General features: G+C 64.9%; 49 protein-coding genes (1 of these 49 running past the window's edge). 37 read left to right on the top strand and 12 right to left on the bottom strand.

Annotated features, from left to right (window positions below):
- The 3 genes in view from smc to ligA are tightly spaced (at most 5 nt apart) and all read left to right on the top strand, a layout consistent with a single transcriptional unit that may run on beyond the window.
- A protein-coding gene (gene smc / locus KF871_RS09865) for a chromosome segregation protein SMC (protein WP_291141409.1) crosses the window boundary here: on the top strand, positions 1-2680 show its 3' portion. It extends 839 nt beyond the left edge of the window; only the last 2680 of its 3519 coding nucleotides appear in the window; its start codon lies off the left edge, out of view; its stop codon occupies positions 2678-2680.
- The gene (locus KF871_RS09860; RefSeq protein ID WP_291141405.1) at positions 2677-3807 is read left to right on the top strand and encodes a cell division protein ZipA C-terminal FtsZ-binding domain-containing protein; all 1131 of its coding nucleotides are present in this window, start codon (positions 2677-2679) and stop codon (positions 3805-3807) included. Before smc ends, KF871_RS09860 begins: the two co-directional genes overlap by 4 nt.
- A 5-nt stretch (positions 3808-3812) precedes the next feature.
- The gene (ligA, locus tag KF871_RS09855; RefSeq protein WP_291141402.1) at positions 3813-5903 is read left to right on the top strand and encodes an NAD-dependent DNA ligase LigA; all 2091 of its coding nucleotides are present in this window, start codon (positions 3813-3815) and stop codon (positions 5901-5903) included.
- Here ligA and KF871_RS09850 read toward each other — a convergent pair.
- The gene (locus KF871_RS09850; RefSeq protein ID WP_291141399.1) at positions 5893-6222 is read right to left on the bottom strand and encodes a hypothetical protein; all 330 of its coding nucleotides are present in this window, start codon (positions 6220-6222) and stop codon (positions 5893-5895) included. The genes ligA and KF871_RS09850 overlap by 11 nt on opposite strands.
- 56 nt (positions 6223-6278) lie before the next feature.
- On the opposite strand from KF871_RS09850, the gene def reads away from it, so the two are divergent.
- The 4 genes from def to pgeF all read left to right on the top strand — a co-directional run bounded on the left by def (position 6279) and on the right by pgeF (position 9519).
- The gene (def, locus tag KF871_RS09845; RefSeq protein ID WP_291141396.1) at positions 6279-6821 is read left to right on the top strand and encodes a peptide deformylase; all 543 of its coding nucleotides are present in this window, start codon (positions 6279-6281) and stop codon (positions 6819-6821) included.
- A 118-nt stretch (positions 6822-6939) separates the two neighbouring features.
- Positions 6940-8046: an alkene reductase gene (locus KF871_RS09840; protein WP_291141393.1), complete on the top strand. Its 1107-nt coding sequence runs from the start codon at positions 6940-6942 to the stop codon at positions 8044-8046.
- Between the two features lie 40 nt (positions 8047-8086).
- The gene (gene maiA / locus KF871_RS09835; RefSeq protein ID WP_291141390.1) at positions 8087-8728 is read left to right on the top strand and encodes a maleylacetoacetate isomerase; all 642 of its coding nucleotides are present in this window, start codon (positions 8087-8089) and stop codon (positions 8726-8728) included.
- A complete protein-coding gene (gene pgeF / locus KF871_RS09830) occupies positions 8728-9519 on the top strand; it encodes a peptidoglycan editing factor PgeF (protein ID WP_291141388.1) in 792 nt (263 codons plus the stop codon). Before maiA ends, pgeF begins: the two co-directional genes overlap by 1 nt.
- Here the strand turns inward: pgeF and KF871_RS09825 are convergent.
- A complete protein-coding gene (locus KF871_RS09825; RefSeq protein WP_291141384.1) occupies positions 9439-9732 on the bottom strand; it encodes a hypothetical protein in 294 nt (97 codons plus the stop codon). The genes pgeF and KF871_RS09825 overlap by 81 nt on opposite strands.
- A gap of 120 nt (positions 9733-9852) precedes the next feature.
- Between KF871_RS09825 and KF871_RS09820 the strand changes: the two genes are divergently transcribed.
- The 3 genes from KF871_RS09820 (at position 9853) to phbB (ending at position 13713) form a co-directional block, all read left to right on the top strand.
- On the top strand, positions 9853-11652 hold the full coding sequence (locus KF871_RS09820) for a class I poly(R)-hydroxyalkanoic acid synthase (protein ID WP_291141383.1): 1800 nt from the start codon (positions 9853-9855) through the stop codon (positions 11650-11652).
- 94 nt (positions 11653-11746) lie between these two features.
- Complete coding sequence (locus KF871_RS09815; protein WP_291141381.1) at positions 11747-12925, top strand: acetyl-CoA C-acetyltransferase; 1179 nt, start codon at positions 11747-11749, stop codon at positions 12923-12925.
- A gap of 50 nt (positions 12926-12975) precedes the next feature.
- Complete coding sequence (phbB, locus tag KF871_RS09810; protein WP_291141379.1) at positions 12976-13713, top strand: acetoacetyl-CoA reductase; 738 nt, start codon at positions 12976-12978, stop codon at positions 13711-13713.
- A gap of 94 nt (positions 13714-13807) precedes the next feature.
- On the opposite strand, the gene KF871_RS09805 is transcribed toward phbB, so the two are convergent.
- Positions 13808-15013, bottom strand: coding sequence for a hypothetical protein (locus KF871_RS09805; protein ID WP_291141376.1), 1206 nt, complete (start codon positions 15011-15013; stop codon positions 13808-13810).
- Positions 15010-15459, bottom strand: coding sequence for a type III secretion system chaperone (locus KF871_RS09800; protein ID WP_291141373.1), 450 nt, complete (start codon positions 15457-15459; stop codon positions 15010-15012). Before KF871_RS09800 ends, KF871_RS09805 begins: the two co-directional genes overlap by 4 nt.
- Positions 15460-15645: 186 nt before the next feature.
- Between KF871_RS09800 and KF871_RS09795 the strand changes: the two genes are divergently transcribed.
- Together KF871_RS09795 and dusA are read left to right on the top strand one after the other, a co-directional pair.
- A complete protein-coding gene (locus KF871_RS09795; RefSeq protein WP_291141371.1) occupies positions 15646-16851 on the top strand; it encodes an HD domain-containing phosphohydrolase in 1206 nt (401 codons plus the stop codon).
- 43 nt (positions 16852-16894) lie between these two features.
- Positions 16895-17902: a tRNA dihydrouridine(20/20a) synthase DusA gene (gene dusA, locus KF871_RS09790; RefSeq protein ID WP_291141368.1), complete on the top strand. Its 1008-nt coding sequence runs from the start codon at positions 16895-16897 to the stop codon at positions 17900-17902.
- Positions 17903-17941: 39 nt separating this feature from the next.
- Here dusA and KF871_RS09785 read toward each other — a convergent pair whose 3' ends face one another.
- Positions 17942-18595, bottom strand: a complete 654-nt coding sequence (locus KF871_RS09785) for a GntR family transcriptional regulator (protein ID WP_291141365.1) — start codon at positions 18593-18595, stop codon at positions 17942-17944.
- Between the two features lie 164 nt (positions 18596-18759).
- Between KF871_RS09785 and scpA the strand changes: the two genes are divergently transcribed.
- The 5 genes from scpA (at position 18760) to KF871_RS09760 (ending at position 26120) form a co-directional block, all read left to right on the top strand.
- On the top strand, positions 18760-20916 hold the full coding sequence (scpA, locus tag KF871_RS09780; protein ID WP_291141363.1) for a methylmalonyl-CoA mutase: 2157 nt from the start codon (positions 18760-18762) through the stop codon (positions 20914-20916).
- An 8-nt stretch (positions 20917-20924) separates the two neighbouring features.
- Positions 20925-21929 carry a methylmalonyl Co-A mutase-associated GTPase MeaB gene (meaB, locus tag KF871_RS09775; RefSeq protein WP_291141361.1) on the top strand — a complete coding sequence of 335 codons (1005 nt, stop codon included), beginning with the start codon at positions 20925-20927 and terminating at the stop codon, positions 21927-21929.
- Between the two features lie 18 nt (positions 21930-21947).
- Positions 21948-23480 (top strand): acyl-CoA carboxylase subunit beta, encoded by a 1533-nt coding sequence (locus KF871_RS09770; protein WP_291141359.1) that lies wholly within the window; start codon positions 21948-21950, stop codon positions 23478-23480.
- Between the two features lie 88 nt (positions 23481-23568).
- Positions 23569-25617, top strand: coding sequence for an acetyl/propionyl/methylcrotonyl-CoA carboxylase subunit alpha (locus KF871_RS09765; protein WP_291141356.1), 2049 nt, complete (start codon positions 23569-23571; stop codon positions 25615-25617).
- A gap of 20 nt (positions 25618-25637) precedes the next feature.
- Positions 25638-26120 carry a VOC family protein gene (locus KF871_RS09760; RefSeq protein ID WP_291141353.1) on the top strand — a complete coding sequence of 161 codons (483 nt, stop codon included), beginning with the start codon at positions 25638-25640 and terminating at the stop codon, positions 26118-26120.
- Here the strand turns inward: KF871_RS09760 and KF871_RS09755 are convergent.
- Positions 26110-26481 (bottom strand): cupin domain-containing protein, encoded by a 372-nt coding sequence (locus KF871_RS09755; protein WP_291141350.1) that lies wholly within the window; start codon positions 26479-26481, stop codon positions 26110-26112. The two genes, KF871_RS09760 and KF871_RS09755, sit on opposite strands and share 11 nt — an antisense overlap.
- Before the next feature lie 135 nt (positions 26482-26616).
- On the opposite strand from KF871_RS09755, the gene KF871_RS09750 reads away from it, so the two are divergent.
- Both KF871_RS09750 and KF871_RS09745 read left to right on the top strand, forming a co-directional pair.
- Positions 26617-26883 (top strand): hypothetical protein, encoded by a 267-nt coding sequence (locus KF871_RS09750; RefSeq protein WP_291141348.1) that lies wholly within the window; start codon positions 26617-26619, stop codon positions 26881-26883.
- Between the two features lie 81 nt (positions 26884-26964).
- On the top strand, positions 26965-29289 hold the full coding sequence (locus KF871_RS09745) for a methyl-accepting chemotaxis protein (protein ID WP_291141345.1): 2325 nt from the start codon (positions 26965-26967) through the stop codon (positions 29287-29289).
- Between the two features lie 27 nt (positions 29290-29316).
- Here KF871_RS09745 and rsxB read toward each other — a convergent pair whose 3' ends face one another.
- The 3 genes from rsxB to KF871_RS09730 all read right to left on the bottom strand — a co-directional run bounded on the left by rsxB (position 29317) and on the right by KF871_RS09730 (position 32750).
- Entirely contained in the window at positions 29317-29976 is a 660-nt protein-coding gene (gene rsxB, locus KF871_RS09740; protein ID WP_291141342.1) for an electron transport complex subunit RsxB, read from the bottom strand.
- 32 nt (positions 29977-30008) lie between these two features.
- Positions 30009-31340: a polyhydroxyalkanoate depolymerase gene (locus KF871_RS09735; protein WP_291141340.1), complete on the bottom strand. Its 1332-nt coding sequence runs from the start codon at positions 31338-31340 to the stop codon at positions 30009-30011.
- Between the two features lie 213 nt (positions 31341-31553).
- Complete coding sequence (locus KF871_RS09730) at positions 31554-32750, bottom strand: amino acid aminotransferase (protein ID WP_291141337.1); 1197 nt, start codon at positions 32748-32750, stop codon at positions 31554-31556.
- A gap of 265 nt (positions 32751-33015) precedes the next feature.
- On the opposite strand from KF871_RS09730, the gene KF871_RS09725 reads away from it, so the two are divergent.
- The 15 genes from KF871_RS09725 (at position 33016) to KF871_RS09655 (ending at position 51504) form a co-directional block, all read left to right on the top strand.
- Positions 33016-33651 (top strand): XrtA/PEP-CTERM system exopolysaccharide export protein, encoded by a 636-nt coding sequence (locus KF871_RS09725; protein WP_291141334.1) that lies wholly within the window; start codon positions 33016-33018, stop codon positions 33649-33651.
- Positions 33652-33717: 66 nt separating this feature from the next.
- A complete protein-coding gene (locus KF871_RS09720) occupies positions 33718-35280 on the top strand; it encodes an XrtA system polysaccharide chain length determinant (RefSeq protein ID WP_291141331.1) in 1563 nt (520 codons plus the stop codon).
- 15 nt (positions 35281-35295) lie between these two features.
- Positions 35296-36219 (top strand): XrtA-associated tyrosine autokinase, encoded by a 924-nt coding sequence (locus KF871_RS09715; protein WP_291141328.1) that lies wholly within the window; start codon positions 35296-35298, stop codon positions 36217-36219.
- A gap of 20 nt (positions 36220-36239) precedes the next feature.
- On the top strand, positions 36240-37826 hold the full coding sequence (locus KF871_RS09710; RefSeq protein ID WP_291141325.1) for a TIGR03016 family PEP-CTERM system-associated outer membrane protein: 1587 nt from the start codon (positions 36240-36242) through the stop codon (positions 37824-37826).
- Positions 37827-37829: 3 nt separating this feature from the next.
- Positions 37830-38948 carry an XrtA/PEP-CTERM system-associated ATPase gene (locus KF871_RS09705; protein WP_291141322.1) on the top strand — a complete coding sequence of 373 codons (1119 nt, stop codon included), beginning with the start codon at positions 37830-37832 and terminating at the stop codon, positions 38946-38948.
- Between the two features lie 24 nt (positions 38949-38972).
- Positions 38973-39839, top strand: a complete 867-nt coding sequence (locus KF871_RS09700) for an XrtA system polysaccharide deacetylase (RefSeq protein ID WP_291141319.1) — start codon at positions 38973-38975, stop codon at positions 39837-39839.
- A gap of 9 nt (positions 39840-39848) precedes the next feature.
- Complete coding sequence (locus tag KF871_RS09695; RefSeq protein ID WP_291141317.1) at positions 39849-40883, top strand: FemAB family XrtA/PEP-CTERM system-associated protein; 1035 nt, start codon at positions 39849-39851, stop codon at positions 40881-40883.
- 10 nt (positions 40884-40893) lie between these two features.
- Positions 40894-42156, top strand: coding sequence for a TIGR03087 family PEP-CTERM/XrtA system glycosyltransferase (locus tag KF871_RS09690; RefSeq protein WP_291141315.1), 1263 nt, complete (start codon positions 40894-40896; stop codon positions 42154-42156).
- Between the two features lie 2 nt (positions 42157-42158).
- A complete protein-coding gene (locus tag KF871_RS09685) occupies positions 42159-44060 on the top strand; it encodes an XrtA/PEP-CTERM system amidotransferase (protein ID WP_291141312.1) in 1902 nt (633 codons plus the stop codon).
- Positions 44057-45205 carry a TIGR03088 family PEP-CTERM/XrtA system glycosyltransferase gene (locus tag KF871_RS09680; protein ID WP_291141309.1) on the top strand — a complete coding sequence of 383 codons (1149 nt, stop codon included), beginning with the start codon at positions 44057-44059 and terminating at the stop codon, positions 45203-45205. Before KF871_RS09685 ends, KF871_RS09680 begins: the two co-directional genes overlap by 4 nt.
- A gap of 2 nt (positions 45206-45207) precedes the next feature.
- On the top strand, positions 45208-46386 hold the full coding sequence (locus KF871_RS09675; RefSeq protein ID WP_291141307.1) for a glycosyltransferase family 4 protein: 1179 nt from the start codon (positions 45208-45210) through the stop codon (positions 46384-46386).
- Positions 46383-47921, top strand: a complete 1539-nt coding sequence (locus tag KF871_RS09670; protein ID WP_291141305.1) for a hypothetical protein — start codon at positions 46383-46385, stop codon at positions 47919-47921. Before KF871_RS09675 ends, KF871_RS09670 begins: the two co-directional genes overlap by 4 nt.
- Positions 47912-49150: a glycosyltransferase family 4 protein gene (locus KF871_RS09665; RefSeq protein ID WP_291141302.1), complete on the top strand. Its 1239-nt coding sequence runs from the start codon at positions 47912-47914 to the stop codon at positions 49148-49150. The genes KF871_RS09670 and KF871_RS09665 overlap by 10 nt, the downstream gene beginning before the upstream one ends.
- Positions 49151-49162: 12 nt before the next feature.
- The gene (locus KF871_RS09660; RefSeq protein WP_291141299.1) at positions 49163-50419 is read left to right on the top strand and encodes a DUF5935 domain-containing protein; all 1257 of its coding nucleotides are present in this window, start codon (positions 49163-49165) and stop codon (positions 50417-50419) included.
- On the top strand, positions 50416-51504 hold the full coding sequence (locus KF871_RS09655) for an acyltransferase (RefSeq protein WP_291141297.1): 1089 nt from the start codon (positions 50416-50418) through the stop codon (positions 51502-51504). The genes KF871_RS09660 and KF871_RS09655 overlap by 4 nt, the downstream gene beginning before the upstream one ends.
- Positions 51505-51633: 129 nt before the next feature.
- On the opposite strand, the gene KF871_RS09650 is transcribed toward KF871_RS09655, so the two are convergent.
- Positions 51634-53088, bottom strand: coding sequence for a lipopolysaccharide biosynthesis protein (locus KF871_RS09650; RefSeq protein ID WP_291141295.1), 1455 nt, complete (start codon positions 53086-53088; stop codon positions 51634-51636).
- 14 nt (positions 53089-53102) lie between these two features.
- Positions 53103-54008, bottom strand: coding sequence for a hypothetical protein (locus tag KF871_RS09645; RefSeq protein WP_291141293.1), 906 nt, complete (start codon positions 54006-54008; stop codon positions 53103-53105).
- Between the two features lie 520 nt (positions 54009-54528).
- Between KF871_RS09645 and KF871_RS09640 the strand changes: the two genes are divergently transcribed.
- Genes KF871_RS09640 through KF871_RS09630 form a run of 3 tightly spaced genes read left to right on the top strand, consistent with a single transcriptional unit; the run spans position 54529 to position 57424 of the window.
- On the top strand, positions 54529-55260 hold the full coding sequence (locus KF871_RS09640; protein ID WP_291141291.1) for a GDSL-type esterase/lipase family protein: 732 nt from the start codon (positions 54529-54531) through the stop codon (positions 55258-55260).
- Positions 55257-56399: an acyltransferase gene (locus tag KF871_RS09635; protein ID WP_291141289.1), complete on the top strand. Its 1143-nt coding sequence runs from the start codon at positions 55257-55259 to the stop codon at positions 56397-56399. Before KF871_RS09640 ends, KF871_RS09635 begins: the two co-directional genes overlap by 4 nt.
- A complete protein-coding gene (locus tag KF871_RS09630) occupies positions 56396-57424 on the top strand; it encodes a polysaccharide deacetylase family protein (protein ID WP_291141288.1) in 1029 nt (342 codons plus the stop codon). The genes KF871_RS09635 and KF871_RS09630 overlap by 4 nt, the downstream gene beginning before the upstream one ends.
- Before the next feature lie 36 nt (positions 57425-57460).
- On the opposite strand, the gene KF871_RS09625 is transcribed toward KF871_RS09630, so the two are convergent.
- Positions 57461-57671, bottom strand: a 211-nt coding sequence (locus KF871_RS09625) for a hypothetical protein (RefSeq protein WP_291141286.1), incomplete at its 5' end; no start/stop codon positions are given.

Here is a 57671-nt window from a genome sequence, read left to right as displayed (position 1 = left end):
CGCCGCCGGTGACCAGGTCAACCAGGCCCAGGGCAAGCTCTACGAGGCCAGCGCCGAGGTCGGCAAGCTCGAGGCCGAGATCCGCTTCGTGGTCGAAGGCCGTCAGCGGGTCGAGCAGCGTCTGCAGCAACTCAAGGAACAGATCGCGTCCTGGTCAACCCGCAGCCAGGACGCCGCGGTCGAGATTGAACAACTGGCCGAGCAGATCGTGGCCGCCGAGGAGCAGTCGGTCGTGCTCGCGGCTCAGGGAGAGGAGCAGGCCGGTGCGCTGCCGCAGCTCGAAGACACCCTGCGCGCCGCCCAGGCCCGCTCGAACGAGCAGCGCGTGGCGGTGTCGCAGGTGCAGCAGCAGATCCAGGTGCTGGCCGCCGAGCAGCGCAACGTCGAAGAGCAAACCCGCAGCCTGTCGCAGCGCCGCGAGCGCCTGGCTGCAGACCGCAATGCCCTGGCCGCGCCCGACGAGGCGCGGGTGGCCAACGCCCAGAGCGCCTTGCAGGCCGCGCAGGCCCAGGCCGACGAAGCCGACGCCCGCCTGCACGAGCTGCAGGAGCAGGTACCCGAGCTGGACGAAGCGCGCCGCCAGGCGCAGGCCGCCGTCAACACCGAATCGGCCCGCCAGGCCGACCTGAGCGCGCGCCTGGAAGCACTCAAGGCCTTGCAGGAGAAGGTGCGCACCGACGGCAAGCTCAAGCCCTGGCTGGCCAAGCATGGCCTGGACGGCATGCAGGGCCTGTGGAGCCGCATCCACGTCGAGCCCGGTTGGGAGAACGCGCTCGAAGCCGCCTTGCGCGAGCGCCTGGGCGCGCTGGAGGTCTCTCGCCTGGAGATGGTGCGCGCCTTTGCCACCGACGCGCCGCCCACGCGCCTGGCGTTTTATCAACCGCCTGCGGGCGAAGCCGCTGCCGCTGGGTCCGGCGGGCTCAAACCATTGGCGAGCTGGTTGCGCCTCAACGACGCGGCGCAGCAGGCGCTGCTGGGCGGCTGGCTGCGCGGTTGCTACAGCGCCAGCACCCTGGACGAAGCGCTGGCGCAGCGCGCCCAGCTGCAGGCCGGAGAGACCATTTACGTCGCAGGCGGCCACGCGGTCGGCGCACACAGCGTCACCTTCTATGCCCCCGACAACGAGCAGGCCGGCCTGCTGGCGCGCGCGCAAGAGATTGAAAACCTTGACAAGCAGAGCAAGGCCCAGGCGCTGATCGCCGAGCAGGCGCGCGCTGGGCTGGTGCGCGCCGAGGCGGCTTATTCAGAGGCATCGCAGCGACTGGTCGCAGCCCGCCGTGAAGCCGCCGAAACACAGGGTCGCGCGCACGAGCTGCAGGTCGAGGCCTTGCGCCTGACGCAGCAAGCCGAGCAGGCGCGCGCGCGCAGTGAGCAGATCGACAGTGATCTGGCCGAGGTGGATGCCCAGCTGGAATCGCTGCAGGAGCGGCGCGTGACGGCCGAGGCGCGGTTCGAGGAGCTCGACATGCAGCTGGCCGACAGCCAGGAGCGCCATGCCCAGCTCGACGACACCGTCATCGAGGCCGAGCGCAAGCTCAACCAGGCGCGCGAGCAGCAACGCTCGCTGGAGCGCACCGCCCAGGAGGCCACCTTCTCGCTGCGCAGCCTGCAGGCGCGCCAGGCCGAGTTGCAGCGCGCCATCGACACCGCTGGCCAGCAGGAGAAATCGCTGATCGACGAGGAGCAGCGCGCCCGCGACGAGTTCGCCCGCCTCAGCGACGCCGCGGCCCAGGCTGGTCTGCAAAGCGCCCTGGCCGCCAAGACCGAGCGCGAGCAGGCGCTGGCGGCCTTGCGCAGCCAGTACGACGACCTGACCACGAAGCTGCGCGCCAGCGACGAGCGCCGCCTGCAGCTCGAGCGCGAGCTGGAGCCGCTGCGCAGCCGCATCACCGATTTCCAGCTCAAGGAGCAGGCCGCGCGCCTGGGCGTGGAGCAGTACAGCCAGATGCTCGACGAGGCCGAGGCCGATCGTGCGGCCATCGCCCAGAGCATCACCGAAGGCAATGTGCGCCTGAGTGGCCTGCAGGGCGAGATCGACCGCCTGCACCGCGACATCCAGGCGCTGGGGGCGGTCAACCTGGCCGCGCTGGACGAGCTCACCGCTGCGCGCGAGCGCAAGACATTTCTGGACGCCCAGATGGCCGACCTCACCGAGGCCATCACCACGCTCGAAGACGCCATCAAGAAGATCGACAACGAAACGCGCGAACTGCTGGGTTCGACCTTCGAGACCGTCAACACGCATTTCGGCAAGATGTTTCCGGAGCTGTTCGGTGGTGGCAACGCCAAGCTGGTGATGACGGGCGAAGAAATCCTCGACGCCGGCGTCCAGGTGATGGCGCAGCCACCCGGCAAGAAAAACCAGACCATTCACCTGCTGTCGGGTGGCGAGAAGGCGCTGACCGCCATCGCCCTGGTGTTTGCCATCTTCCAGCTCAACCCGGCGCCGTTCTGTCTGCTCGACGAGGTGGACGCGCCGTTGGACGACGCCAACACCGAGCGCTACGCCAAGCTCGTCACCGCGATGAGCAGCGACACGCAGTTCCTCTTCATCAGCCACAACAAGATCGCGATGGAAATGGCCAAGCAACTCATCGGCGTGACCATGCAGGAGCAGGGCGTCTCGCGCATCGTGGCGGTGGACATGGAGTCCGCCGCCGGCATGCTGGAAGCCACATGAACAGCCTGCACATCGGCCTGGCCATCATCGGTGGGTTGGTGCTGGCCGGCGTGGTGGCCTACAACGCCTGGGTCACCCGCCAGAGTGCGCCGCGCACGGTGCGCGAGCGTCACAGCGACGTCGGCACCGAGCCCATGCTCGGGCCGCACGAGGACCCGCTGGACGAACGCCGCGAACCGGTGCTCGACGATGGCGAACCCGATCGCACCGTACCGGCCGAACTGCTGGCCGAACACGAAGCACTGGCGGCGGCATCGCGCCCCATGCCGATGGGCGACGCGCTGCCCGTGGTGGAGCGCCGGCCCGCCCCCGCGCTGGACGCCCTCATCGACGTGATTGCACCGCTGGCGCTGGACCACCCGGTCTCGGGTGATGCCGTGCTGGCCGCCTTGCCGCACACTCGGCGCGTGGGCAGCAAGCCCTTTGCGCTGGAGGGCCTGCCGGTCGAGGGTGCCGAGTGGGAAAGCCCACGCCCCGGTCAGCGCTACCGCGCACTGCAGGCCGGCGTCCAACTGGCCAACCGGGCCGGCGCCCTCAACGACATCGAGTTCTCCGAGTTTGTTGTCAAGGCGCAGGCCTTCGCCGACGCGGTGGGTGCGAACCCCGACTTTCCCGACATGCGCGCCGAGGTGGCCCGCGCACGCGAGCTCGATGCCTTTGCCGGTGGGCACGACGCCCAGCTCGGGTTCACGCTGCGCGCGCGCCGTGCGGCGTGGAGCCCGGGCTACGTGGCGCAGCATGCCGCGCAGTTGGGCTTTGTGGCCGGCGCACTGCCCGGGCGCATGGTGCTGCCGGCCGGCCAGCCTGGCCTGCCGCCCGTGCTGGTGCTGGCGTTTGACGCCCAGGCCGCCATGGCCGACGACCCCGAGCAGAGTGCGCTGCGCGAGATCACGCTCTCGCTCGAAGTGACCCATGTGCCCCGCGCCGAGCGCGCCTTCGACCGCTTGCGCGAAGCCGCGCAGGTGCTGGCCGCCGCCATGGATGGTCAGGTGACCGACGACGCGGGCGCACCTCTGTCGCCCGAGACCATGGCGCAGATCGGCACCGACCTTGAGGCGCTGTACGACGCGCTCGACGCGCGCGATCTGTCGGCAGGCTCGCCACAGGCGCGCCGACTGTTCTCCTGACCCCCATGCAAGACGATCTGTTTGCGGCCTCGGCGCAACCCGCCGACGCGGCCGCGGCGCGCGCTGCCGAGCTGCGCGCGCAGTTGCACCACCACGCGCACCGCTACTACACGCTAGACGCGCCCGAGATCCCCGACGCCGAGTACGACCGGCTGTTTCGCGAACTGCAGGCCATCGAGGCCGCACACCCGGAGCTGTGGACACCGGACTCGCCCACCCAGCGCGTGGGCGGCAGCGTGCTCAAGGAGCTGCGCCCTGTGCGCCACGCCGTGCCCATGCTCAGCATCCGCACCGAGACCGACACCGAGGCCAGCGGTGCCGTGGCGTTCGACACCCGGGTGCGGCGCGAGCTGGCGCTGGGCGAGGGCGACCCGCCGGTCGAATACGTGGCCGAGCTCAAGTTCGATGGTCTGGCCATGAGCCTTCGTTACGAGGACGGTGTGCTGGTGCGCGCGTCCACCCGGGGCGACGGCGAGACCGGTGAGGACGTGACGCACAACGTGCGCACCATCGGGCAGATACCGCTGCGCCTGGCTCACAGTGTTCCCCCTGTGCTCGAAGTGCGCGGCGAGGTTTACATGCGCCGCGATGACTTCGAGGCGCTCAACGAGCGCCAGCGCGCCAAGATCGCGGCGGGCGCCAAGGGCGAGAAGACCTTCGTCAACCCGCGCAACGCGGCGGCGGGCGCGGTGCGCCAGCTCGACTCGGGCATCGCTGCACAACGCCCGCTGAGCTTCTTTGCCTACGGCTGGGGCGAGGTGTCGGGCGACGGCCTGCTGGGCAGCACCCAGTTCGACGCGCTGATGCGCTTGAAGGCCTGGGGCTTTCCGGTGGCCGAACAGACCCGCGTCTGCCACGGCGCCGACGAGTTGGTGGCCTTTCACCGCCACATCGGCGAGACCCGCGACAGCCTGCCGTACGACATCGACGGCGTGGTCTACAAGGTCAACCGCCTGGACTTGCAGCAGCGCCTGGGTTTCGTGACCCGCGAGCCGCGCTGGGCTGTGGCCCACAAGTACCCCGCGCAGGAGCAACTGACCACGGTGCAGGCCATCGACGTGCAAGTCGGGCGAACCGGCAAGCTCACCCCGGTGGCCAAGCTGGCGCCGGTGTTCGTGGGCGGCGTCACCGTCACCAACGCCACGCTGCACAACGAGCTGGAGGCGCGGCGCAAGGACGTGCGCGTGGGCGACACCGTGGTCGTGCGGCGCGCGGGCGATGTGATTCCCGAGGTGGTGTCCGTGTTGGCCGACAAGCGCGTGGGCGATCCACCGCCGTTCACCATGCCCGCGCATTGCCCGGTGTGCGGCAGCGCTGCGGTGCGCGAAGAAGGCGAGGCCGACCACCGTTGCACCGGCGGGCTGTTCTGCGCCGCCCAGCGCAAGCAGGCCATCCTGCACTACGCCCAGCGACGCGCGCTCGACATCGAAGGCCTGGGCGACAAGCTGGTCGAGCAACTCGTCGATGGCGGGTTGATCAATACCTTGCCCGATCTGTACAAGCTCGGCTTCACTGCCCTGGCCGCATTGGAGCGCATGGCCGACAAGTCGGCGCAGAACCTGCTCGATGCGCTCGAGAAGAGCAAGCACACCACGCTGCCACGGTTTCTGTACGGCCTGGGCATCCGCCATGTGGGCGAGGCCACCGCCAAAGACCTGGCCCGGCACTTCGGTAGCCTGGACCGCATCCTGGATGCCAGCGTCGATGCCCTGCTGCAGGTCAACGATGTCGGCCCGGTGGTGGCGCAAAGCATTCGCACCTTCTTCGACCAGGCCCACAACCGCGAGGTGGTGGAGCAACTGCGCGCGGCCGGCGTCACCTGGCCCGAAGGCGAGGGCGCTCAGAACACGCCGCAGCCCCTGCTGGGCAAGACCTTCGTACTGACCGGCACCTTCCCCACCCTCAAGCGCGACGACGCCAAGGCCATGCTCGAAGCCGCCGGCGCCAAAGTGGCGGGCTCGGTCAGCAAGAAGACCGACTACGTGGTGGCCGGCGCCGACGCCGGCAGCAAGCTGGACAAGGCGCAGGAACTGGGCGTGGCGGTCATCGACGAGGCCGGGATGCTGGCGCTGCTGGCCGATCCGCCTACGGCTTGAATTTGTAGTGGTCGCGGTTGAGCACCGCCGCGATCGCGCTCACCTCTTCCGGGAAGAACTGCAGGTTCAGTTCGGTGTTGCACTGCTCGACCATGCCACGCAGGGCACCGGCGGTGTTGATGCGCCCAGCTGGCCGGTAGATGGCGCTGCCGTCGCCACCGACTTTGCGGGTGTGGCATTCGACGCACTTGCTCTGCGCGATGAGCTTTTCGCCCAGCGTCAGGTCGGCGTCTTTGAAGATGCCTGCGCCTTGAGCGTGGGCGGCGATGGGCATCAGCAGCGAGATGGGCAGTGCGGCGAGCAGGGCAGCGGGGATCATGGGTGTCTCCTGTTTGGGCGAAACTTCGCGCATTGCACCCACCAAGTCAAGCCGCCATGACCGTTCGCACCCTGCTGAAGATGGGCGATGCCCGATTGCTGCGCCACGCCCAGGCCGTGACCGCGTTCGACACACCCGAACTGCATGCGCTGATCACCGACCTCAAGGACACCATGGCGGCCGCCAATGGCGCCGGCCTGGCCGCGCCGCAGATCGGCGTTGACTTGCAGGTGGTCATCTTCGGCAGCGACCAGCCCAATCCTCGTTACCCCGATGCACCCATCGTGCCGCGCACGGTGCTGATCAATCCGGTGATCACGGCCCTGTCGAACGAGGAAGAGGATGGCTGGGAAGGCTGCCTGTCGGTGCCGGGCCTGCGCGGCGTGGTGCCGCGCTGGCGGCATATCCGCTATCAGGGCTTCGATGCGTCGGGCGCGGTCATTGACCGCGAGGCCGAGGGCTTTCACGCGCGGGTGGTGCAACACGAGTGCGACCACCTCTGGGGCCTGCTGTACCCGATGCGGGTTCGCGACTTCACGCGCTTTGGCTTCACCGAGGTGCTGTTCCCCGGGCTTGACGCCTCCAGCGACGACGATTGAGTTTTGCAAGCGGGTGACCCAGCGCCCGCACATTAGGTAAGGCCATTGGCGCCGGTGCCGCGCGGTGTGGGGGCGGTCTCCACAATGCGCGCGTTTGCCCCCGTCAGGAGTTTTGTCAATGACCACCTTGTTCGAGCCCGCCACCGCGGGCGATCTGAAACTGGCCAACCGCGTCGTGATGGCGCCGCTCACGCGCAACCGCGCGCCGGGTGCGGTGCCCACGCCCCTCATGGCCACCTATTACCGCCAGCGCGCCAGCGCCGGCCTGCTCATCACCGAAGCCACCGCCATCAGCCACCAGGGGCAGGGCTATGCCGACGTGCCGGGGCTCTACAGCCCCGAGCAGATTGCCGGCTGGAAGCAGGTGACCGATGCCGTGCACGCCGCTGGCGGGCGCATCGTCACCCAGCTGTGGCACGTGGGCCGCGTGTCGCACACCGAGCTGCAGCCGGGCAAGGGCGCGCCGGTCGCGCCCTCGGCCATTCGCGCCAACACCAAGACCGTGCTGATCGTTGAGGGCAAGCCGACCTTCGTGGACGTGTCCGAGCCGCGCGCGCTGGACGCGGGCGAACTGCCCGGCATCGTCGAGGACTACCGGCGCGCCGCGCTGGCCGCCATTGAGGCGGGTTTTGATGGCGTCGAGATTCACGCGGCCAACGGCTACCTGCTTGACCAGTTCCTCAAGACCGGCGCCAATCACCGCACCGACGCCTACGGTGGATCGATTCCCAACCGCGCGCGCCTGTTGCTGGAGGTGGTGCAGGCGGTGACCGGTGCCATCGGCGCGGGCCGCACGGGCATTCGCCTGTCGCCGGTCACCCCGGCCAACGACGTCGTGGACGCCGACCCGCAAGCCTTGTTCGAGTACCTGGTGCGCAAACTCGGCCCCCTGGGCCTGGCCTATGTGCACGTGATCGAAGGCGCCACGGGTGGCCCGCGCGAGGTGGAGGGCCGCCCCTTTGACTACGCCGCGCTGCGCCAGGCCTGGCGCGATGCCGGTGGCCGGGGCGCCTGGATGGTCAACAACGGCTACGACCTGCCGCTGGCCGAACAATCGCTGCGCGACGGCGCCGACCTGGTGGCCTTTGGCAAGCCCTTCATTGCCAACCCGGACCTGGTGGCCCGCCTGCAGCGCGGCGGACCGTTCAACACGCCCGAGCGCAGCACCTTCTACGGTGGCGGCGAGAACGGCTACACCGACTACCCGACGATGGCACAGGCCTGAGCCCTGATGAGACACCTCCCGAGGTTTATCCTCGGGGTCCATGAAGCTCTACAACTACTTCCGCTCCTCCGCCTCGTTCCGGGTGCGCATCGCACTCAACCTCAAGGGCCTGCCCTACGAGTACGTGCCGGTGCACATCGCCAAGGGCGAGCACAAGCAGGCCGGTTGGTCCGACATCCTCTCCGAGGGCCTGGTGCCGGCGCTGGAGCTCGACGATGGCACGCGACTGACGCAGTCGATGGCGATCATCGAATACCTGGATGAATCGCATCCCGCCCCCGCGCTGCTGCCGTCGGACGCCCTGGGCCGGGCCCGGGTGCGGGCGCTGTCGCAGATCGTGGCCTGCGAGATTCACCCGATCAACAACCTGCGCGTGCTCAAGTACCTGGTGCGCGAGCTCAAGGTCGAGGAAGAGCCCAAGAACACCTGGTACCGCCACTGGGTGCGCACCGGTCTGGAAGCCTTCGAGAAGCAGCTGGCGGCTGGCTCCACCGGGCGCTTCTGCCACGGTGATACGCCCACACTGGCCGACTGCTGCCTGGTGCCGCAGATCTTCAACGGGCAACGCTTCAACACCGACTTCAGCGGGCTTAGCCGCACGATGGCGGTGTTCGAGAACTGCATGGCCCACGAAGCCTTCCAGAAGGCCCAGCCCTCGGCCTGCCCCGACGCCGAAGCCTGATGGCATTGCCGCCGTCGCCGACCCTGGCACCCCGGGCCTTTGTGCCCGACTGGCCGGCGCCCCGCGGTGTGTGCGCCCTGTGCACCACCCGGCAAGGGGGCGCGTCGGTGGCGCCGTTCGACAGCTTCAACCTGGGCGACCACGTGCGCGACGATCCCGCGGCAGTACTGGCCAACCGGGCGACGCTGGCAACCCTGTGCGCACCGGCGCGGCCGGTGTACCTGCAGCAGGTCCATGGCAACGACGTGGTGTCGCTGGATGCCGACTCCACCGACGGTACGGTGGCAGACGCCGCCCTGGTGGTGGCGCCCGGCACCGCAGCGACCATCATGGTGGCCGACTGCCTGCCGGTGCTGTTGGCGCACACGCAAGGCTGCGCGGTGGCCGCGGCACATACGGGGTGGCGCGGCCTGGCAGGCGGGGTGCTGGAGCGCGCGGTGCAGGCCCTGCGCGACGCAGCGGGGCACGGCGAGGTCATCGCCTGGCTGGGGCCAGCGATTGGTCCCACGGCATTCGAGGTTGGCGACGAGGTGCGGGCGGCCTTTGTCTCGGCAGACCCGACCGCCGCAGCACATTTCCGCCCCCACGCTACCCCGGGCAAGTGGTGGGCCGACCTGCCCGGGCTGGCCTGTCAGCGCCTGGTCACTGCGGGCGTGACCTCAATCCACGGCAACGACGGCAGTGCCGACTGGTGCACGGTCAGTCAGCCGTCACGGTTCTTTTCGCACCGGCGCGACGCCGCCCGGCTCGGCAGCACCGGCCGCTTCGCTGCTTGCATCTGGATCGAGTGACCGCCTCCGCTGCGCATCCTCGGCCGCTTCCTGGGCCTTGATCGCCCGTCGACGCTGCGGCGAACGCATCACATAGACCACGATGACCACGGGGAGTACCCCATACAGCACGAAGGTCACAATGGCGCCGAGCACGGTGCCGGTGGTGTTGGTGGCCTCGGCCACCGACATCATCAGCACCACGTACATCCAGCCAATCACGATCAGGTACACGGTTTGCTTTCGACTTGTTGCGCTGCGTCAACTGCGTGAAAGGCGACGCGGCGATACTCGAGACACTTTGGAGACAACGGCCGACACTGTAGGCCGCTCGCGATAGCTGAGGAGACAAGCATGGCTTCGGGCAAGAAGAATGACACCCCTGACTGGGCGCAGGCGGCACAGAATTTCCAGCAGAACCTGGTACAGCAGTGGACGCAGATGGCGCAGTCGCTGCCCGGCGCCACGGCCACCACCCCGAATCCCTTCGGTGCCTTTCAGGCCTTCATGCCCGCCCAGCCGGGCATCAACGCCATGGGCATGCCGGCGCTGCAGGACCTGTTCCAGCAGGCCGCAGGCCAGTCGGTGTCGCTCGACCCGGCGGCGTTGCTCGAGATCCAGCAGAACTACCTCAAGGAGGCCGTCGGTCTCTGGAACCAGGGGCTTGAGGCCAAGCCCGCGGGCGACCGCCGTTTTGCCAGCGATGCCTGGGCCACCAACCCGGTGGCGGCCTTCACCGCGGCCACCTATTTGCTCAACGCTCGCACGCTGATGGCCCTGGCCGATGCGGTGCAGGGCGATGCCAAGGCGCGCGCCCGGGTGCGGTTTGCCGTGCAGCAGTGGATCGACGCCAGCGCGCCGAGCAACTTCCTGGCGTTCAACGCCGAGGCGCAGAAGAAGGCCATCGACACCCAGGGCGAGAGCATTGCCAAGGGCATGGCCAACCTGCTGCACGACATGAAGCAAGGCCATGTCTCGATGACCGACGAAAGCGTCTTCGAGGTGGGCAAGAACGTGGCCACCACCGAAGGCGCGGTGGTGTTCGAGAACGAGCTCTTCCAGCTCATCGAATACAAGCCGCTCACGGCCAAGGTGTACGAGCGGCCTTTCCTGCTGGTGCCGCCCTGCATCAACAAGTTCTACATCCTCGATCTGCAGCCCGAGAACTCCTTCATCCGCTATGCGGTGGAGCAGGGCCATCGCACGTTCGTCGTGAGCTGGCGCAACCCGGACGAATCGCTGGCCCAGAAGACCTGGGACAACTACATCGAGGACGCGGTCATCAAGGCCATCGACGTGGTGCGCGACATCGCCGGCAAGCCCGACATCAATGCTCTGGGCTTCTGTGTGGGCGGCACCATGCTGGGCACGGCGATGGCCGTGCTGGCAGGCCGCGGTGAGCAGACGGTGCACAGCGCCACCTTCCTCACCACCTTGCTCGACTTCACCGACACCGGTGTGCTCGACGTCTTCATTGACGAGAACTTCGTCAAGTTCCGTGAGATGCAGTTCGCCAACGGCGGTCTCATGCCCGGGCGCGACCTCGCCACCACCTTCAGCTTTCTGCGGCCGAATGATCTGGTGTGGAACTACGTGGTCGGCAACTACCTCAAGGGCGAGACGCCGCCGCCCTTCGACCTGCTGTACTGGAACTCCGACAGCACCAACCTGCCTGGACCCTATTACCACTGGTACCTGCGCCACATGTACCTGCAGAACGATCTGGTGAAGCCGGGTGCGGTCACGGTGTGCGGGCAGAAGATCGACTTTCGCAAGGTCAAGCAGCCGGTCTACATCTATGGCTCGCGCGAGGACCACATCGTGCCCATTGGTGGCGCCTACGGCAGCACGCAGCTGTTCCCGGGCAAGAAGCGCTTCGTCATGGGGGCGTCCGGCCACATCGCCGGCGTGATCAACCCCGCCAGCAAGGGCAAACGCAGCCACTGGACCAGCGCCGGCGCCAGCTTTCCCAAGGACGTCAAGGACTGGATCGCCAGCGCCACCGAACACCCCGGCAGCTGGTGGGGCGACTGGTCGGCCTGGCTCAAGCCGCAAGCCGGCAAACAGATCCCCGCTCCCAAGACCTACGGCCGTGGCAAGGCCTACAGCGCCATCGAGCCGGCGCCCGGGCGCTACGTCAAAGCCAAGGCCTAGCGGCCGTTCGGCGTTGGGCGTTCAGCGTTCAGCGCCAACGTAGCCCGCTCCCTCGCTCAACCCTCAACCCTCAACGCACAACGGAGATCCCCACATGGAAGACATCGTCATCGTCGCCGCCACCCGCACCGCTGTCGGCAAGTTCGGCGGCTCGCTGGCCAAGACGCCCGCGACCGATCTGGGTGCCACCGTCATCAAGGCCTTGCTGGCAAAAACCGGCCTGCCGGCCGACGCCATTGGCGAGGTGATCATGGGCCAGGTGCTGGCCGCAGGTGTGGGCCAGAACCCGGCTCGCCAGGCCATGATGAAGGCCGGCGTGGCCAAGGAAACGCCGGCGCTCACCATCAATGCGGTCTGTGGCTCCGGTCTGAAGGCGGTGATGCTGGCGGCCCAGGCCATCAATGCGGGCGACAGCGAGATCGTCATCGCGGGTGGCCAGGAAAACATGAGCGCCTCGCCACACGTGCTCAACGGCAGCCGCGACGGCCAGCGCATGGGCGACTGGAAGATGGTCGACACCATGATCGTTGATGGCCTGTGGGACGTCTACAACCAGTACCACATGGGCATCACCGCCGAGAACGTGGCCAAGGCCCACGGCATCACACGCGAGATGCAGGACGCGCTGGCCCTGGGCAGCCAGCAAAAAGCCGCCGCCGCGCAGGAAGCCGGTCGCTTCAAGGACGAGATCACCGGCGTGAGCATTCCGCAGAAGAAGGGCGATCCGCTGGTCTTTGACAGCGACGAGTTCATCAACAAGAAGACCAACGCCGAGGCGCTGGCGGGTCTGCGTCCTGCCTTTGACAAAGCCGGCAGCGTGACCGCAGGCAACGCCAGCGGCATCAACGACGGCGCCGCGGCCGTGGTGGTGATGAGCGCGAAGAAGGCCGCCGCACTGGGCCTGAAGCCGCTGGCGCGCATCGCCAGCTTCGGCACCAGTGGCCTGGACCCGGCCACCATGGGCATGGGCCCGGTGCCGGCGTCGCAAAAGGCGCTGGCCCGCGCCGGCTGGAAGGCCGCCGACGTGGACCTGTTCGAACTCAACGAAGCCTTTGCCGCCCAGGCCTGTGCGGTGAACAAGGCGCTCGACATCGACCCCGCCCGCGTCAACGTCAACGGGGGCGCCATCGCCATCGGGCACCCTATTGGTGCGTCGGGCTGCCGCGTGCTGGTCACCCTGCTGCACGAGATGCAGCGCCGCGACGCCAAGCGTGGCGTGGCGGCGTTGTGCATCGGCGGCGGCATGGGGGTTTCCCTCGCTGTCGAGCGCTGAGCCCGCGGCTAGCATGAACACGATTCACCACAAAGCTTAGAAAGGTCACCATGGGACAAAAAGTTGCATACGTCACCGGCGGCATGGGCGGCATCGGTACCGCCATCTGCCAGCGCCTGCACAAGGAAGGCTTCAAGGTCATTGCGGGCTGCGGCCCCACGCGTGACTACAAGAAGTGGCTCGACGAGCAGCAGGCGCTGGGCTACACCTTTTTCGCCAGTGTGGGCAACGTGGGCGACTGGGACTCCACCGTCGAGGCCTTCACCAAGACCAAGGCCGAGCACGGCGCCATCGACGTGCTGGTGAACAACGCCGGCATTACACGCGACCGCATGTTCCTCAAGATGTCCCGGGACGACTGGGCCGCCGTGATCGAGACCAACCTGAACTCGATGTTCAACGTGACCAAACAGGTTGTACCGGACATGGTGGAGAAGGGCTGGGGCCGCATCATCAACATCAGTTCGGTCAATGGCGAGAAGGGCCAGGCCGGGCAGACCAATTACTCCGCTGCCAAGGCGGGGATGCACGGCTTCTCGATGGCGCTGGCGCAGGAGCTGGCCACCAAGGGCGTGACGGTGAATACCGTGAGCCCGGGCTACATCGGTACCGACATGGTCAAGGCCATTCGCCCCGACGTGCTTGAGAAGATCGTCGCCACCGTGCCGGTGAAGCGCCTGGGCGAGCCCAGCGAGATCGCCTCCATCATTGCCTGGCTGGCCAGCGAGGAAGGCGGCTACGCCACCGGGGCCGATTTCTCGGTCAACGGCGGCTTGCACATGGGCTGAGACCGCGGGCGCTCATCGCCTGACAAGAACAAAGGCGGCCCATGTGGCCGCCTTTGCTTTAGGGGGGGCGTTGTCGAGTCAGCGTCTGGCTGTTTCAGGCTTTGCCGTCTTGCGGTTCGCTGTCATCGGCGACGCCACCTTGCGACAAGGCAGCGGCGTAGGCGGCATAGTCATCGGCCTGGGCCAGGTGCGCGGCGTAGGCGTTGTAGTCAACCGCTGGCGCCATGGGCGCAGGCGAAGTGGCCTCAGGCGTTGGGTCTGGCGCCTGCTTTGACTGCACGATGCCTGCCTCTGTCAGGTGCATGGCGTATTCAGCGGCACGTTCGTTGCTGATTGCGATGGCCCGATGGTCTTCCAGTGCCCGCGTGTACGCCGCGTAGTCCACTTCGGCGGTGGTTGTTCGCTCTGGATGCACGGACTCAGCTGCCGGCGACGGATTGAATGACGGGTTCTGGAAATCAGGCATGCCTTGCTGAATCAGGGCATCTGCGTAGGCGGCATAAGGGCTGTCGGCGGACGTTGGACCGATGCCTTGTTCCTGCAAAGCGCGCGTGTAGGCCTCCAAGTCCACGTTATCGGAGGCCTTGGGTTCCATGTCGGTAGGGTTGGCTCGCGTGGCTTCTTCGTCTCGCACGGCGCTCCCGCTCAGGTTGTCCATGGCCTCGTCGAGCGCCTCACGCTTGCGTTGGCGCTCGGGATCGTTGAGGTCGACCCCGCCTCTGATTGACGACATTACCGAAAAGGCACTCTCTAGTGCCGCTGGCTGGGCGATTGGCTGGCGGGGCGCAGTCTCGGGGCGCGACGTGGGGCGTCGATACACCACGATCGCCTTGCTGTGGCCTTCTGGGGACTGATGGGCTGTCAGAGAAGAGGTGCTGGCGGCCCGTTGCATCGATTGGCGAGCGTCGGCAGGCGCCGGCTTGACAGCCACGAAGCGGGGCTGCGGAGGTTGCATGGCCGCGAGTGCCGCCGCCAGGTACATGTCGCGTCTGATGCTCAGGATGAGCTTGGCATCGTCGCTCTGGGACTTGGGCTGCACCTGGCCGCGAGGGCGCGTTGTCTGCTTCGTCGAGTCCAGGCGAGGATCGCCCTGGGTCTTGATGATGTGATTCAGTGTCAGCGCGCGCTGCAGGTAGATGATGGCTGCGTCGGGGTTTGAGACGATGAATCGGAGTGGTGGCGGGCTCGCCCTGCCGGAGGCCGAAAAGACCAGCGTGACGCCGGCACTTTGGGTCGGCGTGGTCTGTGCCTGACGCGTCGTTTTGAAAGTGATGTGGGCGGCTTTGGTGTAGGCAATCACTGCGATGCTCCAGTAGTCAGGTTGTTTTCTCTGGGCGCGTTGTTGAGGTCGTCCATCAAGGCTTCGCGCCAATAGTCGGCGGTCCCCAGAAGCGATCGCAGGCTGTCGCGCAGGGTGGTCAGGTCGCACTGCACCTCGGGCAGGTCGCGCAAGATGTAGAGTGATCGCTCCTGCGGCGACCAGGCCATGCGGGCGCCCTGGGATTGGCTTGAGAGCAGGTTGAAGGTCAGCAAGGCCTCCATATGCTCGTTGGTCAAGGCCTGATCGAGCTGGGCGACCTGCGTCAACGTTTGCAGGCGAGGGGGCTCCTCGCACCAGGTGAGGACCACCTGGGTGTCGTCGGCGTAGGTGACGACCCAGGCGTTGTCATCGTGCAAGGCAACGGTCGAGACGTCGTCACTGAGCGGGCCGAGTTCCTCGAGCACAGTCTGAACGGGGGAAGGCAAAGGCGACATGGCGTGATCGGAATTGGAGAGACGCGATGTCTGTCACCGAACGCTGCGGGGCGTTCCATTCTTCCTTCGAGTTCGATGCCCTGGTTGGTGCGCAGAGGGCGATAGGCGTGGAAACAGCCGGTTTTTCAGCGGCTGTTTCTCGCACTTGAACGGTCGATTGCGGCCTAGAGTGCCGGTATGTACCGGCCTTTGCCCCTGGATTCGTTCGACCTGAATCAGCCTTTGCCCTTCAACGTCTGGGACCCGAAGGGCGTTTTGCTGCTGCGCAAGGGCGAATCGATCACCTCGGAGCAACACCGGGGGCATCTGATGCTGCACGGCCCGTTGGTGTTGTCGAGCGACTGGCAGTCGCAGTCTTACGGCTACACGTCGACGCTGGACCGCATGGTTCGCAACAACGAATCGCTGAGCCGGATTGCGCAGGTGAGCGCCCTGTCAACGGCGGCCTCATCCTTCGGTGAACGCGACGAGCAGCCGATCGCCGAGACCTGGGCGGATCTGCACGCCACCCTCGCCACCTTGCTGCACCAAGGCGTCGACGCGGGCCAGTTCATGGAACGTCTGTTGCGGCTGCATGCGCGTTGCGAGACGCTCTGGCAGGAGCAACCCGACAACAGCCTGCTGATCCTGATTCAGCGCCTGTTTGATCCCCATACCTCCTACAGCGCAACCCACGCGTTGTTGAGCGCGGGCTTGTGTGCCCTGGTGGCGCCTGGCGCGGGGCTTGACCAGGCGCAGCGCAGGGCGGTGGCGCTGGCGGCGCTCACCATGAACATCGGCATGACGCGAGAGCACGACATCCTGTCGCGCCAGACGACGCCGCTGACCTCGCCTCAGCGCAAGCTGGTGCGCGAGCATCCGCGCGATGGGGTGCGGGTTCTGCGCAGTCTGGGTGTGACCGACACCGAGTGGCTGCGCCTGGTCATGCAGCACCACGAAAAGCCCGATGGCACGGGCTATCCGGGCGGTGAGGCGGTGGATCGGTTGACACACCGCCTACTGCAGATGGCCGACGTCTATGTGGCCTGCATCAGCCCGCGCAAGAGCCGCGGCGCATTGCTGTCACAGCAGGTGGCCAAGGAGCTGTACCTGGGGGCGCGCCGTGGCCCCGATCCGCTGGGCGCCTTGTTCGTCAAGAGCATTGGATTCTTTCCCCCTGGCAGCTACGTGCGACTGGCCAACCAGGAGATGGGGGTCGTGGTGCAGCGTGGCGAGAAAGCCAATGCGCCGAAGGTCTGCTCGCTGGTGGGGGCGCACGGTTTGCCGCTGGGCGAACCCGTCATGCGAGACGCCGCCGATCCGGCCTACGCCGTGCAGGACAGCTTGCCGCCCGGCGTCGTGAAGGTCACGGTCAACGTCGGGCGTTTGACCGCACGCCGCTGAGGGGGTGGGGCGCTTATCCAACGCGGCTGGGATAATCGCGTCCATGTCTTCCCCCTCGACGCTGTCCCCGTGGCGCCTGTCCGTCGCGCCAATGATGGATTGGACGGATCGCCACTGCCGCTACCTGCACCGGCTGCTGACCAGGCACACCTTGCTTTACACCGAGATGGTGACCACGGGCGCCTTGATGCATGGCAGTGAATTGCGCCACCTGCGCTTCAATGCCGAGGAGCATCCGGTGGCGCTGCAACTGGGTGGCAGTGAGGCCGACGAACTGGCCAGGGCCGCGCGCATGGGTGAGCGCTGGGGCTACGACGAAATCAACCTCAACTGCGGCTGCCCCAGCGAGCGGGTGCAGCGGGGCGCCTTCGGTGCCTGCCTGATGGCGGAACCGCAGACGGTGGCCGACGGCGTGAAGGCGATGCGCGACGCGGTATCGATCCCGGTCACGGTGAAGCACCGCATCGGCATTGACAAGACCGAAAGCTACGAGTTCGTGCGCGACTTTGTGGGCACCGTCGCCGACGCGGGCTGCGAGGTGTTCATCGTGCATGCGCGCAACGCCTGGCTGCAGGGTCTGTCGCCCAAGGAGAACCGCGAGGTGCCGCCTCTGCGCTACGAGCTGGCTTACCGGCTCAAGCAGGACTTTCCGCAACTGACGGTGGCAGTCAACGGCGGCATCACCACCAACGCCCAGATTGCCGAGCACCTGCGCCATGTGGACGGGGCGATGCTGGGCCGCGAGGCCTATCACCACCCCTGGCTGATGACGACCTGGGACGAGACCTTCTTCGGCGATGCGCCAGCGCAGCGCAGCCGCGATTGGGTCGAGGACGAAATGGTGCGCTACATGGAGCGCGCCCATGCCGAGGACGGCTGCCCCTGGTACGCGATTGCCCGCCACATGCTGGGTTTGCGCCATGGCCTGCGCGGTGCGCGCAAGTGGCGCCAGGTCTGGAGCGATCACCGCCTCAAGCCGCTGCCGCCGCGCGAGGTCTGGGCCATGGCGCAGGCCCACGTGTGCAACGAGAGCGATGTCCTGGTGGCCTGAGTTTCAGTCAGACCATCAGGCCGTCAGCCCTCTGGGCCTTCAAGTCGCCGCTTCGAGCCCGCTGGCAAAGTGCTCGCGCATGCGTTGGCGCGTCAATGGGGCATCGCCTGCTTGCAGTGCGCTCAGGATGGCCCGGTGCTCGGCCAGTGATTCTTCGATGCGCCCCTGCTTGAACAGGGAGTTGTGGCGGTTGAGTTTCATGACCTTGCGCAGGTCGCTCACCATCTGCATGCGCCAGCGGTTGTCTGCCAGCTCCAGCACCCGCAGGTGAAAACGCTCGTTGACGGCGAAGAAGCGGTCGCGCTCGCCCTGGGCGGCTTCGAGTTCGTTGTGCAGTTCGACCAGTTCGGCCACATCGGCGGGACGGCCGTTGACCGCCACTTCGCCAGCGGCGTCGGATTCGAGCAGCGACAGCAGGTGGTAGACGTCGCGCAGGTCCTTCTCGGACACTTCGGTCACGTAGGCGCCGCGGCGAACCTTCATGGTCACCAGGCCCTCGGCCGCCAGGACTTTCAACGCTTCGCGCAGTGGTGTGCGGCTGATGCCGTACTCTTCGGCGAGACGCAGTTCGTCGATCCAGCTGCCCGGCTCCAGCTCGCGCTTGAAGATGCGCTGGCGCAGCAGCTCCGCCACTTCTTCGTACAGCGCACGAGGGGCGAGTGAGGCGGAGGAGGGTTCGGAGGCGATCGTCATCGGGGCGGTGAGGTGTCTGAGGGCAGACGCTGCGATGGCGCCAGGCGGCTGGGCATTGTAAGCCGGGCGAAGAATTTTGCATCAATAATTATGAATCATGTAAACTCCGCGTCGCTTTCACGCCGCGCCCTGCGCACCCTTTGCGTCTTTCGCGCCCCCACACCATGAGCTCATCACCCGATCAATTCGCGCGTCCGACCCTGGCCGACTGGACGAAGGCCGCCGTCAAGTCCGCGCCCGGCGGACAGCTGGATGCGCTGACCTGGACCACACCGGACGGCATCGCCGTCAAACCGATCTACACCGCAGCGGACCTCCAGGGCCTGCCATACACCGACACCTTGCCCGGTTTCGAGCCCTTCATTCGCGGTCCGCAGGCCACGATGTATGCGGTTCGCCCATGGACGATCCGCCAGTACGCCGGTTTCTCGACGGCCGAAGAAAGCAACGCCTTCTACCGCAAGGCGCTGGCTGCGGGCGCGCAGGGCGTGAGCGTGGCCTTTGACCTGGCCACCCACCGGGGCTACGACAGCGACCACCCGCGGGTGACCGGTGACGTGGGCAAAGCGGGCGTGGCCATCGACAGCGTGGCCGACATGAAGGTCCTCTTCGACGGCATTCCACTCGACAAGGTCAGCGTGAGCATGACCATGAACGGCGCGGTGCTGCCGGTGCTGGCCGGCTACGTGGTGGCGGCCGAAGAGCAGGGCGTGGCGCAAGACCAGCTCAGCGGGACCATCCAGAACGACATCCTCAAGGAGTTCATGGTCCGCAACACCTACATCTTTCCGCCCGAGCCGAGCATGCGGATCATCGGCGACATCATCGAGTACACGGCGCAGCACATGCCCAAGTTCAACTCGATCAGCATTTCGGGCTATCACATGCAGGAGGCGGGTGCCAACCAGGCGCTCGAGCTGGCCTTCACCCTGGCCGATGGCAAGGAGTACGTGAAGACCGCCATGGCCAAGGGGTTGGACGTGGACGCTTTCGCCGGGCGGCTGTCGTTCTTCTGGGCGATCGGCATGAACTTCTACCTCGAGATCGCCAAGATGCGCGCCGCCCGCTTGCTGTGGTGCCGCATCATGAAGGGCTTCGGGGCCAAAAATCCTAAGAGCCTGATGCTGCGCACCCATTGCCAGACCTCGGGCTGGAGCCTGACCGAGCAGGACCCCTACAACAACGTGGTGCGCACCACCATCGAGGCCATGGCCGCGGTGTTCGGTGGCACGCAAAGCCTGCACACCAACGCGCTGGACGAAGCCATCGCACTGCCCACCGAGTTCAGCGCCCGCATCGCACGCAACACGCAGCTCATCATTCAGGAAGAGACCCACATCACGAACGTGATCGATCCCTGGGCGGGCTCCTACATGATGGAGAAGCTCACGCAGGACATGGCCGACGCCGCCTGGGCCATCATCGAAGAGGTCGACGCCATGGGGGGCATGACCCGCGCCGTCGACAGCGGCTGGGCCAAGCTCAAGATCGAGGCCGCCGCGGCCGAGAAGCAGGCCCGCATCGACTCCGGCAAGGACGTCATCGTCGGCGTCAACAAGTACAAGCTCAAGAACGAAGACCCGGTCGAGATTCTCGATATCGACAACGTCAAGGTGCGCGAGCAGCAGGTGGCCCGCCTGGCGTCGGTGCGCGCCGCGCGCGATGCCAAGGCGGTGCAGGCTGCGCTGGACGCACTGACGGCGGCCGCCGAATCCGGTCAGGGCAACCTGCTGGACCTGTCCATCCGCGCCGTCCGCCTGCGCGCTACCGTGGGGGAGATCAGTGATGCGTTGGAAAAATCCTTCGGCCGCCACCGCGCCGACACCCAGAAGGTGACCGGCGTGTACGCCGCCGCCTACGACAGTGCCGAGGGCTGGGCGCAACTGCAGAAAGAGATCGCCGAGTTCGGGGACCAACAGGGTCGCCGCCCACGCGTGATGATCGCCAAGCTCGGGCAGGACGGCCACGACCGCGGCGCCAAGGTGGTGGCCACGGCCTTTGCCGACCTGGGCTTCGACGTCGACATGGGGCCGCTGTTCCAGACGCCTGAGGAATGCGCACGCCAGGCCATCGAGAACGACGTGCACGCGGTGGGCGTGAGCACCCTGGCCGCTGGGCACAAGACCCTGGTGCCTGCCATCATCAGCGAGCTGAAGAAGCAGGGCGCCAACGACATCGTGGTGTTCGTGGGTGGCGTGATTCCGCGCCAGGACTACGACTTCCTCTACGAGGCCGGCGTCAAAGGCATTTACGGGCCGGGCACGCCGATTCCGGCGAGCGCCAAGGACGTGCTCGAGCAGATCCGCAAGGCCGTTGCCTGAACCGCACCGTGACGCCAGAAGCGCTTCTCGACGGCATTGTGAACGGCCAGGCCATGGCGCAGCGGCGTGCCATGGCCAAGGCCATCACTTTGCTGGAGTCGTCCCGCGCGGATCACCGTGCGCAGGGCGACGAGTTGCTGACGGCGCTGCTGCCGCACACCGGCCGCTCGTTCCGGCTGGGTTTGTCGGGCGTGCCGGGCGTGGGCAAGAGCACCTTCATCGAAGCACTGGGCCTGCACCTCATTGCCCTGGGTCACCGAGTGGCGGTGCTGACCATCGACCCATCCAGCAGCGTGTCCGGTGGCTCCATCCTGGGCGACAAGACCCGCATGGAGCAGTTGTCCATGGACGAGCGCGCGTTCATCCGCCCCAGCCCCAGCGGCGGCACGCTGGGGGGCGTGGCCGAGAAGACGCGCGAAGCCCTGCTGGTGTGCGAAGCCGCGGGCTACGACGTGGTCATCGTTGAAACCGTGGGCGTCGGCCAGAGCGAGACGGCCGTGGCGGCCATGACGGATTGCTTCGTGCTGCTGCAACTGCCGAATGCGGGCGACGATTTGCAGGCCATCAAGAAGGGCGTGATGGAGATCGCCGACCTGGTGGTGATCAACAAGGCCGACATCGATGCCGACGCGGCGACGCGCGCGCGGGCCATGATCACCTCGGCCCTGCGCCTGCTCGGCCAGCACGGTCGACCCGAGCACGCGGCCCACGACACCACGCACTGGCACCCGACCGTGCTTCAGCTCAGTGCGCTCAAGGCACAGGGCATCGACGACTTCTGGCACGAGCTGCAGCGCTTTCAGCAATTGCAGACCCGCAACGGCGAACTGGCTGCGCGCCGCCAGCGCCAGGCGCGGGCCTGGATGTGGGAGCGCATCGACGCCGGCCTGAAGCAGCGCTTTCGCGCCCACCCTGATGTGCGCGCCGCACTCGACGACACCACCCACCGCGTGCTCGAGGGGCAATTGCCCGCCAGCACCGCCGCGCGCCAACTGCTCGCGCTGTTCCACTGATCACCCCGGAGAACCCCTATGCAAGACATCCTGCAACAGCTCGAAGAAAAACGCGCCCGGGCCCGCCTGGGCGGCGGAGAGAAACGCATCGACGCGCAACACGCCAAGGGCAAGCTCACCGCGCGCGAGCGTCTGGAAGTGCTGCTTGACGAAGGCACGTTCGAAGAATGGGACATGTTCGTTGAGCACCGCTGTACCGACTTCGGCATGCAGGACAACAAGATCCCCGGCGACGGCGTGGTCACCGGCTACGGCATGATCAATGGCCGCCTGGTGTTTGTTTTCAGCCAGGACTTCACCGTGTTTGGCGGGGCGCTGTCCGAGGCCCACGCAGAGAAGATCTGCAAGGTGATGGACCAGGCCATGAAGGTGGGGGCGCCGGTGATCGGCTTGAACGACTCCGGCGGTGCGCGCATTCAGGAAGGCGTGGCCTCGCTCGGCGGCTACGCCGAGGTGTTCCAGCGCAACGTCATGGCCAGCGGCGTGGTGCCGCAGATCAGCATGATCATGGGGCCGAGCGCGGGCGGTGCGGTGTACTCGCCGGCCATGACCGACTTCATCTTCATGGTGAAGGACTCCAGCTACATGTTCGTCACCGGCCCCGAGGTGGTGAAGACCGTGACGCACGAAGAAGTAACGGCCGAGGAACTGGGCGGTGCCACCACGCACACCACCAAGAGCGGCGTGGCCGACCTGGCGTTCGACAACGACGTCGAGGCGTTGCTGATGCTGCGCCGGCTCTTCAACTACCTGCCGCTCAACAACCGCGAGAAGGCGCCCGTTCGACCCAGCGGCGACCCTATCGAGCGCATGGATCTGAGTCTGGACACGCTGGTGCCGGACAACCCCAACAAGCCGTACGACATGAAGGAGCTGATCCTCAAGATTGTCGACGACGGCGACTTCTTCGAGCTGCAGCCCGAGTACGCCAAGAACATCCTGATCGGCTTTGCGCGCATGGACGGCCAGACGGTGGGCATCGTGGCCAACCAGCCGCTGGTGCTGGCCGGTTGCCTGGACATCAAGAGCTCCATCAAGGCGGCGCGCTTCGTGCGGTTTTGCGACTGCTTCAACATCCCGGTGGTGACCTTTGTGGACGTGCCCGGCTTCATGCCCGGCACCAGCCAGGAGTACGGCGGCATCATCAAGCACGGCGCCAAGCTGTTGTACGCGTACGCAGAGTGCACGGTGCCCAAGATCACCGTCATCACACGCAAGGCCTATGGCGGCGCTTACGACGTGATGGCCTCCAAGCATTTGCGTGGCGACGTGAACTTTGCCTGGCCCAACGCGGAGATTGCCGTGATGGGCGCCAAGGGCGCGGTGGAAATCATCTTCCGCGAAGAGAAGAAAGACCCGGCCAAGCTGGCGCAGCGCGAGGCTGAGTACAAGGCCCGCTTCGCCAACCCCTTCGTGGCGGGTGCTCGCGGCTTCATCGACGACGTGATCCTGCCCCACGAAACCCGCAAACGCATCGCCCGCTCGCTGGTGATGCTCAAGGACAAGCAGCTTGAGAACCCGTGGCGCAAGCACGGCAACATTCCTTTGTGACGTTCTGCGTTTGGCGTTGAGTGTTCAGCGAACGCACTCCGCCAACGTGCATGTACGCCCAACTATCAACGCACAACGCTAAACGACCATGTTCAAGAAGATCCTGATTGCCAACCGCGGCGAGATCGCCTGCCGTGTGATCGCCACCGCCAAGAAGCTGGGCATTGCCACCGTTGCGGTCTACTCCGACGCCGACAAGGAAGCGCGCCACGTTCAGGTGGCCGACGAGTCGGTGCGCCTGGGTCCGCCGCCCTCGCGTGAGAGTTACCTGCTGGGCGACGCCATCATTGCGGCGGCCAAGGACACGGGGGCCGAAGCCATTCACCCCGGCTACGGCTTCCTGTCGGAGAACGAAGATTTCGCGCGCAAGGTGGAGGAGGCCGGGCTGGTCTTCATCGGCCCCAAGCACTACTCGATCGCCGCGATGGGCGACAAGATCGCGTCGAAGAAGCTGGCCAACGACGCCAAGGTCAGCACCATTCCGGGCCACAACGAACCCATCCAGTCGCCCGACGAGGCGGTGCAGATCGCGCAGAAGATCGGCTACCCGGTGATGATCAAGGCCAGCGCTGGCGGCGGTGGCAAGGGCTTGCGTGTGGCCTTCAACGACAAGGAATGCCACGAGGGCTTCAGCAGCTGCCGCAACGAGGCGCGCAACAGCTTTGGTGACGACCGCGTCTTCATGGAGAAGTTCGTCCAGGAGCCACGCCACATCGAGATCCAGGTGCTGGGCGATGGCCACGGCAATGTGATCTATCTCAATGAGCGCGAATGCTCCATCCAGCGCCGGCACCAGAAAGTCATTGAAGAGGCACCTTCGCCCTTCATCAGCGAAGCCACGCGCAAGGCCATGGGCGAGCAGGCGGTGGCGCTGGCCAAGGCTGTGAAGTACCAGAGCGCCGGCACCGTGGAGTTCGTGGTCGGCAAGGAGCAGGACTTCTACTTCCTGGAGATGAACACCCGGCTGCAGGTGGAACACCCGGTCACCGAGTGCATCACCGGCCTGGACCTGGTGGAGCTCATGATCCGTGTGGCCGCTGGTGAGAAGCTGCCGCTGACCCAGGCCGACGTCAAGCGCGAAGGCTGGGCGATCGAGTGCCGCATCAACGCCGAAGACCCGTTCCGCAACTTCCTGCCCAGCACCGGCCGGCTGGTGCGGTTCACGCCGCCGGCGCAGACCATGTGGCAGGCCGACACCACGCAACGCTTCGGCGTGCGGGTGGACACCGGCGTGCAGGACGGTGGCGAGATCCCGATGTTCTACGACTCGATGATCGCCAAGCTCATCGTGCACGGAAAGGACCGCAACGACGCCATCGCCAAGATGCGCGAGGCGCTCAATGGTTTCGTGATTCGTGGCGTGCAAAGCAACATCCCGTTCCAGGCGGCGCTGCTGGCCCACCCGAAGTTCGTGACCGGCCAGTTCAACACCGGGTTCATTGCCGAGCACTATGCCCAGGGCTTTCGCGCCGAGGACGTGCCGCACGACGACCCCGACTTCCTTATTGCGTTGGCGGCCTTCGTGCGCCGCAAGAGCCGCGAGCGCGCCGCCGGGCTGAGCGGGCAGTTGCCCGGCTTTGGCGTGAAGGTGGGCCTGGACTACACCGTGATCGTGCTCGACAAGGCCGGCCAGCACCGCCAGGTGCCTGTGCACGTGGACGAAATCACCGGTCAGATCGGCGCGGCCGTGGTGCTGGTCGGTGACAAGCGCTACGCCATCCAGAGCCCGTCGCGACTCAACGACGTGGTGATCACCGGCATCTGCAATGCCGAGCCTTTCACCGCGCAGCTCGAGCGCGGCACGCCCCGCAATCCGCTGGCACTGGTGGTGCAACACAACGGCACCCGCATCGAGGCCATGGTGGTGTCGCCGCGCATGGCCGAGCTGCATGCACTGATGCCGTTCAAGGCGCCGCCCGACATGAGCAAGTTCGTGTTGTCGCCCATGCCGGGCCTGCTGGTGCAGGTGGCGGTGCAGCCGGGTCAGAAGGTGCAGGCGGGCGAACGCGTTGCCGTGATCGAGGCCATGAAGATGGAAAACGTGCTGTTTGCGTCGGCCGATGGTGTGGTCGCCAAGGTGCTGGCAGAGCAGGGCGCGTCGCTGACGGTGGACCAGCCCATCGTCGCGTTTGAATGAACGCCCCACAGGAGACCCGCATGTCACGACCCTTTCGCGTCCTCGGTGTGCAGCAGATCGCCATCGGCGGCCCCGACAAGCAGCGCCTGCAAACCCTGTGGGTGGACATGCTGGGCCTTGAAGTGACCGGCACATTTCGCAGCGAGCGCGAGAACGTCGACGAAGACATCTGCGCCATCGGCACCGGCCCGTTCAAGGTCGAGGTCGATCTGATGCAGCCCCTGGACCCGGACAAGAAGCCGGCGGTGCACGCCACGCCACTCAATCACATCGGTTTGTGGATCGACGACCTGCCGACGGCCGTGCAGTGGCTCTCGGACAAGGGCGTGCGGTTTGCACCCGGCGGCATCCGCAAGGGTGCGGCGGGCTTCGACATCACCTTTTTGCACCCCAAGGCCAACGACGAGTTTCCAATTGCCGGTGAGGGAGTGCTGATCGAACTGGTCCAGGCGCCCGCCGAGGTGGTCAAGGCGTTTGACGCCCTGGCCGCGGCTACTCGGTGATCATGTAGGTCTTGGTCAGCGCTTCCAGGACCTCGAACTCGCCCTCGAAGCCGGGCGGTATGTAGATCGCCTCGCCGGGGCCGGCTTCTTCAAATCCGCCTTGAGCGTCGTGCACCCGGCAGCGGCCGCTGAGCACGGTGAACAGCTCGCGCTCGGTGGCCCCCATGGCGATGCGCCAGTGCCCGGGCTCGCAGTGCCAGACGCCGCAGTAGCTGCGGCCCGCGGTCAATTCGTCGTCGACCAGATTCCAGGTCTGGCGGCGGGGATTGCCCTGAATCAGACGCTCGGGGCGCGGGTGGTCGACCTCGGGTTTTCCCTCGGGAGTTTGGGTCAGCTTGATCAAACGGGTGCTCGGTTTCATCCCCCGATTCTGGCCGCTGGGCTGCGACAGCGACGAGCAGGGTGGTGTTTGGGCGTTTGTTCGGCGCTTTGGACCCTGAGCCTGCGCGGGACACTGTGCCATCGCCGGAGGGTTCAATCCGGCCAGGAGCGCGCCATGTCCACCGCCCTCGATTCACCGCCTGCAAGTCACCCTGTCTTTGCTCTCGATCCGCTTCACGACGAGTTGCTGGAACGCTTTGCGCTGGGCATGTCGCGCCGCGGCATCTGCCTGAGCCGCACCCTCATGTGCTCGGACCCGCGCTATGCGGTGGTTCAGCTGGCCCAGGCGCAGACCCTGCTGGACCCGGAACTCAACAGCCTGGCCGTGGCGCTGTTCCAGGCGTTTCAGGCGCAGCGATCGGGGCTACCGTCCATCCATTGACGGAAATCCCCCACTCAAGACTTCGCATAGAGGGTCGATGAGGCCCCGAACAGAACACCTTCGTGTGCGTTGGAGCCGTAGATGAGACTACTTGCCGTTCTTTCCCCCGCCATCTGGGCCATGCGCCGTTTGCGCATGGGCACCAAGCTGGCCGTCACCGCCGCCACCTTGCTGATTCCACTGGTGTTGGTGGCCAGCTCCCTGCTGTCCAACATCTCCCAGGGCGCACAAATCGTGCATGACGAAGAGCAAGGCGCCCGCATGGTGGTGGAATTGGGTCAGCTGGTGTCTGCTGCGCAGCAGCATCGCGGCCGCACCAACATGCTGCTCAAGGGCGACGCGCAATCCAGGGAGGCTCTCGAGAAGATCCGGGCCACCGCCAAACAGCATGCCGACGCGCTGGACGCGCTGGTGCTCGCACGCCCCGATTTCAAGCTCGCTGATGAGTGGCGTTCGCTGCGTCGCCAGATCGACGACTTGCCACAAACGGCCGGGCAGAGTGCCGAAGCGGCGTTCGAGCTGCACTCGGCACTGATCGAAGACCTGACGCGCTTTGTCTACACCGTGGGTGACCGCTCGGGGCTGTTGTTTGACCCGGAGCCCGCCAGCTACTTCCTGATGGACATGCTGGTGTCGCGCGTGATCCCCTGGACCGAAGCGCTGGGACAGATGCGTGGCAATGGCGCTGGCCTGCTGGCCCAGGGAAGTCCTGCGCCCGAGGCCGTCAGTGCCCTGATGTACCAATCCAAGCGGCTCGAGGCGCGCCTGCACGACCTGCGCTTTGCGATGACTTTCATCGAAGCGCACGACGAAGGCAGCCCGACGGGACCTGCCGCCATCGAGGCGTCCCGAAAGTTCGAGCAGGTGGTCCGTCAGGCCTTCGAGCAGCCCGGCAGCATCACGCCGAGTGCGTACTTCGACGCCGGCACCGAGGCCATTGCCGCCGTGGCGGCCTATCAGGCCGATGCCAACCAACGCCTGGGCAATGAGCTCGCCATGCGCCTGTCCAGCCTTGAGCGCCAGCGCACCATCGCCGTGATTGCCATGACGCTGGGCTTGACGCTGCTGTGCTACTTCATGCTGGGCTTCTACGTGAGCTTCATGGCCGACCTGCGCGAGGTGGTCAAGGCCATGCGCGAGACCGCCAGCGGCAACCTGCGGGCCCATGCACGGCGCCGCAGCCGCGACGAACTGGGCGAGGTGGCCGGTCTGCTACAGGTCCTGATCACCAACACCTCCGCCATGGTGGCCAACATCCGCAGCAGCTCGGCGCTGGTGGCGCACGCGGGGCGTCGTCTGGCCGAAGGCAATACCGAACTGGCCGACCGCACCGAGCGGCAGGCGGCCAGCCTGGAGCAGACCGCAGCCAGCGTGCAGGAACTCACCGGTACCGTGGCGCAGAACGCGCAGACGGCGCGCGAGTCCGACGGTCAGGCCGCGCGCGTGCGTGGTGTGGCCGAGTCCGGTCAGCAGGCCATGCAGGAGGCGGTGTCCACCGTTGAAGGCATCCAGCGCCAGGCGCAGCAGATGAACGACATCATCGGCGTGATCGACAACCTCTCTTTCCAGACCAACATCCTGGCGCTCAACGCCGCGGTCGAGGCCGCGCGCGCCGGCGAGCAGGGGCGGGGCTTTGCGGTGGTGGCCAACGAGGTGCGCTCATTGGCGCAACGCTCGGCGTCGTCGGCGCGCGAAATCCGCACCCTGATCGAATCGTCCAGCCAGCAGGTCGAGACGGGCGCCAACCGCATCCGTCAGGCCGGCCAGAACATCGGCGACATCGTCGATGGCGTGCGCGTCGTGGCGTCGCACATGTCGGAGATCTCGACGGCCAGCGCCGAACAGAGCACCGGTCTGGTCGAGATTTCGGCCGCGGTGACACAGCTTGAGACGATCACCCAGAGCAACGCCCAGATGGTGGAGCGCGCGGTGCGTCAATCGCAATTGCTCGAGCAACGGGCGGTGGAACTGTCCAGCGCTGTGTCGTCGTTCCATTTGCAGCAGGGAACAGCCGACGAGGCGCACCAGATGGTCAAGCGCGCCATTGGCCTGCACCGCGAGCTGGGCCGCGAGCGCTTCCTGCAACGGGTCACCGACCCGGCCGGTGGCATGCACGACCGCGACATGTACGTCTTCGCGCTGGACGCCAAAGGCAACTACCTGGCCTTCGGCGGCAAACCCGAGAAGGTGGGCTCGCGCGTGCAGGACATCGTCGGCGTCGACGGCGAAGGCCTGCTGCGTTCCATCATCGAGCAGGCCGACGTAGACAGCGGCTGGGTGGAGTACGACATCGTCAACCCGTCCAGCGGCAAGGTTCAGCAGAAGATGTCCTACGTGACCAAGCTCGGCGACTTGTACGTCGGTTGTGGGGTCTACAAGTCGGTTGAGCTGTTGGAGGTGAGCTGAGGCCGCCGGCTGCCGGGGCGACGGCGCTCAGCTGCGCTCGCTTCGGCGGGCGCGGGCGCGGGCCAGCGCCGCCTCGATGACCGCGCGCTTGCGGTCCAGCTCGGCAGGTTCGGTGAGGCGGGAGGCCGCGGCCACATCGGCCAGTTTGGCCTCGGCTTTCGCTTCCAGGCGATCCTCGTGCTCGATCTTCTCGCGCGCCAGGCGCAACTGGCGTGCGCCGTAGCGCGCCTTGCCCATCGCGGCCTGGGCGGGTGACCAGCCGTCCCAGCCCGTGCGCTCGCCACTGACGTTGTCCAGCGAAATGCAATCGACCGGGCAGACGGGGATGCACAGCTCGCACCCCGTGCACCAGGGTTCGATCACCGTGTGCATGCGCTTGTTGGTGCCGACGATGGCGTCGGTGGGGCAGGCCTTGATGCACAGCGTGCAGCCGATGCACCAGTCTTCGTCGATCACCGCCACCGTGACCGGGCCCTCGATGCCGTGGTGCGGATCGAGCGGCACTACCGGCTGCCCAGTGATGATGGCCAGCCGGGCAACGCCCTCAACACCCCCGGGCGGACACTGGTTGATGCCGGCCTCGTTGCGCGCAACCGCCTGCGCGTAGCTGGCGCAATCGGGGTAACCGCAACGTTGGCATTGGGTCTGGGGCAGGGCGTCGTCGATGCGACGGGCGAGTTCGTTCATGCCGCGAGCACCGGCCGGGGCCGGCGCGAGGGTCAACTCCGGGGGGTGCTGGTGCGGCTGCGTGCCGAGGTGCGCTTGCGGGCAGGCGCAGTCTCTGGCTTGGGTTCGTGCTCGGCGATGAACTGCTTGACGACCGGGTAGACCATTTCGCGCCAGCGCCGGCCGCTGAAGATGCCGTAGTGGCCAGCACCCTTGGCCTCGTAGTGCTTGCTGTGGGCCTTGGGAATGCCGGTGCACAGGTCGTGCGCAGCTGCGGTCTGACCGGAGCCGGAGATGTCGTCGAGCTCGCCTTCGACCGTCAGCAGGCCGACGCCGCGGATGTCCTGCGGGCGCACCCGCTCGACCTTGCCGCGTTCGCTCTTGACCTCCCAGGTGCCGTGGACCAGGTTGAAGTCCTGGAAGACGGTGCGGATGGTCTCAAGGTAGTAGTCGGCGTCCATGTCGAGCACGGCGTTGTACTCGTCGTAGAACTTGCGGTGCGCCTCGGCGCTTTCGTTGTCGCCGCGGATCAGGTCCTCGAAGTAGTCGTAGTGGCTCTTGGCATGGCGATCCGGATTCATGGCCACAAAGCCGCTGTGCTGCAGGAAGCCCGGGTAGACGCGGCGCCCCGCGCCCGGGAATTTGTCAGGCACCCGGTAGATGACGTTGTTCTCGAACCATTCGTGGCTGCGCTGCATGGCCAGGTTGTTGACCGCCGTGGGGGATTTGCGCGCGTCGATGGGGCCACCCATCATGGTCATGGACAGGGGCAGTTTCTCCTTGCGGCTGGCCATCAGCGAAATGGCGGCCAGCACGGGGACTGTCGGCTGACAAACGCTCATCACGTGGCAATTGCCGTAGGTGCCCTGCAGATACCGGATGAAGGACTGGACGTAGTTGATGTAGTCGTCGAGATGGAACTCGCCTTCTGCCATGGGGACCAGGCGGGCGTTCTTCCAGTCGGTGATGTAGACCTTGTGGTCGCCGAGCAGCGTTCGCACGGTGTCGCGCAGCAGCGTGGCGTAGTGGCCCGACAGCGGCGCCACGACCAGCACCACCGGTTGCACCTTGAGCTTGGTCAGCGTGTCGGGGTCGTCGGAGAAGCGCTTGAAGCGGCGCAACTCGCAGAAGGGCTTGTCGATCTCAACACGCTCGTGGATGGCCACGTCGATGCCGTCGACGTTGACGGTGCGCAAACCGAATTCGGGCTTCTCGTAGTCTTTGCCCAACCGATGCATCAGGTCGTAGGCGGCCGAGATGCGCTGTGCCAGCGGCAATTGGGCGAATGGCAGCACAGGGTTGGTGAACATGCGCGAAGCCACTTCTGCCAGATCGGAGAAGGGCTCCATGAGCGATCGCTGCGTTTCGTATAACTGGTAGAGCATGGGGATCAGGCTTTCGTCATGTTGCGGTGCAATGTAGCAGGGTGAGCCGAATCCCGAGTCCGGGAGAACACCCAGAAATGGTGCGCATCTGTCGCCTTTGCGTACGCAGGCGGCCAAATGCGCGGCCACTGGGCCCATTCATCGCTTGATTGCGCCCCAAAGCGGGCATGAAAAAGGCCGCCCAGTGGCGGCCTTCCAGGGTGGTGCACGGGATCAGATCACCGCGGCAATGGCCTTGCAGACGTGGTCGATGTTCTTGCTGTTGAGCGCAGCCACGCACATGCGACCGGTGTCGGTGCCATACACCCCGAATTCGCTGCGCAGGCGCACCATCTGCTCTTTGCTCAGCCCCGAGTAGCTGAACATGCCGATCTGTTCGGTGATGAAGCCCATGTCCTGCTTGACGCCTGCGGCCTTGAGCCCATCGACCAGGCGTTGCCGCATGGCTTTGATGCGCACCCGCATCTCGCCCAGCTCCTTCTCCCACAGCGCGCGAAGTTCCGGCGTGTTGAGCACGGCCGCCACCACGGCGCCCCCGTGCGTGGGCGGGTTGGAGTAGTTGGTGCGGATGACGATCTTGAGCTGCGACAGCACCCGGTCGGCCTCGGCCTTGTCGCCGCACAGCACAGACAGCGCTCCCACGCGTTCGCCATACAGGCTGAAGCTCTTGGAGAACGAGGTCGACACCAGGAACAGCAACCCGGCGGCCACAAACTTGGCAATGACGGCGCCGTCTTCGGCAATGCCATGGCCGAACCCCTGGTAGGCCATGTCCAGGAAGGGCGTCAGTTCGCGCTCCTTGACGACGGCCACGACTTCGTCCCATTGCGCAGGCGTGATGTCGTAGCCCGTGGGGTTGTGGCAGCAGGCGTGCAGCACCACGATGGTGCCGGCCTCAGCGGCGCGCAAGCTGGCCAGCATGCCGGCGAAATCAACACCGCGTCGCGTGGCGTCGTAGTAGGTGTAGGTCGACACCTCAAAGCCGGCGCTGCTGAACAACGCGCGGTGGTTCTCCCAGCTGGGGTCGCTGATCAGCACCTTGGCCTTGGGGTTGAGCTTCTTCAGGAAGTCCGCGCCGATCTTGAGGCCGCCAGTGCCGCCCAACGCCTGAACCGCGGCCACGCGCCCACTCTTGACGGGCTCGCTCTCGGTGCCGAAAACCAGACCTTTGACCGCGGCGTCGTAGGCCGCGATGCCGTCGATCGGGAGGTAGCCACGTGCTGTCGGTTTTTCCATCATGGCCTTTTCGGCCGCCTGCACACACTGCAGGAGCGGCAATTTGCCGTTGTCGTCGAAGTACACGCCGACACCGAGATTGACCTTGCTCGGGTTGTTGTCGGCGGCAAACTGTTCGTTCAGACCCAGGATCGGATCACGGGGGGCGAGTTCGACAGAAGAGAAGAGGGACATGGGGGCTGTGGCCGGGGGTTGGAGCGAAGTCGGAATTCTATGACGCGCCCAATCGTCTTTTCGGTACATCAGGCTGCGCCTTCATTCGTCGCTCCGTCCATCCACGGCGGCACACAAATGCCACAGGTGTGCGGAAATGCATGCCTTCCCAAGGATGGGCGACGCATGCAGCTTCGTTGACTCATGGATGCCGAAATCCTTGGGGTATAGTCGTCCGGCTGTTAACTTTTACTAACATTTTGTCCCCTGGTTGGAGGTAACGAGCATGCAAAAACATACGTCCGCGGCTCAACGCGTGATGACCTGGTTGGCGACGGCGGCGTGTGCCGTTCTCGTTGCGGGCTGTGCTTCAACAGGCGGCAGCTACCCGCCGGCACCGGCCGAGGCCTCGTCCAATAGCTACAACTACATGGTGGGACCGGGCGACACCCTGTCGATCAGCGTCTGGCGCAATCCGGAGCTGTCTGCCGTGGTCCCGGTGCGACCCGATGGCAAGGTGTCCGCCCCATTGGTGGACGAGCTGGTTGCGCAGGGCAAGACCTCTCAGCAGATCGCTCGCGACGTCGAGAAGGCGCTTTCCAAGTTCGTGCGTGATCCTGTGGTGACGGTGATCGTGACCAACTTCGTGGGCTCGCACGGCGAGCAGGTGCGTGTGGTGGGAGCGGCGGCGCGCCCTCAGGCCTTGCCGTTTCGCCACAAGATGACCGTCATGGATGTGCTGATTGCCGCCGGCGGCCTGACCGAGTTCGCTGCTGGCAACAAAGCCACCATCGTGCGCGCTGTCGAAGGGAACAAGCGCTACAGCGTTCGACTCGACGATCTGGTCAAGCGCGGCGACATCTCCGCCAACGTCGAGATGCTGCCAGGCGACATCCTCATCATTCCGCAAGGCTGGTTCTGATCCAGCTGTTCACCGCCATCGCGCGGCCTTGATCGGCCGGTCGCCGGGCTTTTGTCACGCTGTTGCATGCACGACTTCATACACCAACTGGCCAATGCACTGCGAGGCATGTGGCTCTACCGTCGGACCGGCGTGATTGTTGCCTGGTTGGTCGCGCTGGCCGGCGCGGGCGCGGTGATGTTCATTCCAGATCGATTTGAAGCCAGTGCACGGGTTTATGTGGACACCCAGTCGATCCTCAGGCCGTTGATGGCTGGACTCACCATTCAGCCGGACGTGGAGCAGCAGGTTGCGATGCTGGGTCGTACCCTGATCAGCCGACCGACGATCGAAAAGGTGGTTGAGTCGACCGATCTCGGGGTGCCCGCCACAACAAAGGCGGAGCGCGACGCGCTGGTGCTGCGCATGATGCGCAATATCCAGTTGCGTTCAACTGGGCGCGACAACCTCTACACGATTTCAATGCGTGATGAGAGCCCGCAGTTTGCGTTGCAGGTGGTGGATGCCCTGATGAAAGCGTTCATTGCCTCGAAGGAAGGTGCCTACAGCGCCGACGCAAAGAATGCACGCGCGTTCATCGAGGAACAGATCCGGAACTACGAGACAAAGCTCAGCGATGCGGAGTCTCGCCTGAAGAACTTCAAGTTGCGCCACATCGATATGCAGTCGCAAAGTGGTATCGACATGGCGGGGCGTATCGCCGAAGTGACTTCGCTGGTCAGCCAGGCCCGGCTGGAACTGCGCGAAGCCGAAAGCGCACGCGAGGCTGCACGCGTGCAGCTTGACCAGGCCCGCTCTGTGGCGAGGTCTGCTGCGCAGTCACCTACGGGCGGATTTGCCACTCCGGACATCGATGCCCGGCTGGAACCTCTCAAGCGCAACCTCGATTCGCTTCTTCAACGCTACACCGAGCGTCACCCGGACGTTGAAAACACCCGTCGCTTGATTGCGGAGCTTGAACAGCAGAAGGCGCGTCAGATCGAGGAATTGAAGCGGCAGGCGCAGGCCAGTGGCACCTCGCGCAGCCTGATCGAGGCAAATCCGACGGTGATCGAGATGTCGCGCACGCTAGCGGCGGCAGAAGTCCAGGTCGCGCAACTGCGTGCACGGGTTTCCGAGTACGAATCGCGTGCCGCGCGGATTCGAGAACAGGCCAAGGTGGCACCCCAGGTTGAGGCCGAACTGGCGCAGCTCAACCGCGACTATGACGTTCACCGCAAGAACTACGAAGATCTGGTCGCCCGTCGCGAGACGGTTGCGCTGAGCGACGAACTGCAGAGCGACTCGCGCCTGACGCAGTTCAGGATGGTGGACCCGCCGCAGGTGTCGCGCCGTCCCGTGGCGCCCAACCGGGTGGTTCTGTTGCCTGGCGTGCTGTTGATCGCTCTGGGGGCGGGGCTGGGTGCGACATTGTTGATGAGCAACCTGCGTCCGGTGTTTTTCGACGTGGCCAGCTTGCGTGGCAGCGTGGACTTGCCGTTGCTCGGCGTTGTGACGCTGGTGCGCAATGAGGCCGTGCGCAGCCGCGAGGGGAGCAGCATCCTGCGGGCAGTGATGGCCGTCGGTGCCTTGCTCGTGCTGTTCGCCATCGGCATGGTGGTGTTGTCTATCCACCAATCTTCTTTGTGAACGGGGCGCGCAGCAATGTCCAGTCTGATTGAAAAGGCAGCTCAGCGGCTCGAACAGCTCAAGCGCGCCGGTGCCGACGTGCCAGAGGTGGCAGACATCGGCGCAGTTGTCCCATCCGCGTCCGGCGCACCTGTGGCATTCAAGGCGCCACCGGTAAGCGCACCGCCGGCGCTGGCGGTCTCGTCACGCATGGTCGAACTGGATCTCGAAGCCCTCTCAGCGGCAGGGATCGTGACGCCGCATGCCCAACGCACCGTTACCGCCGACCAGTTTCGCGTCATCAAGCGTCCGCTGCTCGCCAACGCCACCGGCAAGGGGGCTGTGCCCGTCCGCCATGGCAACCGCATCATGGTGACGAGTGCGCTGCCTGGTGAGGGCAAAACCTTTACGGCCATCAATCTGGCCATGAGCATCGCCATGGAGCTCGATCACACCGTGCTGTTGGTCGACGCTGATGTGTCTCGCCCCTCCGTCATGAAGACCTTGGGGTTGCCCTCTGGCCCGGGCCTTCTGGACCTGCTGATGGGTGAAAAGCTTGAGATGTCGGATGCGTTGCTGCGCACCAGCGTCGACAAGCTGGCTTTGCTGCCCAGTGGAACGCCTCATCCACGTGCGACCGAGTTGCTGGCCAGTGATGCCATGACGGCGCTTGTGGAGGAGATGGGGCGACGCTACCCGGAGCGCATCATCGTTTTCGATTCGCCGCCGTTGCTGATGACGACCGAGTCGCGGGTTCTGGCATCGCACATGGGCCAGATCGTGGTGGTGGTGCAGGCGGGTCACACCCAACGCAGTCAGGTTCGCCAGGCACTGGAGACCATCGAGTCTTGTCCGATCAAGCTCATGGTGCTCAACCAGATTCGAGGCGTCGACAAATCGACGTATGGCTATGGGTACGGCTACGACGATTCCGTCAAGGCCGAGGCGCAGGCGACCTGATCGGCACAGGGGGGAACGACGTGGCTATCCATCGCACCAACGCACGGCACGGCTCGGCACTTCGTCCCCTGACTGGCGCGCTGTTGTCGTTGCTGGCTTGCGCCGCCTGGGCGCAGGCCTTGCCAACACCTTCCGCCCAGGATCCTGCCGCCAACCCGACGCCATTGACGCCGCCCGGCCCTCCACCCGTTTACTGGATCGAGCCACGGGTGTTTGCAACCCAGCGCTATACCGACAACTTCCTGCTGAGTACCTCCAACCGGCAGAGCGAATGGACGACAGAAGCCGGCGCCGGGATCATGGGCATGGTCAATACGCCCCGATTGACGGGCAGTGTGGACTACAGCCTCACAGGTCTGTACCACGCCCGTGGCATCGGTGACGACAGCCATCAGCAGGCGCTGGATGGGCAGATGCTTCTGGATGCGTGGAACAGCGTGGCTTTCATTGAAGCCGACGCATCCATTGGCCTGGAGCGTGTGTCGGCATTCGCTGTGCAACCTGCTGAGGGTGGCAGTGAAGTGAACACCTCTGAGGCCAGGCGTTTTCGTGTATCGCCCTTCTTGCGAGGTACCTGGGGCGATGCTGTGGACTATGAGGCGAGGGTCACCAAGCAGGTCTCTCGCAGCAATGCCAGCACGGTCTCGGACCTCGACGAGCAAGGTTGGAACCTGTCACTCGGCAGTGCCAATGACGTGTCGCGTTTCGGCTGGGAAGTCGCTGCCTCAAGCACCAAAACCGATTACAGCCTGGGTCGCTCGATTCGCTTCGATCAGGCCACTGCACTCGGTCGATACGCCGTGAGCCCGACGCTGCTCGTTTTCGCGCAGGTGGGGCGCGAGGTCAACGATGTCCTCACCTCGGAGCGCACTTCTTACAGCTACACCTCGGCAGGCATTGATTGGCGTCCGATGGAAACGGCCCGCGTAGCGGCGTCCAAGAGCAACCGCTATTTCGGCAGTGGCCACAATGTGTCGCTGGAATACCGAATGAGTCGCGTGCTGTTTCGCTACCTGGATTCGCGCGATGTCACAACGAGCCAACTCGTGTCTGGCAGCGACGTCAGCAACCTGGGCGGGTTGCTTAACAGCCTTTATCAGAATGTCGAGGCCGATCCAATCCGGCGCGCCCAGCTCGTGCAGGCCGAATTGCAGCGCCTTGGGCTGCCTGCCGACCTCACCACGATTCCGGCCTACCTGACCTCTGCGGTGGCTCTGCAGCGCACCCAGGAATTCAGCGTCACGATGTTGACGGCTCGAGGGGTTCTCAGCTTCTCGCTGCAGCGCTCCCGTTCGCGCCAGCTGGATTCGGCTCTGAATGTCGGTGGGGATTTCGACCTGAGCAATCAGATCGATGAGAAAGGCTGGTCCGTGGCCTATGCGCACCGCCTGACGCCTCGTTTGAGCCTCAACACCATCTTCCAGCAACTCGACACCGATGGCCTGAGTGCCAGCCTTTCCAGTCGCCTTCGCTCGCTGACGGTGGGCCTCAATGCCCGCCTTGCACCGCGCACGATCGGGTCTGTGAGCGTGCGGCGCTCTTCCTACCAAGCGACGTCGCCCTACCGGGAACTGGCAGTGCGCGCCGTTCTTGTCCATCGGTTCTGATTCATGTACGAAGCTTTTTACGGGCTGGCCAGCAAGCCGTTCCAGCTCAACCCCGATCCCCGCTTCTATTTCAGCGGCAAACCACACCGGCGCGCCCGTTCCTATCTGGTCTACGGCGTGATGCGTGGCGAAGGGTTCATCGTCATCACCGGAGAAGTTGGCGCGGGCAAGACGACCATCGTGCGCGATCTGTTGGACAGTCTGGAAAACGGGACCGTCGTGGCAGCGCAATTGGTGAGCACCCAGCTGGGGGCTGAAGATGCGCTCAAACTGGTGTGCGCGGCCTTTGGGGTGACGGTCAAGAGCAGTGGCAAGGCCGACTTGCTGATGGCGCTCGAGGCCTACTTCATCACCCAGGTATCGCAGGGCAAACGTTGCCTGCTGATCGTCGACGAGGCCCAGAACCTGCAACCGCAGGCGGTCGAAGAGCTGCGCATGCTCTCGAACTTCCAGTTTGGCGACCAGGCCTTGCTGCAAACCTTCCTCATCGGGCAACCGGAGTTTCGCGACATCCTCCAAAGCCCGCGCATGCTTCAGCTGCGCCAGCGGGTCACAGCTCGCTGCCACCTCGGGCCGCTGGATGAAGAGGACACCCGTGCCTATGTCGAGCACCGTCTCAAATGCGCAGGTGCGACGGACAAGCCGACGCTAGATTCCGCCATCTTTCCTCGTCTGCACCAGGAATCGGGCGGCATTCCGCGACGCATCAACATGCTGATGGACCGGTTGCTGCTGCAAGGCTTTCTCGCCGAAACGACGTCCTTGGGCGTCGACGCATTTGAAGAGGTGATCGCAGAGTACAAGGCCGAAATTGGTTCACCCGCTGTCCGCGATCCGCTCGACGAGGAGCGATGGGGCGGCCTTGCCATGACCCCGTCCAATGGCCATCTGCCCACGCTCACGGACGAGGTCAGTCCGGTGGAGCTCGACATCGACCCGGCCGTGGTCGAAACGATGACGGGCCATTTGAATCAGGTAGCCGCCGAGCAACTCAGCGCTCGCCTGCTACGCATCGAACGAAGCGTGCTGCGGCAGGAGCGCGTGAGTCTCGAAATCCTGGGTACGCTGCGCAAGATCGTGGCGGCCAATCGCAAATCCCGCAACAACGGCACATCGACCTGATCGGTCGCCGCAGGAGAGGACGCCATGCTGATGCCGACTCAGCGAGTCAACGCGCTCACCATCGACGTGGAAGACTACTTCCAGGTGTCCGCGTTTGCCCCCTACATCGAACGCGATCGCTGGGACCATTGCGAATGCCGAGTGGAGCGCAACGTGGATCGCATTCTCGCCCTCTTGGGTGAGCGTGAAATCAAGGCAACGTTTTTCACCCTGGGCTGGGTAGCCGAGCGATATCCGCAGCTGGTGAGGCGCATCGTTGATCAGGGGCACGAGCTGGCAAGCCACGGATACGGTCATCAGCGCGTCACCGATCTCGACCAGGCTGCGTTTCGCGAGGATGTGGTGCGGGCCAAGGCCTTGCTCGAGGACATTGGCGGGCAGCCTGTGCTTGGCTATCGTGCCCCCAGTTTCTCGATTGGCGAAGGCAACCTATGGGCACTCGACGTCCTCGAAGAAGCGGGCTACAGGTACAGCTCCAGTATCTATCCCGTCAAGCATGATCACTACGGCATGCCGGATGCGCCTCGATTTGCTCACCGTGTTCGAGAGGGACTGATGGAGGTGCCGCCCACGACGTTGCGGGTGTTCAACCGCAACCTGCCTTCTAGTGGCGGTGGCTACTTCAGACTGTTTCCGTATGCCTTGTCGCGCTGGATGCTTCGCTCGGTCAACCAGCGCGATGGCGAGTCGGCCATCTTCTACTTCCATCCCTGGGAAATCGACCCTGAGCAGCCGCGCGTGCCCGGGATTGACCTGAAAACCCGGTTCAGGCACTACGTGAACCTTGATCGCAACGAAGCCAAGCTCTGTCGCTTGCTCGATGACCTGCGCTGGGACCGCATGGATCGTCTCTTTCTGGGCGAGGCGGCGGCGACGACGCCGCGCGCCTGAAAGCGTCCCATGCAGGTTCACCAACTCGACGGCCACGACGCCGCGCAGGTCGCCCGGTGGGAGGCGTATGTGGCCGCGTGTCCCCAGGCCACGTTCTTTCACCGCGCAGGCTGGGAAAAGATCATTCGCGAGGTGTTTCGCCACGACACCCATTTCCTGTTTGTGACCGATGGCGACGTGCTGCAGGGCGTGTTGCCGCTGGCCCATGTGCAGAGCCGTCTGTTCGGCCGCTCGCTGAGCAGCCTGCCGTTTGCGGCATATGGCGGCGTCGCGGCCTCAAGCGACGAGGCCGGGGAGGCGCTGGTTGCGCATGCGCGTGAGTTGGCAAGGCGCCTTGGCGTGGCACACCTCGAACTGCGACACATCGAGCGACAGAGGCCCGATTGGCCGGTGCAAGACCTCTATGTGACGTTTCGAAAACCCATCGAGGCCACGGAAGAGGCCAACATGCTGGCCATCCCTCGCAAACAGCGGGCGATGGTCCGCAAGGGCATCAAGAACGGGCTGGTGTCGACGATCGACAGTACGGTCGATGACTTCTTTGCCCTTTATGCCGACAACGTACATCGCCATGGCACGCCCGCACTGTCCAGGCGTTATTTCCAGGCCTTGTGCGAAGTCTTCGGCCCCGACTGCGAGGTGCTGACCGCGCGCACCGCCGATGGGCGACCAATGTCGAGCGTGATGAGCTTTTACTTTCGGGACGAGGTGCTGCCTTACTACGCGGGTGACCATGTGGCCGCTCGCGACTTGGCGGCCAACGACTTCAAGTACTGGGAACTGATGCGCCGAGCCTGCGCGCGCGGCCTTCGCGTCTTTGACTACGGTCGAAGCAAGGTCGGCACCGGGCCCTATGCGTTCAAGAAGAACTGGGGTTTTGAGCCCACCCAGTTGCACTACGAATACCAGCTGTTGCAGCGCGACGCCATTCCCCAGAACAACCCGGCGAACCCCAAGTACCGCCTGATGATCGAGGCGTGGCGCCGCTTGCCACTGCCGGTGGCCAACTGGCTCGGGCCGCACATCGTGCGCAACCTGGGCTGAGGTCAGGGTGATGGCGAATCTGCTCTACCTGGTGCACCGCATGCCCTATCCGCCCGACAAGGGCGACAAGGTGCGGTCGTACCACTTGCTGCGTCACCTGCAGCAAAGGCATCGCGTGTTTCTGGGCACGTTCATCGACGACCTGGCAGACGAGCAGCATCTCGATGCATTGCGGCAGTTGTGCCCGGATCTCCACGTGGCCCGCATTCAGCCACGTTGGCGCAAGCTGGCCAGCTTGCAGGGCTTGTTGCGTGGCGAGGCGCTCTCGCTGGCCTATTACCGCGACGCCGGGCTGATGGCGTGGGTCCGGCAGGTGGCGGCTCAGCATGACATTCGCGCCAGCATCGTGTTCTCTTCCACCATGTCGCCGTTTGCCTTGGGTGGTCTGCCGGGCAAGCCGATGCTGGTCGACATCGTGGATGTTGACTCTGCCAAGTGGACGCAGTACGCACCCGCCCACCGCTGGCCGTTGTCGTGGTTGTACCGGCGCGAGGGACTCACGCTGCTTGCCCATGAGCGTGCCACTGCACTCGCGGCCCGTCGTTCGTACTTCGTCACCCCGCAGGAGTGCGAGTTGTTCGCGTCGCTGGCGCCGGATTGCCGGGACCGTGTGACGGCCATGGGCAATGGCGTCAATGCTTCGTTTTTTCAGCCCGATGTCGCAGTGGACTCGCCATTCGCCGAGCAGGAGTTGCCCATCGTCTTCACGGGTGCCATGGACTACTGGCCCAACGTGGACGGTGTGCGCTGGTTTGCCGAAGACATGTTGCCGGCCATTCGACAGCGATATCCGCGCGCGCGCTTCTGGATCGTGGGGCGCAACCCGACACCGGCTGTTCAGGCACTGACCAGCGATGCAGTGTCGGTGACCGGAACGGTCCCCGATGTGCGGCCGTATCTCAAACATGCGGCCGCTGTCGTGGCGCCTTTGAGGGTGGCTCGCGGTTTGCAGAACAAGATCCTGGAAGGCATGGCCATGGCCCAACCGGTGGTCACGGTGTCTTCCTGCGCCGACGCCATTGGCGCGCAGGCCGATGAAGGCTTGTGCCGCGCGGACACCGTCGATGGGTTCGTGAACCAGGTCTGCGAATGGCTGGCCAATGCCGAGCAACGCTGGCGCGTTGGCGAGCAGGCGCGACGGTTCGTGCTCGATCATTTCAGTTGGGATGCACACCTCTCGGTGATCGATCGCGACCTCGCGGGATGCATTCAGCTTGATGGCGCAGCCGACCTGACATCGACGACCGTGGCTGCCGCCAGGGAGGTGTGCTGATCATGTGTGGAATCTCCGGTCTGTTCGATACCCAGGGTCTGCGTCCTTACGACCCGGCGCTGCTGCGCCGAATCAATGACATCCAGTCCCACCGTGGGCCTGACAGCGACGGCCTTCACCTTGAGCCGGGTGTGGCCCTGGGGCATCGCCGCCTGTCCGTGATCGACTTGTCCACGGGCGATCAACCCTTGTTCAGCGAAGACGGCAATGTGGTGATCGTCTTCAATGGCGAGATCTACAACTTTCGCCAGCTGGTGCCCGAGTTGCAGTCGCTGGGCTGCCGCTTTCGAACGCGCAGCGACACCGAGGTCATCGTCCAGGCCTGGCAGACCTGGGGGCCAGCGTGCGTGCAACGGCTGCGTGGCATGTTCGCGTTCGCCATCTGGGACCGTCCGCGCCAGACGCTCTTCCTCGCGCGCGATCGTCTGGGCGTGAAGCCGCTGCACTATGCGTGGTTGCCCGACGGTACCTTCATCTTCGGCTCGGAGCTGAAGGTCATTACCGCCCACCCGGCATTTGAGCGGCGCATCGATCCGCTCGCGGTCGAAGACTTCTTCTCGCTGGGCTATGTGGCCGACCCTCGCTGCATCTACCAGGGTGTGCACAAGTTGCCGTCGGCGCACACGCTGACCTTGCGTCGTGGGGCGTCAGGGCAACCCCAGCCCGTGCCGTTCTGGGACGTCCGCTTCACCAACGACAACCCGGTGTCGCACGCCGATGCACAGGTCGAGTTGCGCGAGCGACTTCGGGAGTCGATCGAGCTGCGCATGATCGCCGACGTCCCGCTGGGGGCCTTTCTCTCCGGTGGCGTGGACTCCAGCGCGGTGGTGGCCACCATGGCCGGTCTGTCGCAAACGCCCGTGCACACCTGCGCGATCGGATTCGACGACCCTCGCTTCAATGAATCGGACTTCGCCCAGCAAGTCGCCGATCGCTACCGGACAGACCACAAACTCGAGGTGGTGGGGACCGACGACTTCGATCTGATAGACCGCCTGGCCTGGCTGTACGACGAGCCTTTCGCCGACAGCTCTGCCGTGCCCACCTACCGCGTCTGCGAGATGGCGCGCCGTCATGTGACCGTGGCCTTGTCCGGCGACGGCGGCGACGAAAGTTTCGGCGGCTATCGGCGCTACCGCATGCACCTGGGCGAAGAAGCCTTGCGCAGCCGGCTTCCATTGGGCTTGCGGCGACCCGTGTTCGGCTCACTCGGCCAGATCTACCCGAAGGCAGACTGGGCACCCCGGCCACTGCGCGCCAAGACCACGTTCCAGGCGCTGGCGATGGACACCGTGGAGGCCTACCACCACAGCATGTCGCACCTACGGGCGGACCAGCGCGGTGCCTTGTTCTCCGATGGGTTCAAGCGTGAACTCGATGGCTACAGCTCCCTGGAGGTGTTCAGCCGCTACGCTGAGCAGGCGCTGACCGATGATCCGCTCGCCCTCATTCAGTACATCGACTACAAGACCTGGCTGGTGGGAGACATCAACACCAAGGTCGACCGAGCCAGCATGGCGCATTCGCTGGAAGTGCGCGAGCCGCTCATGGACCATGAGCTGATCGAGTGGCTGGCGACCTTGCCCAGCAGTCACAAGATTGACGGCGGCGAAGGCAAGGCATTGCTCAAGCGTGCCATGGAACCGATGCTGCCCAACGATGTGCTGTACCGGCCAAAGATGGGGTTCTCCGTGCCACTGGCTGCGTGGTTGCGGGGTCCTTTGTCGCAACGCACGCGCGAAGCGGTGCTCGGCGATCGGCTGGCAGACACAGGCCTGTTCAGGCCCGAGCAGCTGAAGCGAATGGTGGACGAACACCAACGTGGGGTGGTCGACCATGCCACGCCACTGTGGATGCTGATGATGTTCGAGGCCTTCCTGCGTCTGGGGGAGGGCGCCGCGTGACCCGGCGGCGACGCGTGGTGCACGTGGTCTACCGGTTTGACGTCGGAGGCCTTGAAAACGTCATCGTTCAACTGATCAACCGCTTGCCCCCCGAGCAGTACGAGCACGTGGTGTTGTCGATGACCACCGTGGGCGACTTCTCCAAGCGGGTGGAGCGCCCCGATGTGCAATTCATTGCCCTGGACAAACCGGCCGGGCATGCGGTCGGCCTGTATCCACGCATCTGGCGCCTGCTGCGCGCTCTGCGTCCAGACGTCTTGCACACCTGTAACCTCGCGCCCCTGGAGATCGTGCCGGTGGCCTGGCTGGCGGGTGTGCCGCTGCGCATCCACGTCGAGCATGGCTGGGATGCGCACGATCCCAACGGAAAGATCGCCAAGTACCGTTGGCTGCGACGCGCGTATCGGCCGTTTGTGTCGCGGTATGTGTCGGTGTCGGCCGACCTTGACCGCTACCTCCGCGACGGCGTCGGCGTGCCTGCGTCCAGGCGGCGCCTGATCGGCAATGGCGTCGACACCCGTGCTTTTCGACCCGGTGGCAAGTCCACGCCTGCCGGATGCCCCTTCGAACCCGGTCGCCACTGGATCGTTGGCACCGTCGGCCGAATGATGACGGTCAAGAACCAGCCTTTGCTCGCCCAGGCTTTCGTGCAATTGCTACGTACGCATCCCGAGCTGGCAGAGCGGGCCCGTTTGGTGATGGTGGGCGAGGGCGAGCTGCGCAGTGCCGTTGAACGCATCCTGGACGAAGCAGGCATGCGCCAGCTTGCCTGGCTGGCGGGTGCACGCAGCGATGTGGCCGAACAACTGCGCAGCTTTGACGTTTTTGTCTTGCCCTCCCAGGCCGAGGGAACGTCCTGCACCCTGCAGGAGGCCATGGCCAGCGGACTTGCGGTGGTGGCGACCGCTGTGGGCGGCACGCCCGATCTGGTGAGCGACGGCGTCGACGGCCTTCTGGTGCCTTCGGACGATGTGGCGGCCCTGACCGACGCACTCGCCAGGCTCTACCGGGACGACTCCGTCGCGGCCCAGCTTGGTGCGGCGGCCCGACAACGCGCGATGGCCGACTTCTCGATTGACACCATGGTGTCGGCCTACGACGAACTGTTCGCCGATGGCGAACAGTTCAAACCCGTGATGAACTGACCATGCGCATCCTTTACCACCATCGCACCGCCAGCAAGGACGGCCAGGCCGTTCACATCGAAGAGATGATCGATGCGATGCGCGCGCTTGGTCACGAGGTGCGTGTCGTGGCACCAATGTCCGACGGCGATCAAGGTCAGATGGGGGGGGGCGTGGGCTGGGTCCACCGCCTCAAGGCCCATCTGCCCCGCGCCGTCTACGAGCTCATGGAGTTGAGCTACAGCCTGGTGGCCTACCGAAAGCTCATGCGCGCGGCGCGCGAGTTCCGGCCGGACGTCATCTATGAGCGTTACAACCTGTTCCTGCTGGCGGGCACGATGGCAGCGCGGCGCCTGAAGGTTCCGCTGTTGCTTGAAGTGAATTCGCCTTTGGTGCATGAGCGAGAACAGCACAGCGGCGGGCTGTCTCTGAAGCGGCTGGCGCGATGGGCAGAAGGCCTGGCATGGCGGAGCGCGGATGCCGTGCTGCCAGTGACGGCGGTGCTGGCCGACCACGTCAGCGCCTATGGCGTGCCGCGCGAGCGAATCCACGTGATACCGAACGGCATCAACCGGGCGCATTTTGCGCAGGCACCGTCACGCGACGAGGCCAAGCGGGCATTGCAACTGCAAGGGCAGCTCGTGCTGGGGTTCACTGGTTTTGTGCGCGATTGGCACGGCGTTGACCACGTGATCGACTGGATGGCCAGCGACGCAGCGCCCGCAAACACGTATTTGCTCATGGTCGGAGACGGTCCGGTGCGCACCGAGCTGGAGGCGCAAGCCGCGCGCCTTGGGCTGTCCGATCGCGTGCACTTCACCGGTGTGGTACATCGCGACGCGGTGCCCGCGCACGTGGCGGCGTTCGACATCGCGTTGCAACCGGCGGTGACGCCCTACGCGTCGCCGCTCAAGTTGATGGAGTACCTGGCCTTGGGCAAAGCGGTGGTGGCGCCTGCCACACCCAATTTGCAGGAGGTGCTCACGACCGAAGTCAACGCCTTGTTGTTCGATGCGCAAGCTGCCGGGGCCATGCAGCAGGCGTTGACCCGCTTGTGCACGCAAACCGATTTCCGGGATCGGGTATCGGAGGGCGCGCGCGCCACGATCGACCGCCTGGATCTCACCTGGGAAGGCAATGCCCGGCGCGTGGTTCGGTTGGCCTCAAGCCTGGCCAGAGAACAGGTCGGGATGGCCTCATGAACGCCGCCAGCGCTTCGATAGGACTGTCGAAGTCGCGCTCGCTGGCGGGGCTCGCCGTCGTGTTGGCCGTTGCGACCGCATTGCGCTGGCAGGCCACGCAAAGCGATGGCCTGTGGATGGACGAAATCTTCGGCGCCAGCTATGTCAACCTGAATCCGTGGGAAGTCGTCGTCGCTGTCCTGCGTTTCGATATCCATCCGCCCGGCTACTACCTGCAGTTGAAGGCCTGGAGCGTGTTGGGCAGGTCGGATCAATGGCTGCTGCTGAACTCCGTGGCCTGGAGCCTGGGCTCCGTGGTGGCCGTGTATTTGGGTGTCAGTCGCCGGGCGGATCGGATTGCCGGTCTGCTGGCCGCGGCTTGTGTCGCCTTGCTGGGCAGCGAGATCTTCTTTGCATCGGAACTGCGCATGTACGCCATGCTCTCGTGCATGGCGCTGGTGCTTTGGCAGGTGGTGGATGCGTGGCTGGACAAGGGCGGCAAAGCCCTGTGCCTGTGGGTTCTGTCGCTGTTGCTGGTGCTGTCACTGCTGCACAGCGTGGCCTTCCTCGCCATAGGCTCGGTTCTGGCGTTCGCCTGGCTCACGTGGTGGCAGCGCAGGCCGTCGGTGGTGTCATTGCGAGCGATGGTTTGCCTGACCGTGGCGGCAGGATTGCTCCTGATGCCCTGGCTGGCCAACGCGTTTGTGAGGTCGGTGTCGCACACAGCGGTACCGAGCGCTCAGGTGATGGCCGGCACGGTAGGGGGATGGTGGCTGGGGTACTTCCCGGGCGTAACCCCACTCCAGCTGAGTGTGGCCGCGTTGGTGAGTCTGGTTGTGATCCTGGCGCTGATGCTGTCGGGTACTCGGCAGGTGCGCGCGTTGGTGCTGTGCTTTGTGGTGGCGCCATTGGTCCTGGTGGCGGCCGTGTCCATGCTGGTGCGCCCCATCTGGCTCGATCGGACACTGGCCTACGCGGCCGTCTTTCTGCCCGTGGCGCTCGCGCTGCAGTGGCATGCCTGGTCGGGTGGTGGCAGCCGGCAATGGGGTGTCGGGCTTTTGGTGCTGGCCATGCAGGGCACCGTGCTCTTCGGGTTCATCCATTTGGCCGAAGGACTGCAGACGTCGCGCAAGATGCAGTTCCGTGAGGCGGCGGCCTACATCGCCGAGCACAACCCTTCCCGTTTGCCGGTGTACGTGCCCTCCAATGTGCGCTTCTGGGCCATGGCGCGGTATCTGCAGGGGCCGGCATGGGGCAGCTTGCTGGCCATTCAGGACCCGGTTCGCGCAGACGACTCAGACACCTGGCGACGCGTCTATGCCCGATTGGGCAGCGACCTCCTGGATCGCCTGCACCTTGTGCCATCGGCCAGAACCGTCGAGTCGCCATCGGGCGCACTGTGGATCGGGCCCACGCCTTTGCCGCCCGACGTTGCGGCCAAGGGCTTCTTCTTTGTCGGCGACATGCGCGACCGCGATCGGACACAAGCCTGCCCCCAGGGGACAGAGGTGGCGCGGACCGCATTTGTCGGTGTGATGGTGTTCGAATGTCGATGAACCAAAAGCCACTGCGAATCCTGCTGTTTTCCACGCTGTACCCGAGTGCCGTGCGGCCCGTGCACGGCATCTTTGTCGAGACACGGCTGCGCGAGCTGTTGAAGACGGGCCTCGTGCAAGCCCGGGTGGTGGCGCCTGTGCCCTGGTTTCCTTCGACGGCTACCCGCTTCGGTGAATACGCAAGTTTTGCTGCCACACCCCGGCACGAAGAGCGCAACGGCGTGACGGTTGAGCACCCCAGGTACCTGCTGTTGCCCAAGGTCGGCATGAACCTGGCTCCCTATGCCATGGCGCTTGCGGCCTGGCGGAGCATTCGCCGACTGCAGCGCGAGGGGTTTGATTTCGACCTGATCGACGCGCACTACTACTACCCCGATGGCGTGGCGGCAGGCCTGCTGGCCAAGTGGCTTGGCAAGCCCCTGGTGGTCACGGCACGTGGCACCGATCTCAACCTGATTCCGGACTATCCGTTTCCTCGGCGCCTGATTCTGCGCACCGCTGCACAGGCAGGTGCGTCGATCGGCGTGTGCCAGGCGCTGATGGATCGGTTGCGCGAATTGGGCGCTGATGGATCGCGCCTGCATACCTTGCGCAACGGGGTCGACCTGGAGCGCTTTCGTCCCGAACCCTTGGCTCAGGCGCGCGAGCGTCTTGGGCTGGCACAGGATGGACAGTACCTGCTCTCGGTGGGCCATCTGATCGAACGCAAGGGTCACCACATCGCCATCGAAGCGCTCGCCCACCTCCCGGGCTTGCAGCTGTTGATCGCGGGCTCGGGCCCAGAAGAGCGTGCCCTCAAGGAACTGGCCGAGCGAGTGGGTGTGAGCCAGCGCGTGCGTTGGCTGGGTGTCGTGGCCCAGCAGGATCTGAAATGGTGGTACAGCGCGGCCGACGCGCTGGTGCTGGGTTCGAGTCGCGAAGGATGGGCCAACGTCCTGCTGGAATCGATGGCCTGTGGCACGCCAGTCATCGCGACCAACATCTGGGGCACGCCCGAGGTGGTGTCCACACCCTCCGCGGGGGTCTTGATGGCCGATCGCACGCCACAGGCACTGGTACAGGCGTGGCATGAGTTGATGGCAGCGCAACCAACGCGCACCGCAACCCGGCACCATGCCGAGCAGTTCTCCTGGGCTGCGACCACCCAGGGGCAGATCGATGTGTTCAACCGGGTCATCGAGCACCACGCCGCAGCCATGGCCGCGGCGGGTGTTCCCAGAGGAAGCTGAGCAGTGCGTGGCTTGTTTTTGACCCTGGTCTACATGGCGCTGCTGGCCATGGGTTTCCAGGCGTCCTTCATTTTCGTGCTGGCATACGTGTGGGTGGACATCTTCACCCCACAGCAGATTGCCTTTTCATTGATTTCATCCGTGCCCGTTTCCCTGATCCTGGGCTTGTGCGTCTTTGTGAGCTTCTTTCGCTTGCCCAAGGACGCCTATGTGAAGGCGCGCGCAGTCACCTGGATCACCCTGCTGTTCGGGTTCTGGATGACGCTCACACTGTTCTGGGCGGCCGTTCCCGGTCCGGCGCTGGGGAAGTGGGACTGGGCCTTCAAGAGCGTGATGTTTTCAGCCTTGGTGCCCTTCTTCCTGCGCACGCGAGTGCACATCGAAGCCATGCTCTGGACCTTGGTGATATCGGGCATTGCGCATTGCATCCCGTTCGGATTCAAGGTCCTCATTTCGGGGGGGGGATACGGCAAGCCACTGGGCCTCATCCTCAGCAACCATGGGCTGGGGGAGGGCAGCACGCTGGCGCTCATCTCCGTGTGCCTGGTCCCCATGTGCCTGTATCTGTACAAGCACCAGACGCTTGTTCCGTACAAACGCGCCGCGAAGGTCATGCTGGGGGGCTTCATCGCCTTGGCGGTGCTTACCTCCATTGGCACTTATGCGCGCACCGGGCTCATCGCCCTCGGCCTGTTGTCGGCCTTGCTCATCATGCGCAGCAAGTCCAAGTTCACCTACCTCATGGTGGTGGCCATTGGTGTGGCGATCGTGGCCAGCATTGCGTCTGACCAATGGATCAGCCGCATGGAAACCATCGGCGACGATACGGAGGGCTCGGCCATGGGGCGCGTGGCTGTGTGGCTGTGGACGCTGGACTACGTGGCCACGCACCCCTGGGGCGGCAGCTTCGAGGTTTATCGCATCAACGTGTCCAAGATGCTGCTGGCCGACGGCTCCACCCTTGAAGTGACCGGCAAGGCCTTTCACAGCATCTACTTTGAGGTACTGGGTGAAACCGGTGTGCCCGGCATCATCTGCTTCCTGCTGCTGGCGTTGTTGACCCGCAATGCCTTTGCGCGTGTGAGCAAACGGATTGCCCCTCCAGGCGAAGAGTGGATACAGGACGCAGCGCGGTACCTGCTGTTTACCTTGTATGTGTTCATGGCGGGCGGGGCATTCGTGGGCATCGGATTCCAGTCCTTCTTCTATTACCTGGTGGCCTTCGGAATGGCGATGACCAACCTCAGCAACCGCATGCAAGCGCGATGAAGCCGACCAGCCTGAATTCTTTGACCGGCCTTCGCGGCATTGCCGCGTGGTTGGTGGTGCTGTATCACTTCAAGGAGTTTCTGCCCACCGCCACGCCGCACTGGGTCGGCGTGCCCATCGCCCTGGGTTATCTGGCGGTGGATCTGTTCTTCATCTTGAGTGGCGTGGTGCTGTACCTGAACTACCACGCAAGCTTCGAGCGGCCCACGGTGGCGGGCACGCTGAACTTTCACTGCCGCCGCATCGCCAGGATCTACCCGCTGCACCTGGCCGTTTTGCTGCTGTTCTTGCTCAACCCATTGGCCATTGCCTTGTTTTCCAGCTCGGGCGATCTCGGTGACCGCTATGGCCTGGGCTACTACCTGATGTCCCTGGTGCTGGTGCAGAACTGGGGATTCACCTCGGATATCGCCTGGAACGTCCCGGCGTGGTCCATCAGCACCGAGTTCGCGGCCTATTTGCTCTTTCCCATGCTGGTCTGGCTGGTCAAGCGTGCGTCCCGACTCGGTGCGCTCGGGTTGCCATTGTTGATGGTGGCCCTGATCGGGGGGCTGGCCGCCACCTTCGTCGTCGCTGGCGTGCCATCGGTGGGTGAGGCCATCGCACGGATGGGGCTCGTCCGTTGTCTGCTCGAGTTCAGCATGGGGTTGGTGATCGGGTACTACTGGGTGAACCACAGTGAGCGCGTGGCCGCCCGCTCTGGATGGGCACTTGGAATCGTTGTGGTGAGCGTCGTCGCCATGGGTGCGGGTTGGCGAGTGGCCGACTACGTCGTCGCGCCAGCGCTGTTTTGCCTGCTGGTGGTGGCCTTGCTCGATCAGCGTCGGTCGTGGTCGAGGCTGTTGTCGAGCCGCCCCCTGCTGTTTCTCGGCGAGGTGTCCTATTCGACCTACCTCATCCACTATTTTGTGAAGGACTGGGTCAAGTTCCTGTCGCCCCAGGTCGGGGCGGCCCAATGGCTGGCCTATCTGATTGTCGTCATGGTGTCGTCCGTGGTGCTCTACCGGTTGGTTGAGCTGCCGTTTCGAAGCCGCCTCTATGACTGGCTGTCCCGGTCCTCTTCAGGAGCCCACGTTGCTCAATAGCCTGTCGATCCTGCTGACGCCGCTGCTGCTGCTCTACGTTGTCTATCGCGCCCTCAAGGCCGACCTGGCTGATCGCGAAAAAGCGACCAGGTCGCGCCAGGACAAATAGACACGCGCCCGGGCGATGGGTCAGCTCAGGCCCAGGCGGGTGCTCAGGCTCGGAAAGCGCTTGAGCGCATTCTCGAATTCATGGCGCAGCGGCGCGCGAAGCAGCCAGATCGCCAACACCCAACTGATCGGACCCACCACCGCAGCGATGGCCATTTCGGCCGCGACGGGCCAGCCAAACGCCAGATGACGGGCCATCCATGCGACCGCTGTGCAGACGGCCGCGACCGCGATGCTCTTCAACTGCGAGCGCAAAAAGAGTGTTGGTCGAATGGACAGGAAGCGCCTCTGCAGACCCATGTGCACGGGGTACATCACAAGGCTGGAGGCAACCAGTGCCCACGCGAAGGAAGCGAGGGACCCGTCATACAGCAGGTAAACACCCAGACAGCGAAGAATGATGTCCAGCGCCGTCGGCAGCGAGGTCAGGTAAGGACGGCCGATGGCCATGTAGGCCGCATTGTTGAAGGCAAACGGGACAGTCATGGCCATCATCAAACAGACCTGGCGAACCACCGGGATGCTCTCACGCCATTGATCACCGTAGAGAAACAGCACGATGGCATCGGCGTACATGAATGTGAACGCCAGGGCCGGCCACATCAATGACGTGATGTACGCGACCGCACGGGACAGTGGCCCATCCAGTGATTCACCCGCGTGGTGGCTCTTGGACAGGAACGGGAGAACCGCGTAGTTCAATGTCGGGCCCAGCACCTGGGTCAACATGTTCGGGGTGGACATTGCCCGCCCCATGATGCCGACGTCGTGCGGCCCGCTGAGCTTGCCCAGCAGCATGTCTGGGACGGAATTGTTGACGGTGTGCAAGCCGTTGCCCAGCACCGCCCCGGCGCCGAAGTTGACAACCTTGCCCCAGCCCTTGAAGCGCGGCAACCAGGGCGCAATCTTGGGGCGGTACGGCGCGTAGCCCAAAGCCGTGGCCACGATGTTCGCCAGGTTCGCCCATGCCATGGACATGTACCCGAAACCCAGGTAGGCCAGTCCGATTGCCGTGACCGCGTAGGCAGTGGTGCCCGTGACGTAGGCGAGCATCTGATGCTGGGCCCGGTAGTCGCGAATCAACAGGCTGTGGGTAATCGACCCAAAGGGAATGAAAACAAACCCCAGAGCGAGCACCTCCATGACCGACTCGATGCCGGGTTGCCCGAAGAAACGCGAGGCCGGGCCGCTGGCGAGAAACACCGCGAGCGCAATGGCCCACGAGCTGGTGATCAAGACGCCGAACGCCGAACCCACGGTTTCCCGGGTGAGTTCCTTTTCGCGCTGCAGGAAGCTGGTGACCCCGAAATCGCGAAAGATATGCGCCATGGACACCATCACCGCTGTCACGGAGAAGATGCCGATCTCCTCAGGCGACAGCAGTCGGGCCAATACGATGGTCACGACGAACTGAACCGCCGTCGCGCCATTCGAGAACAGAAACGTGATCAGCAGCGACTTGCGCAGATTGGCCATGGATGGCAGCCCGCTCAGGCCAGCAGTCCGAGGGCCTGCTTGGTCTTGTTGCGATAAAGGCTGTTGACAAAGCGCACGTAGCCGATGAAGTGAAAGAACGCGATGTCCTCGATCCGCTTCTCGGGCGTGGAGTAACGGGGGTAAGGCAGGACGCGAGTGCCTTGCGCGTTGGCCACCAGGTAGTTCGAGGTGACCTGTTCGGTCCCCCATTCAGCCCATCGACCATCGACCACTGCGTCCATGCGCCTGGAGAATTCGAGCATGCGTTCGGTCATGTCGGCCGACGGCGGAAAGCCCGTGAAGCCCGCGCAGCCGCGCACGTACATTTGCTCGGTCAGTCCAGCCGTCACCATGCGCTTTTCGCACACGGATTGAATATGGCGGTTGTCCCAGTTGCGTGCGTTCGCCTCGGCTTGTGCAAGCGTGACCAAGCTCTGGTTCTCGCGCTCGCCCAGCACAAACCCATGTCCTTGAAGAATGGCCTGCTCGACTTCCTTGAGGGGGGCCATCGTGAGCGTGTCCGCGTCGAGCTGTACGACGTAGTGCTGTGCGACGTACTCCGTGATGGCGGACAGGCGCTCCCAGCAACCGCCCTGCGGAATGCCGGGGCGTCTGAATTCCTCTGCGCGGCGCAGCTCAATGAACGGGATGTGTTTGCGAAAGACCGCGCGGTCCTCGTCGTCGATGCTGGGATCGCAGACCACGGTGATGTGGCTTGGCTTGAGGAAATGGGCGAAGGACTTGACCGCCACGAGGTAGGAGAGCACGTCCCGTTTGTGCACCATGGACAGCGCCATGAAGGGGGTGGACCCTTGCGCCAGAGGAGGGGTCGCCATGACGGCGCTGGCCTCGTCCATGTAGTGTCGTCGCTGGTATCCGGTGACCAGCTTGTTCCTTACGCGTTGCAGGATCGTTGCCATCGAGGTACTCAGATCGAAATGAAAAGGCTGCGGTCAAATGGCCATGCCGGGAAGGCCGGCACTGACCCGAAATCGGTTGCTCGCAACCCAAGTGGTCGCAATGTAGCCCTTGCTCTGCGGATGGAGGCCGCTTGTTCGGGGAATGTGTCCCCAGAAGGTGCAAGGAGAGGAGGAAATGTGCGTTTGTCCATGTCCTCGGCGTTTGCCAGAAGCTTGCTGGGACTCCGGCGGGATTGACTCGGGTGCTGAGCAGGCCCTCGGCGCAACGGTCAGTCCAACTCACTAGTGGGGTGTGCAATCGGCGCCATTATCCGAACCTTTGTGCTGCATTGAATGACAGGTGAGCGATCAAGTGCGACTTTTCGCACAGCACGCAATTGGCTGGGGCGCGAGCGCTCGCGGCGTGTACGCCACAGTGACGCGGCAGTTGCGACCGCCATGAAAAATGCACGCCTGGGTGGCGTGCGATACGGTCGTTTGTTGTAACAATCCGGGGCCCGCCGTACCTCGACTGAAGTCCTTGAACCTCTTGCCCGTCGTCCGTGGTTTCGCTGCATCGCTGTTTGCCTGGCTGGCGCTTATGTGCGTGCTGGTGTTGTTCGGGCTCTCGAAATCGTCGACGTTGGCAGATGGTGCGCTGTGGCGATTCGAGGCATTGGAGGGGCTGTGGGGTGGTCCTCGACTGAGTCAACGTGCCCACGAGCGACTCACCCTGGGCATGCATGCCGGGCAAGACGCCCTGGTCGAGCCGGGTGCCAGGCTGCTCTTTGGCGACAGCCACCTTGCGGTACTCCCGGCATCGCTGCTGGGTGGGGCGCACAACTTTGCTATTGGAGGGCAGTCCGCACAGCGCCTGTCGACAGTGCTGCCCCGGTACGCGTCTGTGGCCCGCGCATCCGCGCTTGTGATCGGCTCCGGAACCAACGACCTGGCAGAAGGAGCGTCCGTTGAGGAGGTACTTCTCGCCTGGGATCGCCTGCTGGATCAATTGCCCGAAGGGCCGCAGGTGCTCTGCATCGGCATACCTGCGGGCGTCGGGATGGCGGGTCCCTCGGATCGGGTGTCAAAGCTCAACCAGGGCGTGATGCGGCGTTGTATCGATCATGGGCATCGGTTTCTGCCGGTGACGCCGGGACAGGGCGACTGGCGCACGGTGGGCTGGGCCCGGGACGGTGTGCACATGAATACCGAAGGCGCTCAGATGCTGGCCCGTCGAATCCGCGGCGCGTTGGCCCAGGAGACCCCATCGTGAATGCGCCGCTGCACAGGGACGCCATGCTGGACCGCTTGCGCGGTCTGGCCGCGCTGGCGGTCGTGTTCTTTCACTACCTCTACAAAGGCCCCAAGGAAGGCTGGATGCACGCTGAGCGCCTGGGTGTCCTATCGGACATGGCCGCGTACGGCTACCTGGGCGTGCACCTGTTCTTCATGATCAGTGGCTATGTGATCATGATGACGGCGCAACAGGCCGCCGTGCGGCAGTTCGTGGCGTCGCGCGTGGCGCGACTGGTTCCCGCCTTCTGGGTGTGTGCTGCGCTGACGGTCCTGGTCGAATGGGTGATCCCGTCGGCGCCGTTCCACCTGCAGTCGGCCTCGCAGTGGCTGGCCAACCTGACTCTGGTGCCCTCGTGGTTCGGCCAGGACGCCATTGATGGCGCCTACTGGTCGCTGGCCGTGGAGATCAACTTCTACGTATGGGTGGCTGGGATCATCGCGTTGGGGCAGCTGCGCCGGGCTGAGTTGATCCTGCTCGCCTGGTTGGGGGTGTCCATGGTCAATCTGGTGCGGCCCATGTACCCCGTGCAGCTCTATCTCAATGCGCACTGGGCACCGTTGTTTGCGGCCGGTGCGCTGTTTTTTCTGGTCAGGCAGTCCGGCTGGACGCGGCGCCGTGCGGTGTCGATCGCTTTGGCCTTTGTACTGGCCTGCGGTTACGCCTGGCGCGAAGCAGGCGCCGTCAGCGAATGGGGTTCTCTTTTGCGCTTCACAAGCAGAACCAATCACCTGCTGGTTCTCGCCTTGATCGCAGTGTTCTTTGGCGCCTTCCTCAAGCTGGTGGCAACCAGGGTTCCCGATGGCCCGACGCCGACAAGTGACATGATGGGCCGGCTGACGTACCCGCTCTACCTGGTGCACCAGAACATTGGCTACGCGCTGTTCAATGCTGCAGTGGCCGCCGGTTGGGTTGCCTCGCTTGGCGTAGGCGCGGTGACCTTGGGCTTGATCGTGGTCTCCTTGCTGATGGCCTGGCTGGTCAATGTGTTCATCGAGCAACCGGTGGGGCCATGGTTGCGTCGACTCATCGGTGGCAAACGAGACAAGCATGGAAGAAGCAGTGCGAGGGAGCACATGGACAACAAGCCATCGGCAGCAACGGGGGGCAGCACATGACATTGCCGGCCATTGATCGACGGCCCGCGGCACTGGCGTTCGACCGCCCGATGCTGTTGGTGACTGTCGACACCGAGGAGGAGTTCGACTGGATGCGACCGTTCAATCGCGAATCGCGGAGCACGTTGAGCATTCGATCGCAAGGCAGAGCGCATGCGGTCTTCGAGCGATTCGGTGTCAAGCCCACGTACGTCATGAATCACCCTGTCGCCACAGACCCCGTCGCGGCAGCCTATCTGCGGGGTCTCGTCGACCAGGGACTGGCGGAGTTCGGCACCCATTGCCATCCGTGGGTCACTCCGCCGCACGACGAAGACGTGAGCGGGTTCAATTCGTTCCACGGCAACCTGCCAGTCGAGCTCGAGGCAGCCAAGATCGCGGCGACCACGGACGCCATCGCGCAAGCGTTTGGCAAGGCGCCGACGGTGTTCAAGGCCGGGCGCTACGGTGTGGGCCCCGGCACCTTCGACACCTTGCGCCGGCTGGGCTACGAAGTGGATTGCAGTTTCGTGCCGCACACGAGCTTTGCGTCGGAGAGTGGACCCGATTTTCTGGGGACGTCATCCGCGCCCTTCTTTGTGGATGCGGACGAGCAGCTTCTCGAGATTCCGTTGACGGTGGGCTTTACCGGGCGTTTGTCGTCCAGCGGACCCGCTCTCTCCGGGCTGTTTGATGCGCCCTGGTCTCGCGCGATCCGGTTGCCGGGTGCGTTCAACCGCGCCGGGTTGCTGCAACGTGTTCGCCTCACGCCCGAGGGTGTCAATGCCGCGATGCAGATCCGGCTGCTGGATACCCTGATCGCGCAGGGGGTGCGCCTTTTCACCATGACCTACCACTCCCCGTCCCTGGCGCCTGGCCATACCCCTTATGTGCGCAACGACGAAGAGCTTGGGCTGTTCGTTGGACGTATCGAAGCGGTGCTGAAGCACTTCCGCGACAGATTGGGTGGTGGATTCACCACGATGGCAGAGGTGAATCGTCTGGCACGCAAGCGATTGCCAGAAAAAGAGGCCCAGGTGCGTTAGCACCTGGGCCTCTTTTTTCAAGGGCCTGGCCTCAGCTCATCGAGGCACGATGGCCCAGGTGGGGTCGGAGGGCAGTTTGGCGTCCATGGCGGAGGACAGGGACTTGACCTTGTTGTAGGCGGCCAGACCATCGCTCATGCCCGCGTTGTAAGCGGAGGCCATGGAAGCACGTGCCATGGCGGACATGCCATCGGGCTCGCTGGGGTAGGCCTCTTCGTTGAGCGGAACCTGGCTGCAGGGCTTGCCG

The sequence above is a fragment of the Hydrogenophaga sp. genome (assembly GCF_019635465.1).
Classification (GTDB): domain Bacteria; phylum Pseudomonadota; class Gammaproteobacteria; order Burkholderiales; family Burkholderiaceae_C; genus Hydrogenophaga.
The sequence above is the reverse complement of the archived record's forward strand: the minus strand, read 5'-3'. Positions and strand labels throughout refer to the sequence as shown.

Excerpts from the sequence above, each read along its gene's own strand:
- KF871_RS09840 (WP_291141393.1), top strand. The coding sequence starts at position 6,940 with ATGACCACCTTGTTCGAGCCCGCCACCGCGGGCGATCTGAAACTGGCC.
- KF871_RS09675 (WP_291141307.1), top strand. The coding sequence starts at position 45,208 with ATGCGCATCCTTTACCACCATCGCACCGCCAGCAAGGACGGCCAGGCC.
- pgeF (WP_291141388.1), top strand. The coding sequence starts at position 8,728 with ATGGCATTGCCGCCGTCGCCGACCCTGGCACCCCGGGCCTTTGTGCCC.
- KF871_RS09705 (WP_291141322.1), top strand. The coding sequence starts at position 37,830 with ATGTACGAAGCTTTTTACGGGCTGGCCAGCAAGCCGTTCCAGCTCAAC.
- KF871_RS09725 (WP_291141334.1), top strand. The coding sequence starts at position 33,016 with ATGCAAAAACATACGTCCGCGGCTCAACGCGTGATGACCTGGTTGGCG.
- phbB (WP_291141379.1), top strand. The coding sequence starts at position 12,976 with ATGGGACAAAAAGTTGCATACGTCACCGGCGGCATGGGCGGCATCGGT.
- KF871_RS09735 (WP_291141340.1), bottom strand. The coding sequence starts at position 31,340 with ATGCTCTACCAGTTATACGAAACGCAGCGATCGCTCATGGAGCCCTTC.
- KF871_RS09820 (WP_291141383.1), top strand. The coding sequence starts at position 9,853 with ATGGCTTCGGGCAAGAAGAATGACACCCCTGACTGGGCGCAGGCGGCA.
- KF871_RS09795 (WP_291141371.1), top strand. The coding sequence starts at position 15,646 with ATGTACCGGCCTTTGCCCCTGGATTCGTTCGACCTGAATCAGCCTTTG.
- KF871_RS09700 (WP_291141319.1), top strand. The coding sequence starts at position 38,973 with ATGCTGATGCCGACTCAGCGAGTCAACGCGCTCACCATCGACGTGGAA.
- dusA (WP_291141368.1), top strand. The coding sequence starts at position 16,895 with ATGTCTTCCCCCTCGACGCTGTCCCCGTGGCGCCTGTCCGTCGCGCCA.
- KF871_RS09645 (WP_291141293.1), bottom strand. The coding sequence starts at position 54,008 with ATGGCAACGATCCTGCAACGCGTAAGGAACAAGCTGGTCACCGGATAC.
- KF871_RS09665 (WP_291141302.1), top strand. The coding sequence starts at position 47,912 with ATGTCGATGAACCAAAAGCCACTGCGAATCCTGCTGTTTTCCACGCTG.
- KF871_RS09765 (WP_291141356.1), top strand. The coding sequence starts at position 23,569 with ATGTTCAAGAAGATCCTGATTGCCAACCGCGGCGAGATCGCCTGCCGT.
- KF871_RS09850 (WP_291141399.1), bottom strand. The coding sequence starts at position 6,222 with ATGATCCCCGCTGCCCTGCTCGCCGCACTGCCCATCTCGCTGCTGATG.
- KF871_RS09860 (WP_291141405.1), top strand. The coding sequence starts at position 2,677 with ATGAACAGCCTGCACATCGGCCTGGCCATCATCGGTGGGTTGGTGCTG.
- KF871_RS09815 (WP_291141381.1), top strand. The coding sequence starts at position 11,747 with ATGGAAGACATCGTCATCGTCGCCGCCACCCGCACCGCTGTCGGCAAG.
- KF871_RS09785 (WP_291141365.1), bottom strand. The coding sequence starts at position 18,595 with ATGACGATCGCCTCCGAACCCTCCTCCGCCTCACTCGCCCCTCGTGCG.
- KF871_RS09650 (WP_291141295.1), bottom strand. The coding sequence starts at position 53,088 with ATGGCCAATCTGCGCAAGTCGCTGCTGATCACGTTTCTGTTCTCGAAT.
- KF871_RS09695 (WP_291141317.1), top strand. The coding sequence starts at position 39,849 with ATGCAGGTTCACCAACTCGACGGCCACGACGCCGCGCAGGTCGCCCGG.
- KF871_RS09745 (WP_291141345.1), top strand. The coding sequence starts at position 26,965 with ATGAGACTACTTGCCGTTCTTTCCCCCGCCATCTGGGCCATGCGCCGT.
- ligA (WP_291141402.1), top strand. The coding sequence starts at position 3,813 with ATGCAAGACGATCTGTTTGCGGCCTCGGCGCAACCCGCCGACGCGGCC.
- KF871_RS09690 (WP_291141315.1), top strand. The coding sequence starts at position 40,894 with ATGGCGAATCTGCTCTACCTGGTGCACCGCATGCCCTATCCGCCCGAC.
- KF871_RS09685 (WP_291141312.1), top strand. The coding sequence starts at position 42,159 with ATGTGTGGAATCTCCGGTCTGTTCGATACCCAGGGTCTGCGTCCTTAC.
- KF871_RS09655 (WP_291141297.1), top strand. The coding sequence starts at position 50,416 with ATGAAGCCGACCAGCCTGAATTCTTTGACCGGCCTTCGCGGCATTGCC.
- KF871_RS09770 (WP_291141359.1), top strand. The coding sequence starts at position 21,948 with ATGCAAGACATCCTGCAACAGCTCGAAGAAAAACGCGCCCGGGCCCGC.
- KF871_RS09630 (WP_291141288.1), top strand. The coding sequence starts at position 56,396 with ATGACATTGCCGGCCATTGATCGACGGCCCGCGGCACTGGCGTTCGAC.
- KF871_RS09755 (WP_291141350.1), bottom strand. The coding sequence starts at position 26,481 with ATGAAACCGAGCACCCGTTTGATCAAGCTGACCCAAACTCCCGAGGGA.
- KF871_RS09750 (WP_291141348.1), top strand. The coding sequence starts at position 26,617 with ATGTCCACCGCCCTCGATTCACCGCCTGCAAGTCACCCTGTCTTTGCT.
- KF871_RS09730 (WP_291141337.1), bottom strand. The coding sequence starts at position 32,750 with ATGTCCCTCTTCTCTTCTGTCGAACTCGCCCCCCGTGATCCGATCCTG.
- scpA (WP_291141363.1), top strand. The coding sequence starts at position 18,760 with ATGAGCTCATCACCCGATCAATTCGCGCGTCCGACCCTGGCCGACTGG.
- maiA (WP_291141390.1), top strand. The coding sequence starts at position 8,087 with ATGAAGCTCTACAACTACTTCCGCTCCTCCGCCTCGTTCCGGGTGCGC.
- KF871_RS09715 (WP_291141328.1), top strand. The coding sequence starts at position 35,296 with ATGTCCAGTCTGATTGAAAAGGCAGCTCAGCGGCTCGAACAGCTCAAG.
- KF871_RS09670 (WP_291141305.1), top strand. The coding sequence starts at position 46,383 with ATGAACGCCGCCAGCGCTTCGATAGGACTGTCGAAGTCGCGCTCGCTG.
- KF871_RS09720 (WP_291141331.1), top strand. The coding sequence starts at position 33,718 with ATGCACGACTTCATACACCAACTGGCCAATGCACTGCGAGGCATGTGG.
- rsxB (WP_291141342.1), bottom strand. The coding sequence starts at position 29,976 with ATGAACGAACTCGCCCGTCGCATCGACGACGCCCTGCCCCAGACCCAA.
- def (WP_291141396.1), top strand. The coding sequence starts at position 6,279 with ATGACCGTTCGCACCCTGCTGAAGATGGGCGATGCCCGATTGCTGCGC.
- KF871_RS09760 (WP_291141353.1), top strand. The coding sequence starts at position 25,638 with ATGTCACGACCCTTTCGCGTCCTCGGTGTGCAGCAGATCGCCATCGGC.